The sequence below is a fragment of the Neorhizobium descurainiae genome (assembly GCF_051400715.1).
In the GTDB taxonomy this organism is placed as follows: Bacteria; Pseudomonadota; Alphaproteobacteria; order Rhizobiales; family Rhizobiaceae; genus Neorhizobium.
This window is the reverse complement of the sequence record NZ_JBLFFK010000017.1, coordinates 1-54,806: the sequence shown is the minus strand read 5'-3', so window position 1 is coordinate 54,806 and position 54,806 is coordinate 1. Positions and strand designations below refer to the sequence as shown.

The 54,806-nt window shown below is 63.5% G+C and carries 56 protein-coding genes and 2 pseudogenes (1 of these 58 running past the window's edge); 32 read left to right on the top strand and 26 right to left on the bottom strand.

Going from position 1 to position 54,806, the window contains the following annotated elements; translation table 11 throughout:
* Together ACMGE0_RS24100 and ACMGE0_RS24095 are read left to right on the top strand one after the other, a co-directional pair.
* On the top strand, positions 1 to 703 hold the 3' portion of the coding sequence (locus ACMGE0_RS24100) for a hypothetical protein (RefSeq protein WP_436818435.1). 593 nt of this gene lie to the left of the window's left edge; the window shows 703 of its 1,296 coding nt (coding positions 594-1,296); its start codon lies off the left edge, out of view; it ends in the stop codon at positions 701 to 703.
* Positions 690 to 1,472, top strand: coding sequence for a COG3904 family protein (locus ACMGE0_RS24095; RefSeq protein WP_436818434.1), 783 nt, complete (start codon positions 690 to 692; stop codon positions 1,470 to 1,472). Before ACMGE0_RS24100 ends, ACMGE0_RS24095 begins: the two co-directional genes overlap by 14 nt.
* On the opposite strand, the gene ACMGE0_RS24090 is transcribed toward ACMGE0_RS24095, so the two are convergent.
* On the bottom strand, positions 1,469 to 2,743 hold the full coding sequence (locus ACMGE0_RS24090; protein WP_436818433.1) for an MFS transporter: 1,275 nt from the start codon (positions 2,741 to 2,743) through the stop codon (positions 1,469 to 1,471). The two genes, ACMGE0_RS24095 and ACMGE0_RS24090, sit on opposite strands and share 4 nt — an antisense overlap.
* Positions 2,744 to 2,833: 90 nt before the next feature.
* Between ACMGE0_RS24090 and ACMGE0_RS24085 the strand changes: the two genes are divergently transcribed.
* Complete coding sequence (locus ACMGE0_RS24085; protein ID WP_436818432.1) at positions 2,834 to 3,706, top strand: LysR family transcriptional regulator; 873 nt, start codon at positions 2,834 to 2,836, stop codon at positions 3,704 to 3,706.
* 25 nt (positions 3,707 to 3,731) lie between these two features.
* Here ACMGE0_RS24085 and ACMGE0_RS24080 read toward each other — a convergent pair whose 3' ends face one another.
* The 3 genes from ACMGE0_RS24080 to ACMGE0_RS24070 form a co-directional block, all read right to left on the bottom strand.
* Entirely contained in the window at positions 3,732 to 4,289 is a 558-nt protein-coding gene (locus tag ACMGE0_RS24080) for a glyoxalase superfamily protein (RefSeq protein ID WP_436818431.1), read from the bottom strand.
* A gap of 212 nt (positions 4,290 to 4,501) precedes the next feature.
* Positions 4,502 to 4,756 carry a hypothetical protein gene (locus ACMGE0_RS24075; RefSeq protein ID WP_436818430.1) on the bottom strand — a complete coding sequence of 85 codons (255 nt, stop codon included), beginning with the start codon at positions 4,754 to 4,756 and terminating at the stop codon, positions 4,502 to 4,504.
* Positions 4,757 to 4,821: 65 nt separating this feature from the next.
* Positions 4,822 to 5,220 (bottom strand): hypothetical protein, encoded by a 399-nt coding sequence (locus ACMGE0_RS24070; protein ID WP_436818429.1) that lies wholly within the window; start codon positions 5,218 to 5,220, stop codon positions 4,822 to 4,824.
* Positions 5,221 to 5,352: 132 nt separating this feature from the next.
* Here ACMGE0_RS24070 and coaBC point away from each other — a divergent pair, with 132 nt between their 5' ends.
* The 3 genes from coaBC to otsA all read left to right on the top strand — a co-directional run bounded on the left by coaBC (position 5,353) and on the right by otsA (position 8,940).
* Positions 5,353 to 6,558, top strand: coding sequence for a bifunctional phosphopantothenoylcysteine decarboxylase/phosphopantothenate--cysteine ligase CoaBC (gene coaBC, locus ACMGE0_RS24065; RefSeq protein WP_436818428.1), 1,206 nt, complete (start codon positions 5,353 to 5,355; stop codon positions 6,556 to 6,558).
* Positions 6,559 to 6,734: 176 nt separating this feature from the next.
* Positions 6,735 to 7,550 carry a trehalose-phosphatase gene (gene otsB / locus ACMGE0_RS24060; RefSeq protein ID WP_436818427.1) on the top strand — a complete coding sequence of 272 codons (816 nt, stop codon included), beginning with the start codon at positions 6,735 to 6,737 and terminating at the stop codon, positions 7,548 to 7,550.
* A gap of 16 nt (positions 7,551 to 7,566) precedes the next feature.
* On the top strand, positions 7,567 to 8,940 hold the full coding sequence (gene otsA, locus ACMGE0_RS24055) for an alpha,alpha-trehalose-phosphate synthase (UDP-forming) (protein WP_436818426.1): 1,374 nt from the start codon (positions 7,567 to 7,569) through the stop codon (positions 8,938 to 8,940).
* Positions 8,941 to 9,022: 82 nt separating this feature from the next.
* On the opposite strand, the gene ACMGE0_RS24050 is transcribed toward otsA, so the two are convergent.
* Positions 9,023 to 9,730: a glutathione S-transferase family protein gene (locus ACMGE0_RS24050; RefSeq protein ID WP_436818425.1), complete on the bottom strand. Its 708-nt coding sequence runs from the start codon at positions 9,728 to 9,730 to the stop codon at positions 9,023 to 9,025.
* Between the two features lie 112 nt (positions 9,731 to 9,842).
* Between ACMGE0_RS24050 and ACMGE0_RS24045 the strand changes: the two genes are divergently transcribed.
* The gene (locus tag ACMGE0_RS24045) at positions 9,843 to 10,742 is read left to right on the top strand and encodes a LysR substrate-binding domain-containing protein (RefSeq protein ID WP_436818424.1); all 900 of its coding nucleotides are present in this window, start codon (positions 9,843 to 9,845) and stop codon (positions 10,740 to 10,742) included.
* 6 nt (positions 10,743 to 10,748) lie between these two features.
* On the opposite strand, the gene ACMGE0_RS24040 is transcribed toward ACMGE0_RS24045, so the two are convergent.
* Positions 10,749 to 11,051 carry an ArsR/SmtB family transcription factor gene (locus ACMGE0_RS24040; protein WP_436818423.1) on the bottom strand — a complete coding sequence of 101 codons (303 nt, stop codon included), beginning with the start codon at positions 11,049 to 11,051 and terminating at the stop codon, positions 10,749 to 10,751.
* Positions 11,052 to 11,103: 52 nt separating this feature from the next.
* Here ACMGE0_RS24040 and ACMGE0_RS24035 point away from each other — a divergent pair, with 52 nt between their 5' ends.
* Positions 11,104 to 12,045, top strand: coding sequence for a threonine/serine dehydratase (locus tag ACMGE0_RS24035; RefSeq protein ID WP_436818422.1), 942 nt, complete (start codon positions 11,104 to 11,106; stop codon positions 12,043 to 12,045).
* Positions 12,046 to 12,232: 187 nt separating this feature from the next.
* Here the strand turns inward: ACMGE0_RS24035 and ACMGE0_RS24030 are convergent, their stop codons facing one another.
* Entirely contained in the window at positions 12,233 to 13,816 is a 1,584-nt protein-coding gene (locus tag ACMGE0_RS24030; RefSeq protein ID WP_436818421.1) for a peptide chain release factor 3, read from the bottom strand.
* An 89-nt stretch (positions 13,817 to 13,905) separates the two neighbouring features.
* On the opposite strand from ACMGE0_RS24030, the gene dut reads away from it, so the two are divergent.
* On the top strand, positions 13,906 to 14,376 hold the full coding sequence (gene dut, locus ACMGE0_RS24025; protein ID WP_436818420.1) for a dUTP diphosphatase: 471 nt from the start codon (positions 13,906 to 13,908) through the stop codon (positions 14,374 to 14,376).
* A 42-nt stretch (positions 14,377 to 14,418) separates the two neighbouring features.
* Here dut and ACMGE0_RS24020 read toward each other — a convergent pair whose 3' ends face one another.
* Positions 14,419 to 14,937, bottom strand: coding sequence for a Dps family protein (locus ACMGE0_RS24020; RefSeq protein WP_436818419.1), 519 nt, complete (start codon positions 14,935 to 14,937; stop codon positions 14,419 to 14,421).
* Positions 14,938 to 15,164: 227 nt separating this feature from the next.
* Between ACMGE0_RS24020 and cysK the strand changes: the two genes are divergently transcribed.
* Complete coding sequence (cysK, locus tag ACMGE0_RS24015) at positions 15,165 to 16,127, top strand: cysteine synthase A (protein ID WP_436818418.1); 963 nt, start codon at positions 15,165 to 15,167, stop codon at positions 16,125 to 16,127.
* Between the two features lie 175 nt (positions 16,128 to 16,302).
* On the opposite strand, the gene ACMGE0_RS24010 is transcribed toward cysK, so the two are convergent.
* The 8 genes from ACMGE0_RS24010 to rsmI form a co-directional block, all read right to left on the bottom strand.
* The gene (locus ACMGE0_RS24010; RefSeq protein ID WP_436818417.1) at positions 16,303 to 17,838 is read right to left on the bottom strand and encodes a YifB family Mg chelatase-like AAA ATPase; all 1,536 of its coding nucleotides are present in this window, start codon (positions 17,836 to 17,838) and stop codon (positions 16,303 to 16,305) included.
* Positions 17,839 to 18,116: 278 nt separating this feature from the next.
* Positions 18,117 to 19,067 (bottom strand): glutathione synthase, encoded by a 951-nt coding sequence (gene gshB, locus ACMGE0_RS24005; protein WP_436818416.1) that lies wholly within the window; start codon positions 19,065 to 19,067, stop codon positions 18,117 to 18,119.
* A gap of 136 nt (positions 19,068 to 19,203) precedes the next feature.
* Positions 19,204 to 20,304 (bottom strand): ABC transporter ATP-binding protein, encoded by a 1,101-nt coding sequence (locus ACMGE0_RS24000; RefSeq protein ID WP_436818415.1) that lies wholly within the window; start codon positions 20,302 to 20,304, stop codon positions 19,204 to 19,206.
* Positions 20,305 to 20,306: 2 nt separating this feature from the next.
* Complete coding sequence (gene ugpE, locus ACMGE0_RS23995) at positions 20,307 to 21,155, bottom strand: sn-glycerol-3-phosphate ABC transporter permease UgpE (protein WP_436818414.1); 849 nt, start codon at positions 21,153 to 21,155, stop codon at positions 20,307 to 20,309.
* Between the two features lie 9 nt (positions 21,156 to 21,164).
* The gene (gene ugpA / locus ACMGE0_RS23990) at positions 21,165 to 22,049 is read right to left on the bottom strand and encodes a sn-glycerol-3-phosphate ABC transporter permease UgpA (RefSeq protein ID WP_436818413.1); all 885 of its coding nucleotides are present in this window, start codon (positions 22,047 to 22,049) and stop codon (positions 21,165 to 21,167) included.
* Between the two features lie 67 nt (positions 22,050 to 22,116).
* Positions 22,117 to 23,445 carry a sn-glycerol-3-phosphate ABC transporter substrate-binding protein UgpB gene (gene ugpB / locus ACMGE0_RS23985; protein WP_436818412.1) on the bottom strand — a complete coding sequence of 443 codons (1,329 nt, stop codon included), beginning with the start codon at positions 23,443 to 23,445 and terminating at the stop codon, positions 22,117 to 22,119.
* 124 nt (positions 23,446 to 23,569) lie between these two features.
* Positions 23,570 to 23,971 (bottom strand): YraN family protein, encoded by a 402-nt coding sequence (locus ACMGE0_RS23980; protein ID WP_436818411.1) that lies wholly within the window; start codon positions 23,969 to 23,971, stop codon positions 23,570 to 23,572.
* 2 nt (positions 23,972 to 23,973) lie between these two features.
* A complete protein-coding gene (gene rsmI / locus ACMGE0_RS23975) occupies positions 23,974 to 24,879 on the bottom strand; it encodes a 16S rRNA (cytidine(1402)-2'-O)-methyltransferase (protein ID WP_436818410.1) in 906 nt (301 codons plus the stop codon).
* A 272-nt stretch (positions 24,880 to 25,151) separates the two neighbouring features.
* Here rsmI and dnaN point away from each other — a divergent pair, with 272 nt between their 5' ends.
* From dnaN to pyrF, 4 genes are all read left to right on the top strand, one after another.
* Positions 25,152 to 26,270, top strand: coding sequence for a DNA polymerase III subunit beta (gene dnaN, locus ACMGE0_RS23970; RefSeq protein WP_436818409.1), 1,119 nt, complete (start codon positions 25,152 to 25,154; stop codon positions 26,268 to 26,270).
* 124 nt (positions 26,271 to 26,394) lie between these two features.
* Positions 26,395 to 26,988, top strand: coding sequence for a phospholipid N-methyltransferase PmtA (gene pmtA / locus ACMGE0_RS23965; RefSeq protein WP_436818408.1), 594 nt, complete (start codon positions 26,395 to 26,397; stop codon positions 26,986 to 26,988).
* Positions 26,989 to 26,990: 2 nt separating this feature from the next.
* A complete protein-coding gene (locus tag ACMGE0_RS23960) occupies positions 26,991 to 27,584 on the top strand; it encodes a histidine phosphatase family protein (RefSeq protein WP_436818407.1) in 594 nt (197 codons plus the stop codon).
* The gene (gene pyrF, locus ACMGE0_RS23955; RefSeq protein WP_436818406.1) at positions 27,581 to 28,273 is read left to right on the top strand and encodes an orotidine-5'-phosphate decarboxylase; all 693 of its coding nucleotides are present in this window, start codon (positions 27,581 to 27,583) and stop codon (positions 28,271 to 28,273) included. Before ACMGE0_RS23960 ends, pyrF begins: the two co-directional genes overlap by 4 nt.
* Here the strand turns inward: pyrF and ACMGE0_RS23950 are convergent.
* On the bottom strand, positions 28,270 to 29,325 hold the full coding sequence (locus ACMGE0_RS23950) for a NosD domain-containing protein (RefSeq protein ID WP_436818405.1): 1,056 nt from the start codon (positions 29,323 to 29,325) through the stop codon (positions 28,270 to 28,272). The two genes, pyrF and ACMGE0_RS23950, sit on opposite strands and share 4 nt — an antisense overlap.
* Positions 29,326 to 29,386: 61 nt before the next feature.
* Between ACMGE0_RS23950 and ACMGE0_RS23945 the strand changes: the two genes are divergently transcribed.
* Both ACMGE0_RS23945 and ACMGE0_RS23940 read left to right on the top strand, forming a co-directional pair.
* Positions 29,387 to 29,674 carry a DUF1330 domain-containing protein gene (locus ACMGE0_RS23945; RefSeq protein WP_436818404.1) on the top strand — a complete coding sequence of 96 codons (288 nt, stop codon included), beginning with the start codon at positions 29,387 to 29,389 and terminating at the stop codon, positions 29,672 to 29,674.
* A gap of 104 nt (positions 29,675 to 29,778) precedes the next feature.
* Positions 29,779 to 30,759 (top strand): complex I NDUFA9 subunit family protein, encoded by a 981-nt coding sequence (locus tag ACMGE0_RS23940; protein WP_436818403.1) that lies wholly within the window; start codon positions 29,779 to 29,781, stop codon positions 30,757 to 30,759.
* 444 nt (positions 30,760 to 31,203) lie between these two features.
* Here the strand turns inward: ACMGE0_RS23940 and ACMGE0_RS23935 are convergent, their stop codons facing one another.
* The gene (locus ACMGE0_RS23935; RefSeq protein ID WP_436818402.1) at positions 31,204 to 32,010 is read right to left on the bottom strand and encodes an undecaprenyl-diphosphate phosphatase; all 807 of its coding nucleotides are present in this window, start codon (positions 32,008 to 32,010) and stop codon (positions 31,204 to 31,206) included.
* Positions 32,011 to 32,161: 151 nt separating this feature from the next.
* On the opposite strand from ACMGE0_RS23935, the gene ACMGE0_RS23930 reads away from it, so the two are divergent.
* Genes ACMGE0_RS23930 through ACMGE0_RS23920 form a run of 3 tightly spaced genes read left to right on the top strand, consistent with a single transcriptional unit; the run spans position 32,162 to position 35,050 of the window.
* The gene (locus ACMGE0_RS23930; protein ID WP_436818401.1) at positions 32,162 to 32,854 is read left to right on the top strand and encodes a glutathione S-transferase family protein; all 693 of its coding nucleotides are present in this window, start codon (positions 32,162 to 32,164) and stop codon (positions 32,852 to 32,854) included.
* Positions 32,835 to 34,007 carry a tRNA epoxyqueuosine(34) reductase QueG gene (gene queG, locus ACMGE0_RS23925; RefSeq protein WP_436818400.1) on the top strand — a complete coding sequence of 391 codons (1,173 nt, stop codon included), beginning with the start codon at positions 32,835 to 32,837 and terminating at the stop codon, positions 34,005 to 34,007. Before ACMGE0_RS23930 ends, queG begins: the two co-directional genes overlap by 20 nt.
* Positions 34,007 to 35,050, top strand: a complete 1,044-nt coding sequence (locus ACMGE0_RS23920; protein WP_436818399.1) for an SDR family oxidoreductase — start codon at positions 34,007 to 34,009, stop codon at positions 35,048 to 35,050. The genes queG and ACMGE0_RS23920 overlap by 1 nt, the downstream gene beginning before the upstream one ends.
* A 167-nt stretch (positions 35,051 to 35,217) precedes the next feature.
* On the opposite strand, the gene ACMGE0_RS23915 is transcribed toward ACMGE0_RS23920, so the two are convergent.
* Complete coding sequence (locus ACMGE0_RS23915) at positions 35,218 to 35,556, bottom strand: hypothetical protein (RefSeq protein WP_436818521.1); 339 nt, start codon at positions 35,554 to 35,556, stop codon at positions 35,218 to 35,220.
* Here ACMGE0_RS23915 and ACMGE0_RS23910 point away from each other — a divergent pair.
* The 10 genes and pseudogenes from ACMGE0_RS23910 to ACMGE0_RS23865 all read left to right on the top strand — a co-directional run.
* The gene (locus tag ACMGE0_RS23910) at positions 35,441 to 35,842 is read left to right on the top strand and encodes a septal ring lytic transglycosylase RlpA family protein (protein ID WP_436818517.1); all 402 of its coding nucleotides are present in this window, start codon (positions 35,441 to 35,443) and stop codon (positions 35,840 to 35,842) included. The two genes, ACMGE0_RS23915 and ACMGE0_RS23910, sit on opposite strands and share 116 nt — an antisense overlap.
* A gap of 85 nt (positions 35,843 to 35,927) precedes the next feature.
* Entirely contained in the window at positions 35,928 to 37,217 is a 1,290-nt protein-coding gene (locus ACMGE0_RS23905) for an RsmB/NOP family class I SAM-dependent RNA methyltransferase (RefSeq protein WP_436818398.1), read from the top strand.
* 133 nt (positions 37,218 to 37,350) lie between these two features.
* Positions 37,351 to 38,625, top strand: coding sequence for an imelysin family protein (locus ACMGE0_RS23900; RefSeq protein ID WP_436818397.1), 1,275 nt, complete (start codon positions 37,351 to 37,353; stop codon positions 38,623 to 38,625).
* 377 nt (positions 38,626 to 39,002) lie between these two features.
* Positions 39,003 to 40,553: a di-heme oxidoreductase family protein gene (locus ACMGE0_RS23895; RefSeq protein WP_436818396.1), complete on the top strand. Its 1,551-nt coding sequence runs from the start codon at positions 39,003 to 39,005 to the stop codon at positions 40,551 to 40,553.
* Between the two features lie 12 nt (positions 40,554 to 40,565).
* A complete protein-coding gene (locus ACMGE0_RS23890) occupies positions 40,566 to 41,669 on the top strand; it encodes an imelysin family protein (protein WP_436818395.1) in 1,104 nt (367 codons plus the stop codon).
* 4 nt (positions 41,670 to 41,673) lie between these two features.
* Entirely contained in the window at positions 41,674 to 42,762 is a 1,089-nt protein-coding gene (locus tag ACMGE0_RS23885; protein ID WP_436818394.1) for a DUF1513 domain-containing protein, read from the top strand.
* Positions 42,763 to 42,842: 80 nt separating this feature from the next.
* Positions 42,843 to 43,292 (top strand): PaaI family thioesterase, encoded by a 450-nt coding sequence (locus ACMGE0_RS23880; protein ID WP_436818393.1) that lies wholly within the window; start codon positions 42,843 to 42,845, stop codon positions 43,290 to 43,292.
* A 26-nt stretch (positions 43,293 to 43,318) separates the two neighbouring features.
* Positions 43,319 to 43,954, top strand: a complete 636-nt coding sequence (locus tag ACMGE0_RS23875) for a 5'-methylthioadenosine/S-adenosylhomocysteine nucleosidase (protein WP_436818516.1) — start codon at positions 43,319 to 43,321, stop codon at positions 43,952 to 43,954.
* A gap of 40 nt (positions 43,955 to 43,994) precedes the next feature.
* A complete protein-coding gene (gene guaA / locus ACMGE0_RS23870; RefSeq protein WP_436818392.1) occupies positions 43,995 to 45,572 on the top strand; it encodes a glutamine-hydrolyzing GMP synthase in 1,578 nt (525 codons plus the stop codon).
* Between the two features lie 24 nt (positions 45,573 to 45,596).
* Positions 45,597 to 45,886 (top strand): annotated as a pseudogene (locus ACMGE0_RS23865) (tyrosine-type recombinase/integrase); the annotation flags it as partial.
* A gap of 104 nt (positions 45,887 to 45,990) precedes the next feature.
* Here ACMGE0_RS23865 and ACMGE0_RS23860 read toward each other — a convergent pair.
* Positions 45,991 to 46,377 (bottom strand): winged helix-turn-helix transcriptional regulator, encoded by a 387-nt coding sequence (locus ACMGE0_RS23860; RefSeq protein WP_436818391.1) that lies wholly within the window; start codon positions 46,375 to 46,377, stop codon positions 45,991 to 45,993.
* 126 nt (positions 46,378 to 46,503) lie between these two features.
* On the opposite strand from ACMGE0_RS23860, the gene ACMGE0_RS23855 reads away from it, so the two are divergent.
* A complete protein-coding gene (locus ACMGE0_RS23855) occupies positions 46,504 to 47,337 on the top strand; it encodes an enoyl-CoA hydratase/isomerase family protein (RefSeq protein WP_436818390.1) in 834 nt (277 codons plus the stop codon).
* A 413-nt stretch (positions 47,338 to 47,750) separates the two neighbouring features.
* Positions 47,751 to 48,710, top strand: a complete 960-nt coding sequence (locus tag ACMGE0_RS23850; protein WP_436818389.1) for a quinone oxidoreductase family protein — start codon at positions 47,751 to 47,753, stop codon at positions 48,708 to 48,710.
* Positions 48,711 to 48,799: 89 nt separating this feature from the next.
* Here ACMGE0_RS23850 and ACMGE0_RS23845 read toward each other — a convergent pair whose 3' ends face one another.
* The 4 genes from ACMGE0_RS23845 to ACMGE0_RS23830 form a co-directional block, all read right to left on the bottom strand.
* On the bottom strand, positions 48,800 to 49,024 hold the full coding sequence (locus ACMGE0_RS23845; protein WP_436818515.1) for a LysR substrate-binding domain-containing protein: 225 nt from the start codon (positions 49,022 to 49,024) through the stop codon (positions 48,800 to 48,802).
* A gap of 327 nt (positions 49,025 to 49,351) precedes the next feature.
* Positions 49,352 to 50,401 carry an aldo/keto reductase gene (locus tag ACMGE0_RS23840; protein ID WP_436818388.1) on the bottom strand — a complete coding sequence of 350 codons (1,050 nt, stop codon included), beginning with the start codon at positions 50,399 to 50,401 and terminating at the stop codon, positions 49,352 to 49,354.
* A gap of 148 nt (positions 50,402 to 50,549) precedes the next feature.
* Positions 50,550 to 51,401 carry an SDR family oxidoreductase gene (locus tag ACMGE0_RS23835; RefSeq protein ID WP_436818387.1) on the bottom strand — a complete coding sequence of 284 codons (852 nt, stop codon included), beginning with the start codon at positions 51,399 to 51,401 and terminating at the stop codon, positions 50,550 to 50,552.
* A gap of 106 nt (positions 51,402 to 51,507) precedes the next feature.
* Positions 51,508 to 52,824, bottom strand: a complete 1,317-nt coding sequence (locus ACMGE0_RS23830; protein WP_436818386.1) for an MFS transporter — start codon at positions 52,822 to 52,824, stop codon at positions 51,508 to 51,510.
* Between the two features lie 234 nt (positions 52,825 to 53,058).
* On the opposite strand from ACMGE0_RS23830, the pseudogene ACMGE0_RS23825 reads away from it, so the two are divergent.
* A pseudogene (locus ACMGE0_RS23825) lies at positions 53,059 to 53,301 on the top strand (helix-turn-helix domain-containing protein); the annotation flags it as partial.
* A 74-nt stretch (positions 53,302 to 53,375) separates the two neighbouring features.
* On the opposite strand, the gene ACMGE0_RS23820 reads toward ACMGE0_RS23825, so the two are convergent.
* Entirely contained in the window at positions 53,376 to 54,191 is an 816-nt protein-coding gene (locus ACMGE0_RS23820) for an NAD-dependent epimerase/dehydratase family protein (protein ID WP_436818385.1), read from the bottom strand.
* Positions 54,188 to 54,568, bottom strand: a complete 381-nt coding sequence (locus tag ACMGE0_RS23815; protein WP_436818384.1) for a MarR family winged helix-turn-helix transcriptional regulator — start codon at positions 54,566 to 54,568, stop codon at positions 54,188 to 54,190. Before ACMGE0_RS23815 ends, ACMGE0_RS23820 begins: the two co-directional genes overlap by 4 nt.
* Between the last annotated feature and the right edge of the window lie 238 nt (positions 54,569 to 54,806).

Here is a 54,806-nt window from a genome sequence, read left to right as displayed (position 1 = left end):
CTCGCGCGAACAGGTGGCCAATCTCTTCAACGACGGCCAGAAGCGGCTGGAGACCATGCGTACCCTGGTCTCGGCACCGGGTCAGGTGGAACCCAGAGCCGACCAGTTCTCCTCCGAAGTCGTGGCGCTGACCGGCGTCATCGCCTCGCTCGGCCAGACCTCGATCGCACCTTCGATCCGCCGCGCGGCCGACGACCTGTCGCTCGGCTTCATCGCGCCCGTGGCCGACGGAGGTGACGCGAATCTGGTCAATCGCCAGGATCAGGTCATGGAGACGGTGCGGGCCTCGGTCGCAGCGCAATCCAAGGTGCTGTCGCAGGCGGCCGACGAGATACTCGCCCGCCCCGCCGTGCCGGAGCGGCGTTTCGTGCCGCTCTCCTCCGCCGAAGCCGTGCTGCGCTACGCTTCCGACTTCATTCCCGCCTGGGCGGGCGCCATCTCGATCGACCTCCTGCCGGGCGTGATGGTCTTCATCCTCGCCGTCGTGCATGGCGCGATCCGCAAACAGGATGAGAAGCTGCCGTTTGCCGAACGGATCACCGCCGCCGAGCTTCTCCAGGCGCTGGAGGTGCAGCGCGCCGTCTCGGCCAAAGGCATCGATATCGAGGAGGCGGTCGCCGAGGCGGAGGCGCAGGAACCGAACAACATCACCAATCTCGACCTGAAATCGCGCACGAGGGACCGGTCGCATGAGGATCGATGAGCCGATCAAGGCGCTGATGCGGCTCGACGACGGCGTCCTGATGCGCGGCGCCTTCTACATATTGCTGTCGGCCGCGGCCGTGTTTCTCGTCATCGACGTGCGCGACATCACGGCCATGAACGCGGCACTTCCCGGCTATGATCCGATGCAGGAGGATCAGCCCGTGCTGCCGCCGGCATTGACGGAAGGCGTGCCCACGGCACCGCCTGTGCAGCCGGCAAGCCCGAAGGAAGTATTGCGCCAGCCGGTGAAGTTCGAGCTCGTCTCCGGCGGGGTGCTGCTGGCCGAGGGAACGATCGAGCCGGGCGCGGCCGAACGCTTCGCCAAGGAAATCGAGGCGCGCGGCGAATATGTGAAGACCGTGACGCTGAATTCGCCCGGTGGTTCCGTGGACGACGCAATCGCCATGTCGAAGCTGATCCGCGATAAGAAGCTCGACACGAAGGTGGCCTCCAAGGCGCTCTGTGCCTCTTCCTGCCCGATCATCTTTGCCGGCGGCGTCGGGCGTATGGCGGAGAAGGATGCGGTGATCGGCGTGCACCAGGTCTTCAACGGCAGCCGGGAACGGCCGACGGCGGAACAGGCGATGGCCGCAGCACAGGCGACGACCGCGCGGGTGGCGCGGCATCTCGACGAGATGGGCATCGGCGCCGGGCTGTGGATCAACGCGCTCGAAACGCCGCCGGACCGGCTCTACTACCTGACGCCGAAGGAAATGGCCGATTTCAAGCTGACGACCGAGCCGGTCGCGACGGCGAAGAAGAGCTAGCCTCGTCTCCCCGCGATCCGCCTCGACTGGAGGGCGGCGAAGAGCGAGAGGAGCAGCATGACGCCCGTGAAGGCCGCGACCGCCCACCAGCCGTCGGCGCTCCAGAAATGCCCGCCGAGCGAACCCGCCACGCTGGAGCCGAGATAATAGCCGAGCAGATAGAGCGAGGACGCGTGGCCCTTGGTGCCGCGCGCCAGCTTGCCGACCAGGGCGCTGGCGACCGAATGGGCCATGAAGAAACCCGAGGTCAGGAGCACGATGCCGAGAATGATCGCCCAGAGCGGCGCGGCGAGTGTCGTGGCAACGCCGATGATCGCGACGACGACGCCGACCGGCACAACCAGAAAATGGCCGAAGCGATCGCCCAGATGACCGGCCGCCCAGGAAGCGGCAATGCCGAAGAGATAGACCGTGAAGATCAGGCCGAGCTCGGTCTGGTTGAGACCGTAGGGCGCCGCGACCAAGCGGAAACCGGCGTAATTGTAGATGGTCACGAAGGCGCCCATCATCAGGAAACCGATGGCGAAAAGCAGTGCTAGTGCCGGATTTCCAAGATGCCCGAGCCAGGCATCGACGTGGTAGCGCATATCCGACCTGCGGGGAACGAAGTTCCGCGACGGCGGCAGGAGGATCAGGAAGCCGACTGCTGCGAGAACGCCCATGACGCCGATACCGCCGAGCGCCGGCCGCCATGAGAAATATTCGGCCAGCATGCCGGTGAAGACGCGGCCCGCCATGCCACCGAAGGCATTGCCGGCAATGTAGAGGCCCATCGAGGCACCGAGCCCTTTCGGATCGATCTCTTCCGACAGATAGGCCATGGCGACCGCCGGCACGCCGCCGAGCAGAAAACCTTCCAGCGCCCGGACGACGAGCAGCATATGCCAATCCGGCATTACCGCACAGGCAATCGTACAGAGTGAGGCGCCGAGCAGCGAGACGAACATCAGGCTGCGTCGGCCGAAACGCTCCGAAACCGGCGCGGCGCAGAAGATCGCGAAGGCCAGGAAGCCGGTGGAGAGCGAGAGCGACAGGGAGCTCGCGGCCGGGCTGACGCCGAAATCCTCCGAGAAGATCGGCATCAGCGGCTGCACGCAGTAGAGCAGCGCGAATGTCGAGAAGCCGGAGAGGAAGAAGGCCAGGCTGGCGCGGCGATAGGCCGGCGTGCCGCGCACCAGGAACCGCTTCTCCTTCTCCCCCGGCGCGGATTTGACCTGATGAAGATCGGACGGAGCAGGGATGCTTGCCTGAAGGTCGGCGGCGCGGGACATGATCGGAAAACCTTTCGTTACAAAAACAGGTAGCCAGCAGCCGTTGATTTGTCCAATATATGAAGGAGGCAATCTCGATAGGTTTTACAGATGGAGCTCCGGCATCTCCGCTATTTTCTGGCCGTTGCCGAAGAGGGCAATTTCACCCGCGCCGCGGCCAGGCTCGGAATCGGGCAGCCGCCGCTCAGCCAGCAGATCCGCGATCTCGAAACCGAGATCGGTGCCGTGCTGTTCCATCGGGTGCCGCACGGTGCCGAGCTGACGACGGCAGGGACGGCCTTCCTTGCCGAGGCGAAGGTTTCGCTGGCGGCGGCCGACAACGCCAAGCTCGCGGCGCAACGTGCGGCCCGCGGCGAGACGGGCCGGCTGGCGCTCGGCTTCACGGCTTCCGCCGCTTTCAATCCCCTCGTCACCGGCGCGATCCGCCGTTTCCGCAACCATTGGCCGGACGTGGCGCTGGCACTCAGCGAAATGAACAGCAACTGGCTGATGGAAAAGCTCGTTCGCGGGGAAATCGACGCCGCCTTCATCCGCCCCGGCCTGGAGGACCCGAAGGAGGTGCGGCTGAAACGGCTGCCCGACGAGCCGATGCTGATCGCGCTTCCCGCCCATCACCCGCTTGCCCACCAAGCGCAAGTGCCGCTTGCGGCGCTCGCCGGCGAACCCTTCATCCTCTTTCCGCGCACGGTGGGTCTCAGCCTCTACGACGATATCGTGCGCGGCTGCCGGGAAGCCGGTTTCGAGCTCACCGTGACGCAGGAAGCGCCGCAGATCCCCTCCGTCGTCAACCTCGTGGCCGCGGGCCTCGGCGTCTCCATCGTGCCTGCCTCGATCGCAAAGCTCGCGACCGAGGGCGTCGTCTACCGGCCGATCAAGGGACCGCCGCTGATCGCCCGGCTGGGGCTCGCGCTGCTGAAGGCGCAGCGCTCCCCGATCGCTCTCAACCTGATGGAGCTGGTATAGGTCCGTTTGTGGGACATGCTGCGGATCAGCTTCCTTTGATCTCCCGCTCGCAGAAGGTGATGCGGTTGCTGAAGGGGTCTATGACCGTCACTTCCAGGCCCCAATCCGCCTGTTCGAGTCCAGGCCTCATGTACCGGTAACCCTTGCCGATAAGTTCCGCATGGAACTCTCTTATTCCCTGCATCGGCACGAAGACCCTGGCACCCGGCGAAGCGTCGCCCGCGTGCTCGGAAAGGTGCATCAGCATGCCGCTGCGCGACACCTGGCAGTAGAGCGGGAAATTCTCGCCGAAACTGTGCTCCCAATCGAGCTTGAAGCCGAGGAACCCGCAATAGAATTCCATCGCCTTGTCGACGGAGAATATCCGGAAGATCGGGATCGCCGGCTGGATCGAAATCGCATCGGGCTTCCTTTGCTGCGGCTCTGCTGCATCGATCTTTGCAGCAAGAATATTCCAGTTGTCGTAACCGAACTGGGTTGCAACCAGTTCCAGCGCCTGGCTATGCGTAAGCTCAATCTTACGCTCAACGAGTGCCTCGCGCAGGCTTTTCGCCATCACTTTTGCATCGCGGAAATCGCGCATCTCATCATCCTTTCAACGGACGAACGGCAAGATCAGGGCCCGCATTGCTGATCCGTTCGTCATCATCGGCCGGATCGGCAAAGGATGAGAGGCGGTTGAGATGCGTTCACCATGGTCGAGGACCCGCGGGCGGCTGGCCGCATCCGGCCGGAACGATCGATACCATCAAAAACCGATTTCGATCAACTCGCTATTTGGAGGAGCAGCCCTGCTCAGGCCGTGTCCGGCTCCGCCGTAGCTTTTGCCGCGGATGCAGGAGGATCGGATGAAGCATGTTCCTTCCGGTCCAGGGAATGAGGCGTCAGCGCTTCCTTCACTTCTTCAAAACCGGAGCGGCCGGCCTGTTTCAATCCGGCGCCGGCCATATCCAGCGCCGCCCTGGGGTGATGACGGACGAGCACGCTGAGCGCGCGCAGCATGGCCGCGGTGCCCACGCGACCGGCCGCGGTTTTGCCGTAACGCTTCATCACCAGCCGCTCGACCGGCCGAGGCAGCCCGCTTTTCCCTCCCGGCGGGGATTTGCGCCGTTTCTCTAATGGGTCGCGGCGCTGGCGAAAGGGCGCTCGTCCTTCCCGGAACTACGGCCTTTCCTCTTCTTGGCCGTCTTTTTCACATCCTTCGGCAGCAGGGAATAAGTGGAGTCCTTCACCGACCCCATGACCGCGCTTGCTGCGCTTTCCAAGGCCTCCGTCGCGACGGAGAGTGCGTAAGCGCCCTTTCGGGCACCCTTCTTGCCGGCGTCGGCAATTTCCTCCCGGTCCCGCACGAGAACGGCAGCCGCAGCTCCCGCGCCTGCGGTGATGGCATTCGCGAGAACGTCGCGGCCGATGTCACTTCCCAGCAGCGCGCGCAGCGCCGCCGACTTGCGCACCGACTTCGGAATTTTGAACCCCGCCACCTTTTTCGGAACAGCGTTTTTCTTCTTTGCCATGTCTCGATCTCCTTCGAGAGGAAGGAACTCCGATGAAATCGCAACAGTTCCATGAGAAGGCGCAGAAGCAGCCGATTGCATGTTCCAAGGTAAAGGCTTAGCTTCCCGGCCATTCTCATCTCGGATACGGGCATGGAACTTTCGGGCAAGCGCATCCTTCTGATCATTTCCGGCGGCATCGCTGCTTACAAGAGCCTCGACCTCATCCGCCGGCTTCGCGAGCGCGGCGCTTCGGTGCGGCCGGTGATGACCGCCGCGGCGCAGGAATTCATCACGCCGCTCGCAGTCGGCGCGCTTTCCGCCAGCCATGTCTATCTCGACCTCTTTTCCCGCGAGGACGAGCAGGATGTCGGCCATATCAGGCTCGCCCGCGACACCGATCTCGTGGTGGTCGCGCCGGCGAGCGCCGACCTGATGGCGAAGATGGCGCATGGGCTTGCCGACGATCTTGCCAGCGCCGTGCTGCTTGCCACCGACCGGCCGGTCCTGACCGCACCGGCCATGAACCCGAAGATGTGGGCCGCACCGGCCACGAAACGCAATGTCGAGACCCTGAAGGGGGACGGCATAAATTTCATCGGCCCGATGGCGGGCGAGATGGCGGAAAGCAACGAGACCGGACTGGGCCGCATGGCCGAGCCGCTGGAGATCGTCGCGGCCGTCATCGAACTGCTCGACGGCGCGCCGAAGCCGCTTGCCGGCAGGACGGCGGTCGTCACGTCGGGCCCGACGCATGAGCCGATCGACCCCGTGCGCTACCTCGCCAACCGCTCCTCGGGCCGGCAGGGCCATGCCATCGCCGCCGCGCTCGCAAAGCTCGGTGCGGATGTAACGCTGGTTTCCGGGCCGGTGACGATTCCCGATCCGGCCGGCGTGAAGACCGTCCATGTGGAGCGGGCGGAGGAAATGCTGGAGGCGGTCGTCTCCCGCCTGCCCGCCGACATCGCCGTGATGGTGGCGGCCGTCGCCGACTGGCGTGTTGCGGCCTCCGCCGGGCAGAAGATCAAGAAACAGCCGGGCGAGGCGCCGCCGCCGCTACAGCTTGCCGAAAATCCGGACATCCTGAAGACCGTCGGCCACCACGAGAAGCGGCCGAAGCTGGTGGTGGGCTTTGCCGCGGAGACCCAGGATGTCGAGAAGAACGGCCGCTCGAAACTGGAGCGCAAGGGCGCCGACATGATCGTCGCCAACGATGTTTCGCCGCAGACCGGCATCATGGGCGGCACCCGCAACCGGGTGAAGATCATCAGCGCCAAGGGCGTGGACGAATGGCCCGATCTCGCCAAGGAGGAGGTGGCCGGGCGCCTCGCCGCTCTGATCGCGTCCAGGCTGGCGTAGTTCGGTGGCTGCCCGCCTAAAAAAAAGCAGGAAAATTCCTTTTACCTGTCAGAGATTTAGCGGCACACGAGCCTTGATCTTAACGACCCCCTCCCGACAGAGGACCTATCACTTTTTGCAACAGGATGTAGCTTTCCGAGGTTGCCGGGGCGGATTCATGGCCTAAATTAGGCACCATGTCGTACCAGGAACACCCAAAAGAGGACGAGCACGCTTCTGCCCGATCCGCCGAGGAAATCCTCTCCAGGCTTACGCTGCAACCCGGGCATTGGGCCCTGTTCCTCGATATCGACGGTACGCTGATCGACCTTGCCGATACGCCGGACGGTATTACGGTTCCGCCGGATCTGCCTGAAAACCTGCATCTCCTTTCCCTGAAGCTCGGCGGCGCGCTGGCGCTGGTGACCGGCCGGGCACTCGCCTATGCCGACCGGCTTTTCGCCCCTTACGAATTTCCGCTGGCCGGCCTGCACGGGTCCGAAAGGCGCAGTTCCTCCGGCGCCGTCAGCCGCATCGAGACCGGCGAGGCGTTCGAAGAACTCAAGGCCGCGCTCGCCGAGGAGGCGAGAGCGTGGCCGGGGGTCCTCATCGAGGACAAGGGCTCCGCCGTCGCGGCCCATTACCGGCAGGCGCCGGAGCAACGCAAGGCCGTCGAAGCGGCCATGCCCCGCTATCTCGACATGGCCGGGCCGGATTTCACGCTTCAGCGCGGCAAGATGGTGGCGGAAATCCGCCCCGCACGGGCAGGCAAGGGCCATGCGCTCAAGGCCTTCCTGGACGAGCCGCCGTTCAAGGGCCGAAAGCCGATCGCGATCGGCGACGACGTGACCGACGAGGCGATGTTCCGGGCGGCAAACGAGCTTGGCGGGCGTTCGATCCGCATCGCCGAAACCGAGGCCGCGACGGAAGCGAAGTTCACCCTCCCCTCCGCGCATGCCTTGCGCACCCTCATCGCGGCGCTCGCCGATACCGGCAAATCCGTTTCCGCATGAACCGAAAGGAAAGACCTTGAGCCGTCTTGTGGTCGTTTCGAACCGTGTCACCCTGCCGCAAAAGAGCGGCGATGCGCCGGCCGGCGGCCTCGCGGTCGCTCTGCAGGCGGCGCTGGAGGAGCGCGGCGGCATCTGGATGGGCTGGTCCGGCAAATCGAGCGGTGCGGGAGAGCCGGCACCTCTCAGCATGCAGAAGCACGGCAACATCACCTATGCCCTGACCGACCTCACCAAGACCGACGTGGAGGAATATTACCACGGCTTCGCCAACCGGGTTCTCTGGCCGATCTGTCACTACCGGCTGGATCTCGCCGAATACGGGCGCAAGGAGATGGCCGGCTATTTCCGCGTCAACCGTTTCTTCGCGCACCGGCTGGCGCCGCTTCTCGAAGAGGACGACGTCATCTGGGTGCACGACTACCACCTCATTCCACTTGCGGCGGAACTGCGCCAGATGGGCCTGAAGAACCGTATCGGCTTCTTCCTGCATATTCCCTGGCCCCCGGCCGACGTGCTCTTCACCATGCCCGTCCACGAGGAGATCATGCGCGGGCTCTCGCATTACGATCTCGTCGGCTTCCAGACCGACCACGACCTCGACAATTTCGGCGGCGGGCTGGTGCGCGAGGGGATCGGCGAGCGGCTCAGCGAGGGCAAGTTCACCTCCTATGGCCGGACCTTCAAGGGCGGCTTCTACTCGATCGGCATAGAGACCGCGGCTTTCGCCGAGTTCGCCCGCAAGGCCGCCAGCAATGCGATCGTGCGGAAGGCGCGCCAGAGCGTCGAAGGCCGCGACCTCATCATCGGCGTCGACCGCCTCGACTATTCCAAGGGGATCACCCAGCGCATCGATGCCTTCGAACATTTCATCAAGTCCAATCCCGGCCATCACAACCGCGTCACCTATCTGCAGATCACGCCGAAATCCCGCTCGGAAGTGCCCGAATACGAGCAGATGCAGCGCATGGTGGCCGAGCAGGCGGGCCGCGTGAACGGCGCGATCGGCACGGTGGACTGGGTGCCTATCCGCTACATCAACCGTTCGATCGGCCGGCCGGTGCTGGCGGGGCTTTACCGGCTGGCGCGGATCGGGCTGGTGACGCCGCTCCGCGACGGCATGAACCTCGTCGCCAAGGAATATGTCGCCGCGCAGGACCCGGAAAACCCCGGCGTGCTGGTGCTGTCGCGCTTCGCAGGCGCCGCCCGGGAATTGCGGGGCGCCCTGCTGGTCAACCCCTACGACATAGAAGGCACCGCCAACGCGATCGCACGCGGCATCAACATGCCGCTCGAAGAGCGCAAGGAGCGCTGGGGCCGCATGATGGAGCACCTTCTGGAACACGACGTGACCCGCTGGTGCGACGACTTCCTCAAGGACCTCACCGCGTGACCTGAAGATGCCCCGGAGCGACCGAAGCCTCCGGCGTGATGGCCGAGGCTCTTTGAAAGCCGGCGGCTATCTCCATGCCGGTTCAGGCGGCTTGACCGATCTCGCCCAGCGCCTCTTCGAGGCTCACGTGACCGAGGAACCGGCCGGTCGTCTTCGCCTCCTCCTCGTGCTCGATTGCCCAGGCGAAACGCACCGCCGGGTCCTCCTGCAGGCGCTGGTAAAGCGCGTTGAGGCCTGGGAATTTCGTGCGATCGACGACCTGATGGAAATCGTTCCAGCGGGCGATACCGGCGAAATAGGCGTCGGCAAAGCTCTTCTCGTCGCCGAGCAGCCATTGGCGGCCGCCGAGCAGCTTTTCGAGATGGGCGTGCGCCTTCTCCACCTTGGCGATGCCATAGGCCCGGAGCGCTTCCTTCGCCTGCGGCTCCAGCTCGTGTTCGACCGTATGCCAAAGCGGGCTGAAGGCGTTGAAGAAGCCGGTATTCAAAAAAGCCAGCATCTGGTTCAGCCGGTCGAACTTTTCCGACTTCGGATCGAAGCCGAAGCCCTTGTTGACCGCGCGGGCGGCGATGTGGTTGAGGATCGCCATGCTCTCGCTCATCACCCGGCCGTCCGGCAGCATCAGCGACGGCGTTTCGCCGACCGGATTGACCGGCCTATAGGCGGCGCTCGAGACCACGCCGGGCATATCGACGCGGCAGAGGCGATAGGGCGCGCCCGTCCATTCGAGCGCCACGATCGAGCCGAACGAACATCCTTCCGGCACGCCATAAAACAGGATCGGTGTCATGTCTTCACTCCTTGGGAATTGAATCTCGTGGATGCGGCCAATATGATTTCGTGGACGCTGGCGCAGTAGATGCCCATATTGCACCTCAAAGTTCACAAATCTGGAAGATGGCATGGCCGCACCACTCAACCTCAACGACCTGCATTTCTTCGTCCAGGCCGTGGAGCATGGCGGGTTTTCCGCAGCCGGGCGCCGGCTCGGAGTGCCGAAATCCACCGTCAGCAAGCGCGTGGCGGAACTGGAAGCGCGGCTCGGCGTGCGGCTCATCCAGCGCACGTCGCGCAGCTTTTCGCTTACGGAATTGGGCCGGGATTTCTTCGAGCACGCCCGAGCGTCGGTCATCGAAGCGGAAATGGCGGAGGCGATCGTGCGCACCCATCTCGGCGAACCGAGCGGCACGGTGCGGATGACGGCCGCCGTGCCCACGGCGCAATTCGTGCTTGCCGACCATCTCACCGAGCTTTCCCTCCGCTATCCGAAGCTCAGGCTCTCGCTGCATGTCAGCGACCGGTTCGTCGATCTCGTGCAGGAAGGCTTCGACATCGCGTTGCGCAGCCATCAGGCGCCCCTGCCGGATTCGACGCTTCTGCAGAAGAAACTCGCCACGCATCCCTTCTTCGTCGTCGCGTCGCCGGATTACGTTCGCACCCACGGCATGCCCCAGCGCCCGGAGGACCTCGCCCGGCACAAAGCCGTGACCGCCAATTTCCATGACGGGCCCTGGCGGCTCGTCTCTTCGGACGGGACCGTGGTGCCGGTGACGCCGGAGCCGGTGATCGCCGCCGACGAACCGATGGTGATGATGAAGGCGGTGATGGCCGGGCTGGGCCTGAGCTGCCTGCCCACCTCCGTCTGCCGCAGCGCGCTTGCCGAAGGCAGGCTCGTGCGCCTGCTGCCGAACTGGACGGCGGGCAGCATCACCACGACGATCCTGATGCCGCACCGGCGAGGACAGCTGCCGGCCGTGCGGGCGGTCGTCGATTTCCTGAGCGAGCGGCTGGGAAACCCTTGAGCCGGTTCAAAGGTTTGCGAACAGGCCCTGCTTCAGCTCGGCGATCCGCTGCTCGTTGCGGCGGTAGAAGATCCATTGCTTGATGCGCTTGGCATGAACCAATTCCTCCTGCACCAGAATGCGCATATGCTCGCTCAGCGTGGCCGGGGTGATGCTCAGCTTTTCGGCGATCAGCACGGCGCAGACGCCGTCTTCCTCCAGGTCGCCATCGACCTGCGGGCGAAAATGGTCGCGCGGCCGCTTCAGCCATTCGAGAATGGCGAGCCGCCGGTCATTGGCCAAGGCTTTCAGGATGTCCACGTCTTGCATTTCGTCATTTTGCCAAGTAACGAAGTAAAGTCAATCCCCGAAGGAGGCCGCCATGTCCGCCGATCTTGTCACGCCCGAACGCATCACTGAAACGGAAAAGCTGATCCGTCCGCATATCCGCCGCACGCCGGTCATGCGTGTCGACATGCGCGATTTCGGGGCCAAGCCGCTGCCGGTCGATCTGAAGCTCGAACTCATGCAGCATTCCGGCTCGTTCAAGGCGCGCGGCGCCTTCACGAACCTGCTCACCCGTGAGGCTCCGAAGGCCGGCGTGGTAGCGGCATCCGGCGGCAATCACGGTGCCGCGGTCGCCTATGCGGCCATGCGGCTCGGCGTGCCGGCAAAAATTTTCGTGCCGAGCGTCACCTCCTCCGCCAAGGCGGAACGCATCCGCTCCTACGGCGCGGACCTGGTGATCGGCGGCGACCGTTATGCGGATGCGCTGGCGGCCAGCGAGGCCTATGTGGCGACAAGCGGCGCGCTTGCGGTCCATGCCTATGACCAGGCGGAAACGCTCGCCGGCCAAGGCACGCTCGGCAAGGAGATCGAGGACGACCTGCCGGAGATGACGACGCTCCTGGTGGCGGTCGGCGGAGGCGGGCTGATCGGCGGCATTGCCGCCTGGTTCCGTGGCCGGGCGAAGGTGGTCGCGGTGGAATCCGACGGTGCGCCGACGCTTTACGAGGCGTTCAAGGCTGGCAGGCCGGTGGATGCCCCGGCGGGCGGCATCGCGGCGGATTCGCTCGCCCCCAAGCAGGTCGGCCAGCTGATGTTCCCGCTGGCGCAGAAATATGTCGAGCCGCCAGTGCTGGTGACGGACGAGGAAATCCTCGCCGCCCAAAAGGCGCTCTGGGCCGGCGCGCGCATCGTCGCCGAACCCGGCGGCGCCGCGGCCTTCGCAGCGCTTCTTTCCGGCAAATACGTGCCCGGTCCTGACGAGCGCGTCTGCGTCCTCGTCTGCGGCGCCAACACAACGGCAGTCAAGTTCGATTGAAGGTGGCGGAAAGAACCCCTCCCAAACCCTCCCCACAAGGGGGAGGGCTTAATGCGCTGAGCTCGCTGGTGAAATTCAATTCAGGTTTTAGCAAGTCTTGACCACACGAGAGGTCGCGGAGAGTGCCTCCTGTTAAGCCCTCCCCCTTGTGGGGAGGGTTTGGGAGGGGACTTAAGTGATCGGGACGCTAAGCCGCCTTGGCGACGTGATATTCCTTGATCGCGACCATCTTGATCGACGGATAGCGCTCGGCCTCGTAGCGCAGAGAAAACGCATCCTGGGCCAGGAAGACCGGATCGCCGTCGAGGTCGCGGGCGATATCGCCGCGCTTCACCGTCAGGAATTTATCCAGATCGGCCGGATTGTCCGACGAGATCCAGCGGCAGACGGAGAAGCGCGACATTTCGAAGGAGACCGGCAGCGTATATTCCGCCGAAAGCCGTTCCTTCAGCACGTCGAGCTGCAGGGCGCCGACGACGCCGACGATGGCGGGCGAGCCGTCCTCCGGCGAGAAGAGCTGCACGACGCCCTCTTCGGCCATCTGCTGCAGGGCTTCCTTCAGCTTCTTCGCCTTCATGGCATCCTCCAGCCGCACGCGGCGGAGGATTTCCGGCGAGAAGTTCGGCACGCCCTGGAAGACCAGCGGCTCGCCTTCGGTCAGCGTGTCGCCGATACGCAGCGTGCCGTGGTTCGGGATGCCGACCACGTCGCCGGCATAGGCCGTGTCCGCCAACTGGCGCTGCGAGGCGAAGAAGAATTGCGGCGCGGTCAGACCGAGCTGCTTGCCGGTGCGCGACAGGCGCGCCTTCATGCCCCGCTCCAACTTGCCGGAGCAGATGCGGGCAAAGGCGATGCGGTCGCGATGGTTCGGGTCCATGTTCGCCTGGATCTTGAAGACGAAAGCCGTCATCCGGTCCTCGTCCGCATGCACCTTGCGGATGTCCGCCACCTGGTCGCGCGGGGGCGGAGCGAATTCGCCGAGCGCATCGATCAGGTCTCGGACGCCGAAATTCCTGAGCGCCGAGCCGAAGAAGACCGGCGTCAGATGGCCTTCGAGGAAGGCCTGGCGATCGAAAGGCTTGCACGCCTCGATCGCAAGCTCGGTCTCCTCGACGAAGGTAGCCCGCTCGTTCTCCGGCAGGCGGTCGGCGACGGATTGCGGGCCGTTGACCGGCGTGACGTTCACCTCCGTATCCGACCCGCGCACAGTGTTGTCCGCCAGGTGATAGGAGCCGCAGAAGGTTTTCGAGCGGCCGATCGGCCAGGTGACCGGCGCGCAGTCGAGCGCGAGCTTCTCCTCGACCTCATCCAGGATCTCGAAGGGATCGCGGCTTTCGCGGTCCATCTTGTTGACGAAGGTGATGATCGGAATGTCGCGCATGCGGCAGACTTCGAACAGTTTCAGCGTACGCGGCTCGATGCCCTTGGCGGCATCGATGACCATGACCGCCGCATCCACCGCCGTCAGCGTGCGATAGGTGTCGTCGGCGAAATCCTCGTGGCCGGGCGTATCGAGAATGTTGAAGACGTTGCCGTCATATTCGAAGGTCATGACCGAGGTGACGACCGAGATGCCGCGCTCGCGCTCGATCTTCATCCAGTCGGAGCGCGTCTGGATGCGATCCTTCTTGGCCTTGACCTCGCCGGCGAGCTGGATCGCGCCGCCGAACAGCAGCAGTTTTTCGGTGAGCGTCGTCTTGCCTGCGTCCGGATGGGCAATGATCGCGAATGTGCGACGGCGGGCGACCGCCTCGGCAATGGTTTCGGGCATATCGTAAATCCTGTGAATTGCCGGCTATCTAGCGATTAAAGACCCGCTTTGCAATTGACCTGCCGGCGGCAAGCACAAAGTAATGGCTCATGAACATCCATAGCCCCTCCTCGCCGAAGCTTTCCCTCGTCCGCCTGCCGAATGGCGCGGGCCTCGACCTGCCGTCCTATGAAACGGCAGGCGCGGCGGGAATGGACCTTCGCGCCGCGGTGCCGGAGGATGCGCCGCTGACGATCGCTCCAGGCAGGCGCGCGCTGGTGCCGACGGGCTTCATCTTCGAGATCCCGGATGGTTTCGAGGCCCAGGTCAGACCCCGTTCAGGGCTTGCCTTCAAGCACGGCATCACCTGCCTCAACACGCCGGGCACGATCGACAGCGACTATCGCGGCGAGGTGAAGGTGCTGCTGATCAATCTCGGCGAAGAGGATTTCGCGATCACCCGCGGCATGCGGATCGCCCAGATGGTGATCGCGCCGGTGACACAGGTGCGCGTCGCCGAAATCACCGAGGCCACGGCGACCGCGCGCGGCGCCGGCGGCTTCGGTTCAACAGGCGTGTAAGACCCAAGCCTGTCCACCGGCATCGAGGCCGGCCACGATCTCTCACCTTTCGCGGCGGGTGATCTCGAACAGGAACCAGGTCCGGCGTTCGGCCTCGTCGATCCAGTTCTCGAGCAGGCTGGCGGTCGCCACATCGTTGTGCTCGTCGCAGAGATCGTGGGTTTCCCGCATCAGGGAGATGAGCTGCTTGTTGTCCTCCCGGAGCTCCGCCAGCATGTCTTCCGGCGTCACGAAATCCGCGTCGTTGTCGGGGATGCGCTGCAGCCTGGAAATATGGCCGATCGAGCGCAGGGTGGTGCCGCCGATCTTGCGGGCCCGTTCCGCCAGCTCGTCCGTCATCGCGAAGATCTGGTCGGAATGCTCGTCCAGAAGCAGGTGGTAATCGCGGAAATGCGGACCGGACATGTGCCAGTGGAAGTTCTTGGTCTTGAGGTAAAGCGAGAAGACATCGGCGAGCAGCGTCGTCAGCGCGGCTGCGATATCCTTCACCGCGTTCGTTCCGAGATCGGAAGGCGTGGCGAGCGGGGCAAGCTTGCGGTTCTTGGCAGTGCTGTCAGACATGGATCAATCCCCTTCGAGGCCGGACGCGGAGCTCACCGGGAGCCCGCGATCTCGAAACTAAACTGCCGCCGCCCGACGCTTTTTCAATGGTCGCCGGCCCATATTTCGGCAGCGATTTTCTGTCGCACCTGGGAAGAGGCAAGGCTTCCGGGCGCAAAGCCGCTGGCCTCAGGGGGCCTTTGGACCTATCTTTCGGCGTCTCGATGATTTTCCCAGGGAGAAGCCTCATGTCGAAGAAGCCGGGCCGCGGCCGGATCTATTCCTCCATCACCGAAACGATCGGCGACACTCCGATCGTGCGGCTCGACAAGCTCGCAAGAGAAAAGGGCGTCAAGGCCAATCTCCTCGCCAAGCTGGAATTCTTCAACCCGATCGCTTCCGTCAAGGACCGCATCGGCGTGGCGATGATCGAGAGCCTGGAGGCAGAGGGAAGGATCACCCCTGGCCGGACGGTGCTGATCGAGCCGACCTCCGGCAATACGGGCATCGCGCTCGCCTTCGCCGCTGCCGCGAAGGGCTACAGGCTGATCCTCACCATGCCCGAGACCATGTCGGTCGAACGCCGCAAGATGCTGGCGCTGCTCGGCGCCGAATTGGTGCTGACCGAAGGTCCCAAGGGTATGAAGGGCGCGATCGCCCGAGCCGAGGAACTCGCCGCCTCGCTGCCGGACGCGATCATTCCGCAGCAGTTCGAAAACCCGGCGAACCCGGAAATCCACCGCAAGACGACTGCCGAGGAAATCTGGAACGACACGGACGGCAAGGTCGACATCCTCGTCTCCGGCATCGGCACCGGAGGCACGATCACCGGCGCCGGCCAGGTGCTGAAGGACCGCAATCCCAATCTCAAGGTCGTTGCCGTCGAGCCGGAGGAATCGCCCGTGCTTTCCGGCGGCGAGCCCGGTCCGCACAAGATCCAGGGCATTGGCGCCGGCTTCGCGCCGAAAATCCTCGATACGCACATCTATGACGAGATCGTCACCGTCAGCGGCCCGGAAGCCATGGAGATGGCGCGTCTCGTCGCCAGGCTCGAAGGCGTGCCGGTCGGCATTTCCTCCGGTGCAGCACTCACCGCCGCAGTCGAAGTCGGCAGCCGCGAGGAAAACGCCGGCAAGAACCTGGTCGTCATCATCCCCTCCTTTGCCGAACGCTATCTTTCGACGGCGCTGTTCGAGGGGCTGGGCGGGTGAAGTGGGCGAATAGCGAATAGCGAATAGCGAATAGCGAATAGCGAATAGCGAATAGCGAATAGCGAATAGCGAATAGGATTTCCCAAGAAACAGCCATACGCAAGCGGCTGGAAATAAATTCTATTCGCTATTCGCTACTTACTATTCGCTTCTCGTACCTATTCGCTTCTCGCAATCACGCCACTGCCATGGCGAGCCGCTCGCCGGCCATGCGATAGGAGATCGCCTCGGCGAGATGGATGCGGCCGACCGTATCCTTGCCGTCCAGATCGGCGAGCGTGCGGGCCACCTTCAGAACACGGTGATAACCGCGGGCGGAGAATTTCAGCTTTTCGGCCGCATCGCGCAGCAATTGCAGGCCGCTCGGATCCGGCTCCGCGAATTTCTCGATCAGCGACGTGGAGCAACGCGCATTGGTGAGGATATCCGGAGAGCCGGCGCGCACGAAACGCTCGCGCTGCCTTTCCCGGGCCGCCGCAACCCGTCTGGCGACATCGGCACTCCTTTCCGCCGGCATGGGGCGGATGAGATCGGCCGCGGAGACGGCCGGCACGTCGATGCGGATATCGATACGGTCCATCAGCGGGCCGGAAATGCGCGCCTGATAATCGGCAGCACAGCGCGGCCCGCGAGCGCAGGAATGGCCCGGCTCGCCGGCCATGCCGCAGCGGCACGGGTTCATGGCGGCGACGAGCTGGATGTTCGCCGGGTAGGACACACGGTGATTGGCGCGCGCGATGACGCATTCGCCGGTTTCCAGCGGCTGGCGGAGCGCATCGAGCACCTGCGGCGAGAATTCCGGGAATTCGTCGAGGAAGAGCACGCCGTGATGGGCGAGCGAGGCTTCACCGGGCTTCGCCCGCATGCCGCCGCCGATGAGCGCCGCCATGGTGGCGGAATGATGCGGCGTGCGATAGGGCCGGCGGTCCGAAAGCTTGCCGCCGGAAAGCTGACCGGCGATCGAATGGATCATCGAGACTTCCAGAAGTTCGGCGGCCGACAATGGCGGCAGAATGGAAGGCAGGCGCGCCGCGAGCATGGACTTTCCGGAACCCGGAGGTCCGGCCATCAGGAGATTGTGCCCGCCGGCCGCGGCGACTTCCAGCGCGCGCTTGGCGCTTTCCTGGCCCTTGATATCGGCGAGATCCGGAAGATTGGCGGGGTTCGCGCGGATCGCCGGCTGCGGCCGGGAAATGACCTGGGTGCCGCGGAAATGATTGGCGAGCGCGATCAGGCTGCGGGGTGCCACGATATCGATCTCCGCGCCGGCCCAGGCTGCCTCCGCACCGCTATCCGCCGGGCAGATGAGGCCCTTGCCGAGCCCATTGGCGCCGATCGCCGCCGGCAGGGCGCCGGCCACGGCCGCCAACGTTCCATCGAGGTTCAGTTCGCCGATCACCACATAATCGGTCAGCGCATCGGCGGGAATGGCGCCCAGCGCCGCCATCAGCCCAAGCGCGATCGGCAGATCGAAATGCGAGCCCTCTTTCGGCAGGTCGGCGGGTGCCAGATTGACCGTCACCTTCTTGGGCGGCATGGCAAGCCCGGACGCATGCAGCGCGGCCTGAACCCGCTCCCGGCTTTCGGCCACCGCCTTGTCCGGCAGGCCGACGATATGCATGTTCATCTTGCCCGGCCCGACCATGACCTGCACGTCGACCGGAACGCCCTCTATGCCCTGGAATGCAACCGTGCTGACACGCGCGACCATATGAACCTGCCCCCAAGCCCCTTCTGGTACGTCAGCGATACACGCTTTCCGCGCCAGCGATTGCAATCTGGCATGGAATCAGGAATAAAACAAGAACATTGATCGAACAATTTCGCGCCGCCGGTGCAACCGGGTTGCATGCGGTTGCATCCGTGGAACAAAGGCGATCCGTATCCGAAACGCGGCGAAACAATTTCCCGCCAAGTCGTGGAATAGTCTTTCCTATTCTACGCAATGCGGACGGAAAACCGCTTCACACTTTGTCTGGAGCCGCTTTATCAGGCGCGCTTGGCTTCGATTGCATCCCAGAGGAGGCTTGCGACATCGGCGCCGCCGAATTTCTTTACCTCGCGGATGCCGGTGGGGGACGTGACGTTGATCTCGGTCATATAGTCGCCGATGACGTCGATGCCGACGAAGAGAAAGCCTCTTTCCCGAAGCGCAGGGCCGATGCGGCCGCAGATTTCCCTTTCGCGCGGGGTGATCTCGGTCGGCTCGGCGCGTCCGCCCACATGCATGTTGGAGCGGCTGTCGTGCTCGGCCGGCACACGGTTGATGGCTCCGACCGGCTCGCCGTCCACCAGCAGGATGCGCTTGTCGCCCTTGCGCACCGCCGGCAGGTAGGCCTGGGCGATATAGGGCTCGCCGCGATACATCTGGCCGAACATTTCGAGGAGCGACGTGAAGTTGCGGTCGTCACGGGCCGAGTGGAAGACGCCGGCGCCGCCATTGCCATAAAGGGGCTTCAGGATGATGTCGCCCATCTCTTCGCGGAAGCGGGCGATTTCCGTCGGATCGCGGGAAATCAGGGTCGCCGGCATCAGGTCGGCGAACTCGGTGACGAAGATCTTCTCCGGCGAGTTGCGCACCCAGGCCGGATCGTTCACCACCAGCGTCTTCGGGTGGATGCGCTCAAGCAGATGGGTCGAGGTGATGTAACCCATGTCGAAGGGAGGATCCTGGCGCAGATGCACGACGTCCATGGCCGACAGATCGACGCGCTCCCTTTCGCCGAGCGTGAAATGATCGCCCTTGACGTCGCGCACCTGAAGCGGCTCGACGGCGGCAAAAATCCTGCCGTCGCGCATCGTCAGCCGGTCCGGCGTATAATGGAACAGCTGGAAGCCGCGCGCCTGCGCCTCCAGCGCCATGGCGAAGGTGGAATCGCCGGCGATGTTGATGCCGGAGATGTGGTCCATCTGGAATGCGACCTTGCGGATTTTCGCCATGACTTCAGTCCCCTAGAATTGGCTCGCCTGATGTAGGATGGCGGGCCTTCAAAGGCAACCGGTCAATGCGTTTCGGCCGGCGAGGCCAACCCGATGCCTGGGCGCCGCATATCGCTCAGCCGGCAAATACCGGACTTCAGACGACCGGCTCCGCCGGCGCCAGCTTCGCTTCGGCCGGCACATGGCCGGGCAGGCGCTTGCCGGTATCGGCCGCGAAGAAGTGCAGGCGCTTCGCATCGACCGCAATGCGCATCTCGGGTGCAAGCTCCGTCTCCGGCGAAACGGCGGCCGTGACCTGCTGATCGCCGACCAGACCGTGGATCAACCGCTGGGCGCCAAGCTCCTCGGTATATTCGAGGCGGAACGGCAGAGCCTCCTCATCCGCACGGGCGACACGGAGATCCTCTGCGCGGACACCCACGGTGACCGCACCGGAGGTCGGCGCAAAGCCCTTGAGGCCGATCACCGCCGGCCCGATCGCCAGCCTGTCGCCATGCAGCTCGCCCTTGACGAGGTTCATGGCCGGCGAGCCGATGAAGCTCGCCACGAAGGTGGAAGCGGGCGCGTGATAGACTTCCAGCGGCGCGCCGATCTGCTCTATCTCTCCACCATTCAGAACGACGAGGCGATCGGCGAGCGTCATCGCCTCCAGCTGGTCGTGGGTGACGTAGATCGAGGTCGTGCCGAGACGGCGCTGCAGGCGCTTGATCTCGCCGCGCATGGAGACGCGCAGCTTGGCGTCCAGGTTCGAAAGCGGCTCGTCGAAGAGGAAGGCAGCCGGCTTGCGGACGATCGCGCGGCCCATGGCGACGCGCTGGCGCTGGCCGCCGGAAAGGGCGCGCGGCTTGCGGTCGAGATACTGGGTGATCTCCAGCATGCGGGCGGCTTCGGCGACACGGGCGTCGATCTCGGACTTCGGCGTGCCGCGGTTCTTCAGTCCGTAGGCGAGATTGTTGTAGACCGTCATATGCGGATAGAGCGCATAGTTCTGGAACACCATGGCGATATCGCGATCGGCCGGCTCGACATTGTTGACGACGCGGCTGCCGATCTTCACCTGCCCCTCCGAAATGGTCTCCAGGCCGGCGATCATCCTGAGCAGCGTGGACTTGCCGCAGCCCGAGGGGCCGACCAGCACGATGAACTCGCCATCGGCGATGTTCAGCCTGATGTCGGAGACGGCGCGCACGCCGCCGGTATAGATCTTGCCGACGTTTTCGACATCGATGGAAGCCATTGCTATTTCTCCGTTTCAGTGAGGCCGCGGATGAACAGGCGCTGCATGAAGATGATGACAAGCACAGGCGGCAGGCCCGCCAGAATGACGCCGGCCATCACGAGGTTCCACTGCGTATCGCCATCGAGCACGGAGGCGAGACGCTTGATGCCCATGACCACGGTATAATAATGAGGCTCCGTGGTGATCAGCATCGGCCAAAGATACTGATTCCAGCCGTAGATGAACATGATGATGAAAAGTGCCGCGATATTGGTGCGCGAGAGCGGCAAAAGGATATCGCGGAAGAATTTCAGCGGACTGGCGCCATCGACGCGAGCCGCTTCCATCATCTCCTCCGGCACCGTCAGGAAGAACTGACGGAACAGGAAGGTTGCCGTGGCAGACGCGATGACCGGGATCACCAGGCCGGAATAGGAGTTCAGCATGCCGAGATCGGCGACGACCTTGTAGGTCGGCAGGATGCGCACTTCCACCGGCAGCATGAGCGTCATGAAGATCAGCCAGAAGGCGAGCACACGCAGGGGAAAACGGAAATAGACGATCGCGAAGGCGGAGATGATCGAGATGGCGATCTTGCCGACCGCGATCAGGATGGCCATCAGCAAGCTGTTCGCCAGCATCAGCAGGAAGGGCGGCGCGCCGGCGGTCGATTCACCCGAACCGAGCAGATAACCGTAATTCGCGGAAAGCTGGTCACCGGGCAGGAGCGGCACGATGCCGGTCATGAAGTCCGTTGCACCGCGCGTCGAGGCGACAAAAGCGAGATAGACGGGGAACACGACCGTCAGCACACCGAGGATCAGGATCAGATGGGTCAGAAAGGTGAGAAAGGGACGATTTTCGACCATCACGGCACCTCAATACTGAACTTTGCGCTCGATCCAGCGGAACTGGACGACGGTGAGGACAACGACAATCAGCATGAGAATGACGGATTGCGCGGCCGAGGGGCCGAGGTTCAGGCCGATGAAACCGTCGGCATAGACCTTATAGACCAGAATGTTGGTGGACTGGGACGGGCCGCCCGAAGTGGTCGCATCGACGATGCCGAACGTATCGAACATCGCGTAGGTGATGTTGATCACCGCAAGGAAGAAGGTCGTCGGCGAAAGCAGCGGGAATATCACCGTCCAGAAACGCTTGAACGGACCGGCACCGTCGATGGCGGCGGCTTCGCTCAGGGACTGCGGCACGGACTGCAGGCCGGCAACGAAGAACAGGAAATTGTAGGAGATCTGCTTCCACGCGGCGGCGATGATGATCAACACCATGGCATCACCCGTGTGGAGGCGATGGTTCCATTCGTATCCGAAGAAACTCAGAAAATAGGGAATGATGCCGACGCTGGGATTGAACATGAACCACCAGAGAAGGCCGGCGGCGGCCGGTGCCACCGCATAGGGCCAGACCAGCAGCGTCGTGTAGAACCGGCCTGAGCGCAGGACCCGGTTCACGGCCACAGCAAACAGCAGGGACAGGCTCATCGACAGAACCGTGACGCCGACCGAAAAGACGAAGGTCGCCCAGAGAGCATTCAGGTAATCCGGATCATCCAGCAACCGCGTGTAATTCGCAAACCAGACGAAAGTTTCTTTCAGGCCGAAGGGATCCTGGCGAAGGAACGATTGCCAGATCGCCTGGGCAGCAGGCCATACGAAGAAGATGAGCGTGATGACAAGCTGCGGTGCCAGCAGGAAATAAGGCAGGACGCGGTTATGAAAAACGGTGCGCTTGGTTTGCATGGCGAGGGTGTGCCCAAGGAAATGCCCTCCCCGGAAATCGGGGAGGGCTTGATGGCGACAAAGACGCTCAGTTCGAGTTTGCAGCTTCGAATTCGCGCAGGATGGCGTTGCCAGCCTTGGCAGCGTCGTCGAGAGCCTGCTGGCCAGTCTTCTTGCCGGACAGAACGGTTTCGAACTGCTGGTCGACCAGGTCGCGGATCTGCGTCAAGTTACCGAAGCGGACGCCCTTGGAATTGTCGGTCGGCGTGCCGCGGGTGATCTGCTTGATGGCAATGTCCGAGCCCGGGTTCTTCTCATAGTAACCCTGCTTCTGGCCAAGCTCGTAAGCAGCATTGGTGATCGGCAGGTAACCGGTGAACTGGTGCCAATCGGCCTGGACCTCCGGCTTGGAGAGATAGGTGAAGAACTTGGCAACGCCTTTGTAGACATCGGGGTTCTTCTGGCCGTTGAGGGTCCAGAGCGTGGCGCCGCCGATGATAGAATTCTTCGGCTCCTTGGTGACGGTATCGTCATAAGGCATCGGCGCGAAGCCGACCTTGAAGTTCTTGGCGTTGTTGATGACGCCGGCGCGCGAAGCGGACGAGCCCATGTAGACGGCGCATTGCTGCGAATAGAAGCTCGGAGCGGTTTCGGCGCCGCCGCCCGGACCGCCGTACTTGAAGATCTTGGCGTCCTGCCACTTCTTCAGGTTATCCCAGAATGCGGCCTGTTCCTTGCCGTTGAACTTGAATTCGGTCTCCAAGCCGCCGAAGCCGTTCTGCAGCGTGCCGAAAGGCAGGTTCTGGATGGCCGAGTAGTTTTCGAGACCGACCCAGGTCGCAGCATAGGAGAGCGTGAAGCCACACTGAGCAGCGCCGGAATCGACGATCTTCTTGCCCATTTCGGCCAGCTCGGCCCAGGTCTTCGGGGCAACTTCCGGATCAAGGCCAGCCTTCTGGAAGACGTCCTTGTTGTAGTACATGATCGGCGTCGAGGAATTGAAGGGCATCGACAGGATGTTGCCTTCAGCATCGGAATAGTAACCGACGACCGGCGCGAGGAAGCCCTTCGGATCCCACGGCTCCTTGTTGTCAGACATCAGTTTGTAGACCGGATAAACGGCGCCCTTGGCGGCCATCATCGTGCCGGTGCCGACCTCGAAGACCTGAACGATCGCCGGCTGCTGATTGGCGCGGAAAGCCGCGATCGCAGCGGTCAGGGTTTCCGGATAGGTACCCTTGAAGACCGGAACGACCTTGTAATCGCTCTGGCTTTCGTTGAACTTCTGGGCGACTTCCTCGAGCTTCTTGCCGAGCTCGCCGCCCATGGCATGCCACCAGGTCACTTCGGTCGCAGCGAGCGACGAGCTTGCCGACAGGGCAACCGCGAACGCGGCCATCGAAAGCTTCTTGAACATGTTGACGTCCTCTCCACCTTTGTTAGGGTCGAGGATCGCAATAGGGCCCGGCTGTGACAGCCCCTTAACAGTTCCATGTCAGATTTGTTACATTGCACAGCCATGCAACAATTTCACGGAAGTATCAGAAAGCATCCGGAAAATGCCGGGGCAAACGTCCCGGAAGCACCGCGACGACGTCATAGCGCTGTGACAGTCGCGCGGCATCCTTACGTTTCGCCAGCCAGAGATCGCTCGCGGACCGGATGCGCTTCTGGGCAGTGAAACCGACCGCATCGACGGCCTCCCGCTCACCGATCCGTGCCTTGACCTCCACGAACACGACGAGGTCGCCCTTGCGGGCGATGAGATCGATCTCTCCGAGCCTGGTGCGATAGCGGATCGCCAGGATGCGATAGCCCTTGGCCATCAGATAGAATGCGGCGAAATATTCCGAGACATGGCCCCGTCTTTGGGCTCTCTGGCGCTGGGCTCTCTGGCGATCGGCCTTGCGGCGTTTCAGGTCTGCGTCGTCGTCCGTTACCACCCTCAGCCCTCGGCCTTCAGTTCCAGGAGCCGCTGGTAAAGGTCCTTGCGGGCAAGCCCTGTGAGCCTGGCCGCTTCCGCCGCCGCCTTAGCGGCCGGCATGGCGGAAGAAAGCTCGCGCAACAGCATGTCCACCTCCACCTCGCCCGGGGCCTCTTGGGCTTCCGGCGGCGCCACGATCAGGACGATCTCGCCCTTCACGCTGCGGTCGTCATTATAATAGGCGGCGAGCTCCTCCAGCGTGCCGCGGCGGAATTCCTCGAAGGTCTTCGTCAGCTCGCGGCAGACGCAGGCACGGCGGCTCTTTCCGAGAACCTCGGCGGCGGCGGCAACGGTCGCGCCGATGCGGTGCGGGGATTCGAAGAAGATCAGCGTCGCCGGCACTCTCGAAAGCTCGGCCAGGCGGTCCCTTCTCCCCTTGTCCTTCGCCGGGAGGAAGCCTGCGAAGAGAAAGGCATCGGACGGCATGCCGGAACCGACGAGCGCTGCAAGCGGCGCGGACGCGCCGGGGATCGGCACGACCTTGTGGCCTGCCTCGATCGCCATCCGGCCGAGCCGGTAACCGGGATCGGAGACGAGCGGCGTGCCGGCATCGGAAACCAGCGCTACGGATTTGCCCTCCGCCAGCGCAGCGACAAGCTTCGGCCCCGCCTCCTCGGCATTGTGCTCGTGATAGGCGAAAGGCCGGTTGACGATGCCGTAGCGGTCGAGCAGCACGCGGGTGACGCGGGTGTCCTCGCAGGCGAGCACGTCGGCGCCGGAGAGCGTTTCGAGCGCACGCAGCGTGATATCACCGAGATTGCCAATCGGGGTCGCGACCAGATAGAGCGCCGGCTCCAGCGGCCTTGCGGGCACGAATGTGTTGGCGACGCGATAGCCGCGCTGCGCGGTCTTCAGGTCATCGGTCACGGGATGTCACGCGGGATCGGATAATCATGGCTCTTTATGATGGAGCCGGCCCGCTTCGGCAAGTAAAGCCCGGGGTCGGGACAATGTCATGTTTTCTGTGTGCAAGTGCGCGCCACGATATCGAATTGAGCCGGTAACCTCTCGTTCACCTCTTGCTTTTCTCCGCCTTTGTCTGCCATTTTGCCGGTCCACATCATACAGTCGGCCTACAAACCCGACAAAAATATGGGGTCCGGCCTTGCCGGCCTCCACGGTCGAAAGCGGTAGCGTCCATGCGTATTACTCTTGAGCGGTCCAACCTCTTAAAATCGCTGAACCACGTGCATCGCGTGGTCGAGCGGCGGAACACGATTCCGATCCTTTCCAACGTGCTGATGCGCGCCTCCGGCAGCAGCCTGGATCTCAAGGCGACCGACCTCGATCTCGAAATCACCGAAGCCGTGCCGGCCATGGTCGAGACTGCCGGCGCCACGACGGTGCCCGCGCATCTGCTCTATGAAATCGTCCGCAAGCTGCCCGACGGTTCGGAAGTGCTGCTCGCCACCAACCCGGACAGCAGTTCCATGACGGTGCAGTCAGGCCGGTCGAAATTCTCGCTGCAATGCCTGCCGGAATCGGATTTCCCTGATCTGACCGCCGGCAGCTTCACGCATACCTTCAAGCTGAAGGCGGCCGATCTCAAAATGCTGATCGACCGCACGCAGTTCGCGATCTCCACCGAGGAGACCCGCTATTACCTGAACGGCATCTTCTTCCACACGATCGAAGCCGGCGGCGACCTGAAGCTGCGCGCCGTCGCGACCGACGGGCACCGCCTGGCGCGTGCCGATGTCCAGGCGCCGTCCGGCTCCGAAGGCATGCCGGGCATCATCATTCCGCGCAAGACGGTCGGCGAACTCCAGAAGCTGGTCGACGATCCGGAAGCGATCGTCACCGTCGAAGTGTCCGACGCCAAGATCCGCCTGACGATCGGCACGATCGTGATGACCTCCAAGCTGATCGACGGCACTTTCCCGGACTACCAGCGCGTCATCCCGACCGGCAACGACAAGGAGATGCGCGTCGATTGCGAGAGCTTCACCAAGGCCGTCGACCGCGTCTCGACCATCTCTTCCGAGCGCGGCCGCGCGGTGAAGCTGTCGCTGACGGACGGCCAGCTCATGCTGACGGTGAACAACCCGGATTCCGGCAGCGCCACCGAAGAAGTGGCAGTCGGCTACGACGCCGATCCGATGGAAATCGGCTTCAACGCCAAATACCTCCTCGACATCACCGCCCAGCTTTCCGGCGAGGACGCGATCTTCATGCTGGCGGATGCGGGTTCGCCGACGCTGGTGCGCGACACGGCGGGGGACGACGCGCTCTACGTCCTGATGCCGATGCGGGTCTAAGCCTTTGGGGCGGCTGGCAAAATTTTCAGCCGCCTTTTTCATGGAATTTTTCCCGCTGCGACATTTTCTCTTGCTTTTGCGGCATGCGGGGCCACATAGGGGCAGAAAGGGAGAGGACATACCCATGGAGTTGCGCCTGAAGGAGCGGCTTGGCCGCAAGTTCGACGAAGAGATCCGGTTCTTCAAAGGCTGGATGGACGGACCCAAGAGCGTCGGCGCGATCTGCCCGACCTCCTCGGTCACGGCGAAACGCATGGCAAGCGTCATCGATACGACATCCGGCCTGCCCGTGCTCGAACTCGGACCCGGCACCGGCATCATCACCAAGGCGATCCTGAAGCATGGCGTCGCGCCGGGAAATCTCGTCTCGATCGAATATTCGACGGATTTCTACCAGCATCTCGTCCGCACGTTTCCGGGCGTCAACTTCATCAACGGCGACGCCTTCGATCTCCAACGCACCCTCGGCGCCTGGAAGGACAAGACTTTCGACAGCGTCGTTTCGGCGATCCCGCTCTTGAGCTTCCCGATGGAGCGGCGCATCGCGCTGCTCGAAGACCTGCTCGACCGCATTCCCGCCGGCCGGCCGGTGATGCAGATCACCTACGGCCCCGTCTCCCCGATCATCGCCAATCCGGACCGCTACAGGATCAAGCATTACGATTTCGTGGTCCGCAACATCCCGCCGGCGCAGCTCTGGACCTATACGCGCGGCTGATCGTGACCTTCGGCCTCTACATTACCCATCCGCAGGTTCGGATCGACCCGGATATTCCGGTGCCGAAATGGGGCCTTTCCGATATCGGCCGTGCCCGCGCCGAGGCCGCAGCGAAGTCACCATGGGCCAGGCAACTCGGCCGGATCGTTTCCAGCGGCGAGATGAAGGCGATCGAAACGGCCGAAATTCTCGCCTCCGCATCCGGTCTCACGATCGAGATCGCTCACGACACCCATGAGAACGACCGTTCGGCAACCGGCTTTCTGCCGCCGCCCGCGTTCGAGGAGGCCGCGAACTGGTTCTTCGCCCACCCGACCGAAAGTTTTAGAGGTTGGGAGCGTGCGATCGATGCCCAGAGACGCATGGTTTCGGCGGTCAATCGCATCCTCGCGGATCATAGCCCGCACGTGCCGATCGCATTCGTCGGCCATGGCGGCGTCGGGACGCTTTTGAAATGCCATCTCCTCGGTGCGCCGATCGCCCGTGATCGCGACCAGCCGGGCGGCGGCGGAAATCTCTTCTGCTTTACCCTTGCGGATCGCGCCGTCTCGTGCGACTGGACCCCGATCGAAACATGGGAAGGAATCAGGGCATGAACACGCGTGACCGCCTGATCGTGGGCCTCGACATCCCGACCGTCGCGGAAGCGGAAAAGATGGTCGCCACGCTCGGCGACACGGTCTCCTTCTACAAGGTCGGCTACCAGCTTGCCTTTGCCGGCGGACTGGAATTCGCCCGCGACCTCGTCAAGGACGGCAAGCAGGTGTTCCTCGACATGAAGCTGCTCGACATCGACAACACGGTGGCGAAGGGCGTCGAGAACATCGTCAAGATGGGCGTCACGATGCTCACCCTGCATGCCTATCCGAAGGCGATGCGCGCCGCGGTCGACGCCGCAAGAGGCTCGGATCTCTGCCTGCTCGCGGTCACGGTGCTGACCTCCATGGACGAGGCCGATCTCACCGATGCCGGTTACGAATACGATCCGCACACGCTGGTGCTGCGCCGCGCCGAACAGGCGCTTGCCGCCGGCATGGGCGGCATCGTCTGCTCGGCGGAAGAATCCGCCGCCGTGCGCAGGATCGTCGGACCGAAGATGGCGGTCGTGACCCCCGGCATCCGCCCCGCAGGCTCGGATGCGGGCGACCAGAAGCGGGTGATGACGCCGGCCGACGCGCTCAGCGCCGGTTCGAGCCATCTCGTCGTCGGGCGGCCGATCGTCAAGGCGCCCGATCCGAAGGCGGCGGCGCAAGCCATCCTCGCCGAGATGGCATCTGTCCTCTAACGATTGTCCGAAACCGTGTTGTGCTCGTCATGGTCGACGATCAGGCTCGGCCTCCCACCGGGCAGGCGGTTGCCGGTGACGGTATTGTATTGCGCATAATCGTAGGGGCTGAGGCTGCTGCCGAACGGCCGGTCCGGCCGCGAGAAGCAGTAGGAACTCGCTGCCTGCCGGCTGCCGAGCCAGACCGCCGGCCGCGCCGCCCAGAAATTCGCATAGCGGAACGTGTTGCCGGTGATGACGTTGTGCTCCGGCTTCTGGTGACGGATCGTGCCGCCCTCGCCGCAATTGCGGTAGACAAAAATGCCGCCCTTGATCGGGTTCTCGAACAGGTTGCCTTCGATGCGGTTGTCCGCCGAACCGTCGATCGCGATCATCTCGCGCCGGGCGGTGCGGATGTCGAACATGTTGCCGATGATCCGGTTTCGAGCGGATTCCGCATCCAGATAGATCGCCGTACCGTTCGTGCTGCCGGTAAAGCGGGAGTTCCCGACGGTCATTTCCGTCACGCCCGGCGCGGCATAAAGCGGAATGCCGCCATCCGCCACGAAGGTGATGTTCTGAAGCGTGATGCCGCTTGGCGCCGCAGCCTGGGCCCGCCCGGTATGCCCGGCTTCGAGGGAAGACAGCCGCACTCCTTCCGCCTGGCCGTTGCTGCCGAGGCCCTCGATGCGGACATCGCCCCTGATCGTGCAGTTGCGTATCCGGATGCCGCGAGGCGCATCCCAGCTTCCGTCCGCCCGGCGGAGCGAGCGGATCAAAATCGTCCGGCCCTTGGCCACCGTCCCGTCCAGCGTGCCGCCATTGCAATCGAGCGTCACGCCGGAAGCGGCGCTGCCTGAAAAGGCTATGGGCCGGGTGACGGCATCCGTCTTCGCGAGAGACAGGTCGCAGGCGATCTCCACCGGTTTTGTCTTTTCCGGGGCGGGTTTGCGGAGAGCGGAGTAGATATCGGCGGAACAGGCTCTCGCTTCGGCGCGCACCGGATGCGATACGGCGATTGCCGCGGCGGCCGAAAGACCTGCGACCAGGGCACCGGCTACGATACGCATCATATTGACTTGCCCCATGATTTGACCGAAGTCAGCTTATCCGAACACGCCCTGGAGGAACATCATGGCAAAGGGATACTGGATCGCCCGCATCGATATCCGCGACCCCGAACGCTACAAGGACTATGTCGCAGCCACGAAGGTGCCCTTTGAGAAATACGGCGCCAAATTTCTCGCCCGCGGCGGCGAGATCACCGAGCTGGAAGGCAAGGCGCGCGCCCGCAACGTGGTGATCGAATTCCCCTCCAGGCAGGCGGCCGTCGACTGTTACCACTCGCCCGAATACCAGATCGCCGCAAAAATACGCCAGGAAGCGGCCGATGGCGAACTGGTCGTCGTGGACGGCGTCTAAACTCCCGAAAACCGCATGTGCTGCGGCACCGGAGACACTTCCACCCGTGCCGCAATTCGGTTAAACAGGCGCCAATCCTTCCCTTGCAGCTCCCGGAGCAGATCATGACCGTCAGCAACCTTCCGCCACTCGTCACCGTTTTCGGAGGATCGGGGTTCGTCGGGCGGCATGTGGTGCGGGCGCTCGCCAGGCGCGGTTATCGCGTCCGCGTCGCGGTGCGCCGTCCCGATCTCGCGGGCTTCCTGCTGCCGGCGGGCTATGTCGGGCAGATTTCGCTGGTTCAGGCGAACCTCCGCTACCGCCAGTCGATCTTCCGTGCCGTCGAAGGCTCTTCCCATCTGGTGAACTGCGTCGGCATCATGTTCGAGAGCGGCCGCAACACGTTCGATGCCGTGCAGGAGTTCGGCGTCCGTTCGATCGCGGAAGCGGCCAGCGCCGCCGGCGCCAGGCTGACCCACATCTCGGCGATCGGCGCCGATCCGAATTCGGAATCCTCCTATGCCCGCACCAAGGGCCGCGCGGAAGCGGCGATCTTCTCCTTGCTGCCGGACGCCGTGATCCTGCGGCCGTCGATCATGTTCGGCCCGGAGGACAGCTTCTTCAACAAGTTCGCTGCTATGGCGCGCATCTTCCCGGCCCTGCCGCTCGTCGGCGGCGGCAAAACGAAGTTTCAGCCGGTCTATGTCGAGGACGTTGCGGAAGCCGTCGCCCGTTCCGTCGACGGAACGATCACTTCGGGCAGGATCTACGAGCTCGGCGGCCCTGAGGTCATGACCTTCCGCCAATGTCTCGAGACCATGCAGCGCATCACCAACCGCGAGCGCTCGCTCATCTCGCTGCCCTTCGGCATCGCGTCGCTGATCGGCAGCCTCGCCTCGCTCATCCCCTTCGTGCAGCCGCCGATCACCCCCGATCAGGTGAAGCTGCTGAAGGTCGACAATATCGTTTCCGACGCTGCCGCGAAGGAAGGCCGCACGCTTGAAGGAATGGGCATCCGCCCGACGCTGGCCGCCTCGATCCTGCCCTCCTATCTGGTACAGTACAGGCCCCACGGCCAGTATACGGGATCAGGCCGGGCTGCCTGATCCTTTATTTAGGGAAGACTTATATCATCATTAAACCAGTGCGTTAGCCGCTCAAAAAGCGGGCATCGGTATTTTCGCGCCCATTTTCCGGGCAACGTCTGTGGCACAAAGGCCGCAGTTTCAAATCGTCGGGCGTTAACGGCGGATTCAGTAAAATCTTATATTGAAATCTTTCGGTTCCACCCATACACCCTCCTTCGCGGAACAGACGCAACCGTGACGATCAAATCATCCTTCGAAAGGCATTCCTCCATGGGCAGGCCCATCGCGCTCTTTTTTGCGTGCGCAGCATTGATCATTCTCGCGGGTTCCTTCATGGCTCCGAGAACGGGGGCGGTCGGCAAGAGCGAATGCGCACCCGCCTATGGCGTGGATCCCTGCAGCACGGCTGCTATCCTTCACTAATTCCGGGAGGACAGGCGGCCATGCAAGCCGCCTTTTCCTTCATGCGCCCAGGAGAAGGGCGATCAATCCAATGGCGCCGACCGCGATCCGCCAATAGGCGAAGGGCGCGTAGCCGCGGCTTGAGACGAAATCGAGCAGCGAGCGCACCACGACGATCGCTGTGACGAACGCCGCGACGAAGCCGACGGCGATTACGGCGCCGTCCGAGAAGCTCAGCGCATCGCGATTCTTATAGAGATCGAGCACGAACGCGCCGAGCATGGTCGGCATGGCGAGGAAGAAGGAGAATTCCGCCGCCGAGCGCTTGTCCGCGCCCATGAGCAGCGCGCCGACGATGGTGGCGCCCGAGCGCGACGTGCCGGGGATCATGGCCACACACTGGCAGAGGCCGATCTTGAAGGCGAGCGACAGCGGATAGTCCATCACGTCGTGATATTTCGGCTGAAACTTCATCTTGTCGACGGCAAGCAGCACGAAACCGCCCAGGATCAGCACCACGCAGATCAGCATCGGCGTCTCGAAGAGCACGGTCTTGATGAAATCGTGGGCGAGCGCACCGATCACCGCCGCAGGCAGGAAGGCGATCAGCACCGTCAGCACGAAACGCCTTGCCTTCGGGCTGGTCGGCAGGTCCATCGCGATCTGCAGCAGCTTTTGGGCATAAACGAGCAGAATCGCCAGGATCGCTCCGAGCTGGATCAGGACCGCGAAGGTGTTGCCGGGAGATTGGAAGCCGAGAAAATGGCCGGCGAGCAGGACGTGAGCAGTTGAGGAAACGGGAAGAAATTCCGTAAGCCCCTCGATCAAGCCAAGAACGAGGGCGCTGATGATGGACTGATCCGCCATTCTTAATCCTTTATTGAGCAGATAAGGGCAGTTTGAGGTACTCTATGAGCCGTTGCTTGTGTTGGCCCTACCAAATCCATATAGCTGGCATATGTCAGGCGGGCGCGCGAAGCGACCACATCCTCCCTATACACCATTCGTGAAGTTATCCATGCCTACCCTCTATCATCATCCCATGTCTTCGGCCTCGCGGTTCGTCCGGCTGATCCTCGCAGAATACGGCTTTCAGTCGGAACTGGTCGAAGAGCAGCCCTGGGAAAAGCGGAGGGAGTTCCTGACGCTCAACCCGGCGGGCACGCTTCCCGTCTACGTGGACGACAGCATGAGAGTGCTTTGTGGCCCTTCCGTGCTCCTGGAATTTCTGGACGAGACGCACGGCGTGCTGAAGCGCGACCGCCGGCTGCTCGCCGAAGATCCCTGGCAGCGGGCCGAAATCCGCCGCCTCACCGAATGGTTCCTGCAGAAAATGGAGCAGGACGTCACCCGGCCGCTCACCCGCGAGCGCATCTACAAGCTGCAGATGAGCGCGGCGCATGGCGGCGGCGCGCCCGATTCGAAAGTGCTGCGCACGTCGCGCGCCAATATCCGCCAGCACATGAAGTATCTTTCCTGGCTCGCCGGCTCGCGGCCCTGGCTTGCGGGCGACCGGCTGAGCTACGCAGACCTTGCCGCCGCCGCCTCGATTTCGGTGCTCGACTATCTCGGCGAAATCGACTGGGCCGAAACGCCCGTCGCCAAGGACTGGTACCAGCGGCTGAAATCCCGCCCCTCCTTCCGGCCGTTGCTTGCCGAACGCATCCGCGGCGTGACCCCGGTATCCCACTATGCGGACCTTGATTTCTGACCAGAGACGAGAGGACGAAAAGGCGTTCCGCCGGGGGGAGAAGCTGACCGCCTTCATTCGCGAGGAAGCGGGAGCCCAAGGCTTCGACCTCTGTCGGATCACCGGGCCGGACAGCATTCCGCGCGCGCCGGAACGGCTTCAGACCTTCCTCGACGAAGGCCATCACGGCACGATGGCGTGGATGGCCGAGACGCGGGAGCGCCGCGCCGATCCGAAGGCGCTCTGGTCCGAGGTCAAATCCATCGTCCTGTTCGGTCTGAACTACGGTCCGGACGAAGACCCGCGCGGCATTCTCGACAAGCCGGACAAGGCGGCGATCTCGGTCTATGCCCGCAACCGCGACTATCACGACGTCGTCAAGGGCCGGCTGAAGGAAATCGCCACGCGGTTTGCCGCTCGCGCCGGCGAGGACGTCAAGGTCTTCGTCGATACGGCGCCCGTCATGGAAAAGCCGCTTGCCGAGGCGGCCGGCCTCGGCTGGCAGGGCAAGCACACCAATCTCGTCAGCCGCACGCACGGCTCCTGGCTCTTCCTCGGCAGCCTGTTCACCACGGCCGACCTTATTCAGGATGTGCCGGAGGCCGACCATTGCGGTTCCTGCCGCGCCTGCCTCGACGCCTGCCCGACGGCCGCCTTTCCCGCACCTTACAGGCTCGATGCGCGGCGCTGCATCTCCTATCTGACGATCGAGCACAAAGGGCCGATCGATCCGGAATTCCGGCCGCTGATCGGCAACCGTATCTATGGCTGCGACGACTGTCTCGCCGCCTGTCCGTGGAACAAGTTCGCGGCAAGCGCCTCCGAAATGAAGCTCCGCGCGCGGGAGGATCTCAAGGAACCGCCGATCGCCTTCCTGCTGACGCTCGACGACGCCGCTTTCCGCGCCTTCTTCAGCGGCTCCCCGGTGAAGCGCATCGGCCGGGACCGCTTCGTCCGCAACGTGCTGATCGCGGCCGGCAATTCCGGCGATCCGGGTCTGATCGGGCAATGCCTCGAACTCGCGCGCGACCCCTCGCCTGTCGTGCGCGGCATGGCTATATGGGCCTTGAAACGCCTCATGCGGCAGGAGGACTTCGCCCGGTTTGCGCAAACGCGCGAGGTGGAGGATGATCCGGACGTGCAGGAAGAATGGCGACTGGCGGGAGCGGGTTGATGCGGGTGATGATCTTCGGATGCGGCTATTCGGGCCAGGCGATCGCGGAAGCGTTCAAGGCGGAAGGCGCCCGGGTTTCCGGCACGACGCGGACGCCGGCAAAAGCGCTTGAACTGGCAGACAGGGACATCAAGGCCTTCGTCTTCGACGGCAGCCCGTTCAGCGCGGAATTGCTGGCGGAGTTGAAGGAGGCGACTCACCTTGTCCAGTCGATTCCTCCAACAAAGGTCAAGAGCGAGCCGCCCCCTCACCCGGCCTCAGCTCCGCTCGGCCACCCTCTCCCCGAGGGGAGAGGAGAAACGGCGGCGGCGCAGCCTCTCCCCTTCTCCCCAGCGGGGAGAAGGTGGCCCGAAGGGTCGGATGAGGGGGGCGACCCTCAAGGCCCGATCCCGCCTACCGAAGGCGGTCCTCTGCTGAAGCTGGTGCGGGGCAGACTGCGGGACCTCTGCCCCAAGCTCGAATGGATCGGCTATCTCTCGACCGTCGGCGTCTACGGCGATCACGGCGGCGGCTGGGTGACGGAAGAGACACCCGGCAGCCCCGTCCAGGGCCGTTCCATCGAAAGGGTGGACACCGAGGAAGCCTGGGCGACGGAGGGCGAGGCCGCCGGCGCGCCGCTCGCAAGGCTGCGCCTTTCAGGCATCTACGGCCCCGGGCGCAACGCCTTCGTCAATCTCGCCCGCGGCACGGCACGGCGCATCATAAAGCAAGGCCAGGTCTTCAACCGCATCCGCGTCGAGGACATTGCGGGTGCCACCGTCTTCCTCGCGAAGGGGAAGATGGGCGGCATATATAATGTCACCGACGACGAGCCCGGTCCGCCGCAGGACGTCATCGTCGAGGCTGCCCGCCTGATGGGCGTCGAGCCGCCGCCGGAACAGGATTTCGAGACCGCCGAGATGACCCCGATGGCACGCTCCTTCTACGGCGCCAACAAGCGCGTTTCGAACGCCAAGATCCGCGCCGCGGGCTTTCAATTCCGCTTCCCGAATTATCGCATGTCGCTCGCTGAAATGTGGTCCACGGACCTCTGGAGAGGTTGAGTTTTCCCGTTTTGAAACGGATGAAATTTCCATCCACTTCTTCCGCCGGATCATTATTTCTTAATATTTGGGGCAACGCATCACAAAATTTGCGCGAATGAGGCAGAGAATCCTGCGTTGCAACAAATTTTTTTCTGCAATTTTTGTGATCGCGGCGCTACGCAGAGTCACGCTGGAATTCCATTCCGCTTTCCTGCTGTTTTTAAATGTTTTCTTCTGTCACAATTTAGCTGGCTTCTTAAAAAGATTGCGAGCAATTTAATCACGAATGTTACAGCCTGTAATGTTCCGTGATCGAAAACCCCACTTTTTCGCCATTTTTCGCCCTGCTTAGCCGTTTTTGCACGCAACGTGCAGGGACAAACGACGGGGACGACGACTTTGAAAAAAATTCGACGCTCGATTTGCGCCGCGGCGGCCGCTGCAAGTTTTGCACTTCTCGGCTCCGCGCAGGCCAATGCTGCGCCCGGATGCGGCCACGCATCCTGGTATGCTCTGACTTCCAAGACGGCATCCGGCGAACGGATGAATCCTTCCAAACTGACCGCGGCGCATCGCTCGCTGCCCTTCGGCACCAAGGTCAAGGTCACCAACAAGCGAAACGGCAAAAGCGTCATCGTGCGCATCAACGACCGTGGGCCCTTCATCCGCGGGCGGGTGATCGACGTGTCGAAGGCCGCGGCGCAGAACATCGGCATGGTCAGCGCCGGCACGGCGCAGGTCTGCTATCAGATCGTTGCCGCCGAGAACCAGAAGGTCGCCGGCAAGGGCCTGAAGGACGTCGACGGCTGAGACCGCAAGGTCCCGCCCCTTGCCCTTCCGCCCGATCGCGGTTAGGAACCCAAGTCATACGGGTGCAACCGAAACGGAGAGCGACATGCGACTGGGCGGGCGATTGGCCGGAGCCATCGAGGTGCTGGCCGACATCGAGACGCGCAAGCGTCCTGTCGCCGACGCCCTCAAGGACTGGGGCCTGGCGCATCGTTTCGCCGGTTCCGGCGACCGGGCCGCGATCGGCAACATCGTCTACGACGCGTTGCGCATGCGGCTCTCGCACGCTTGGCTCATGGACGACGAAAGCCCCACCGCCCTAGCCCATGCGGTCCTCATCCGGCAATGGGGCCTCACCCCTGAAGCTCTCCAGGCCGAGTTCGCCGATGACCGCTTCGCGCCGCCGGCGCTTACCGAGGCGAACGTCTCGGCGCTGGCCTCCCGCAATCTCGAAGACGCATCCCCGCACGTACAGGGCGACATCCCGGACTGGATCCAGCCGTCCTTCGAAGCCAATTTCGGCGAGGACTGGCTTGTCGAGGCCAAGGCGCTGGCCGGCCGGCCGACCCTCGATCTGCGCGCCAATACGCTGAAGGCAAGCCGGGAGAAAGTCGTCAGGGCTCTGGAACGCTCCGGTGCGAAACCTTCGCGCATCGCCAGAAACGGCATCCGGATTGCCGCCGGCGAGGGAGCGTCCCGGCTGCCGAACGTCACAGCCGAACTTTCATTCCAGAAGGGCTGGTTCGAGGTTCAGGACGAAGGCTCGCAGATCGTCGCCGATCTCGTGCAGCCCGGCGAACACGACCAGGTGCTCGACTATTGCGCCGGCGGCGGCGGCAAGACGCTCGCCATGGCGGCCGCCATGCACAACAAAGGGCAGATCCATGCCTATGACGCCGACCGCAAGCGGCTGGCGCCGATCATCGAACGGCTGCGCCGCGCCGGCACCCGCAACGTTCAGGTCCATGACGACGCCCGGCAGCTCGACGCGCTGAAAGGCAAGCTCGATGCCGTGCTGGTCGATGCCCCCTGCACCGGCACCGGCACCTGGCGCCGGCGGCCGGACACCAAGTGGCGCCTGACGCCGAAAAACCTCGACGAACGCATCGCCCAGCAGCAGGAGGCGCTTGCCGAAGCGGCCGCCTTCGTGAGGCCGGGCGGCGCGCTTCTCTACGTCACCTGCTCCATCCTGCCGGAGGAAAACGACGCGCAGGTTTCGCGCTTCTGCGCCGACAATCCCGAATTTTCGATCGCTCCGGCCGCGGCACATTGGCACGATATCTTCGGGAAGGGCGCTCCGCGGCCGCGATCACAGGATGCATCGACCGTTACTCTCACGCCCGCAAGTACCGATACGGACGGATTCTTTTTCTGCCGCATGCAACGCAAGGTTTGAACAAGACCAAATGCGGCCAGGGCATGCCTTCTTCTTTCAAAGTATTCTAAACTAGATCGTTTGACACCAGTTTCCATTTGCGCGAAGAACGCGTCTTGGGCGGTAGGAAGCCTGGCCGCCGAAGGAGAGGGACATGATCCGCAAGACCGTTTTCGGCGCCACGTTGGCGCTTCTCGCCGCCTCCGCGGCGTTCACCGTCACGCCGGCCGAGGCCGCCGACTCCGCATCCGTGGTAAAGCATTACGCCGAGTTGGCGGAAGCCAAGTATCAGGACTCGCTCACCACCGCCAAGGCGCTGGACGCGGCGATCGACGCGCTGATCGCCACGCCGAGCGAGGCGACCCTCGAGGCCGCCAAGGATGCCTGGATCAAGGCGCGCGTTCCCTATCAGCAGACGGAAGTCTATCGCTTCGGCAATCCGATCGTCGACGATTGGGAAGGCAAGGTAAACGCCTGGCCGCTCGATGAGGGCCTGATCGACTATGTCGACGGCTCCTATGGCACGGAGAGCGATTCCAACCCGCTCTACGTCGCGAACGTGATCGCCAATCCGAAGATCAAGATCAACGGCGAGGATTTCGACGCGACCGATATCACGCCCGAGACGATCCGGGGCCTGAACGAAGCCGGCGAGATCGAGGCGAATGTCGCGACCGGCTATCACGCCATCGAATTCCTGCTCTGGGGCCAGGATCTGCACGGCACCGGCCCGGGTGCGGGCGAACGGCCCTATACCGACTACGACAAGGCCAATTGCACCGGCGGCAATTGCGACCGCCGCGCGGCCTATCTCAAGGCCGCCTCGACGCTGCTCGTCTCCGATCTCGAGGACATGGTGAAGGCCTGGGCGCCGGACGGCGAGGCCTCCAAGCATGTCGAGGCCGATCCGAAGGCCGGCTTGACTGCGATCCTGACCGGCATGGGCTCGCTCTCCTACGGCGAGCTTGCCGGCGAGCGCATGAAGCTCGGCCTGCTGCTGCACGATCCGGAAGAAGAGCACGATTGCTTCTCCGACAATACCTATGCCTCGCATCTCAACGACGCGATCGGCATCAAGTCGGCCTATACCGGCGAATACGTCCGCGCCGACGGCACCAAGATGACCGGTCCGTCGCTTTCGGAACTGGTCGCCGCCAAGGACAAGGCGCTCGACACGGAAGTCAAAGGCAAGCTCGACGCGACGCTCGCGGCGATGAACGCCATGGCCGACCGCGCCCAGAAGGTCGAGGCCTACGACCAGATGATCGGCGAGGGCAACACCCAGGGCAATGCGGTCGTGCAGAAGGCGATCGACGGCCTTGTCGATCAGACCAAAAGCATCGAGCGCGTCATTGCGTCGCTCGATCTCGGCACGGTCGAGCTTGAAGGTTCCGACAGCCTCGACAACCCCGACGCCGTCTTCAAATGATGAACTGAAAAGGCGGGCCGCGGCGAAGAGTTTGCGGCCCGAACATCGATGAACGTGCGAAAAGTAAGCCGCCATACCGTCTGGCCTTCCGGCTACCTTCCTGACGAGGGCGAGCCGTTGACCTATGGCGGAAAACAGCGCGGCATACCGATCTCCCCCCTTGAGGGGGAGATGCCCGGCAGGGCAGAGGGGGGTATTTCCCCGCCACACTCATCGATCGACTTCGATACGACGTTGTCATCCCCCTCTGTCACTCTCGTGACATCTCCCCCTCAAGGGGGGAGATCAGAGGGAGCTTGCCGCCCTCCTCGTCGCTCACATGCAATGGTTTCCCCTCGGAGTGGACAGGCTGGGGAGGGGCATCGTCCCGGCAATCCATGACCCCTGCAATACGTCGCAAATCCATCCCGATTTTCCTCCTGCCGATTCTTTCGGGCGTCCTTCTTCTGACCCCGCTGATCGCGGCCGGCGGCGATCCGATCTTCCCCACGACCCGTTCGGACCTCAATCCGAAGGATCAAAAGCGCGTCGAGGCCGTGACGCGCCCGGCGACGGATTTCTCCAAGCCCGAGCAGTTCGAACTGATGGAAGGCGGGGCGGCGACCAGCCGCGCCATCGTCAACGGCGACGCCTTCTCGCATTCTTCCGCCAACCTCACCTTCGAGGAGGAGCAGACCTTCAAGCTCGGCAATGCGCTCTTCACCAAGCTCTGGGTTTCGGCACCTTCCTCGACGCAGGCCTCCGACGGGCTCGGGCCACTCTTCAACGCGCGCGCCTGCCAGAGCTGTCACCTGAAAGACGGCCGCGGCCATCCGCCGGAAGGTTCCGCCGATGCGACGTCGATGTTTCTCCGGCTCGCCCGCCCTGCCCGCACCGACGACGAGCGCGAGGCGGTCGCCGACCACCGGAAGCTCAATTTCCCGGACGCGACCTATGGCGAGCAGCTACAGGATCTCGCCGTACCTGGCCTGAAATCCGAGGGACGGATGCAGGTTTCCTACGAGGAAACTCCCGTGACGCTTGCCGGCGGCGAGGTGGTGCATCTGCGCAAGCCGACCTATTCCGTCGCTGGCCTTAGTCACGGCCCTCTGGAAAGCGACGTGACTGTTTCGCCGCGCATCGCACCGCCGATGATCGGCATGGGGCTCATCCAGGCGATCCACGAAAGCGACATTCTCGCCAAGGCCGATCCCGACGACAGGGACGGCGACGGCGTTTCCGGCAAGCCGGCGCTGGTGCGCGACCACCGGAGCGGAGAACTGAAACTCGGACGGTTCGGCTACAAGGCGCAGAACGCGACGATCCGCGACCAGAGCGCATCCGCATTCGCCGGCGACATGGGCATCTCCACCCCGGACAATCCTTCAAGCTATGGCGACTGCACCGAGGCGGAAGCCGAATGCCTCGCCATGCCGACCGGCGTGCAGCAAAGGCTCGGCCCGGTCGAGGCGCCCGATCCGGTCATGGAGCTCGTGACGTTCTATTCGGAAAACCTCGCGGTCCCCGCCCGGCGCAACCTTGCCGATCCGACGGTGCTGAAGGGCAAGCAGCTCTTCCACCAGTCCGGCTGCATCGCCTGCCACACGCCGAAATTCGTGACGAGCCGGGATGCCGGCAACAAGGCGCATGCCTTCCAGCTCATCTGGCCCTATTCGGATTTCCTGCTGCACGACATGGGCGAAGGCCTCGCCGACGGGCAGCAGGTCGGCGTCGCGGCCGGCCGCGAATGGCGCACGCAGCCGCTCTGGGGCATCGGCCTGACGGAGACCGTCAACGCCCATACCTTCTTCCTGCACGACGGGCGGGCGCGCAACCTCACCGAAGCCATCCTCTGGCATGGCGGGGAAGCGCAACAGGCACGCGACGCCTTCGCCGCGCTTTCGAAGGACGACCGTGCTGCCCTCGTCAAATTCCTTGAGTCTCTTTAAGGGGTCACTCTGATGCGCACAATTCTTGCCGCGGGACTCATTTCGCTCCTGCCCGCCGTGACATTCGCTCAGGAGGCCGACACCGCGCCTGCCGTGACGCTTCCCGAGGCGGAGGTGACGAAAGTGATGACGGCAGCGGTCGACGGCTTCATCCGGCCCGGCTACGACGCCTTCCAGCAGTCGGCCGAGACAATGACCGCCGCCATGAAGACGCTCTGCGAGGCGCCCTCCCCGGCTCATCACGATGCCGCCAAGGCCGCCTTTCGCGATACGGCGGTGAGCTGGGCGCATATCGAAGTGGTGCGCGTCGGCCCGGTGATCGAGCAGAACCGTTTCGAGCGCATCCTCTTCTATCCCGACCGCAAGAGCACCGGGTTGAAGCAGGTGCAGGCCGTGCTTTCCAAATCGGATGAAACGGCGGCCGACCCCGCGACGCTCGCCACCAAGAGCGTCGCCACGCAAGGTTTCGGGGCACTGGAATATCTGCTCTTCGGCACCGGTTCCGAGACGCTTTCGAGCGAAAAGAACGGTTTCCGCTGCCGCTACGGCGCGGCAGTCGCCGGCAATATCGCCAATGTCGCCAGGGAGCTTTCCGGCATCTGGGACGCGCCGGACGGCATCCAGAAGGCGTGGGAACAGCCGGGGCCGGACAATCCGGCCTTCCGCACCGGCGGCGAGGCGGTGACCGCGCTGCTCGGCATTCTCGTGCATGGCGCCGAAACCGTGCGCGACCAGCGTATCGAGACCTTCTACAAGGGCGCGGACAAGGCGAAATTTCCAAGACAGGCGCTGTTCTGGCGTTCGGAAAGCACCTGGCCGAGCGTGAAGGGCAATCTCGAAGGCCTTTCGGCGCTGCTGGAAAAATCCGGCATGGTGGAGCTGCTGCAGGAAAAGGACCGGCCGGTCGTCGCCGAAATACAGTCCACGCTGAAATCGATGATCGAGCTATCCGGCACCATCACGCCCGACCTCGAAAAGGCCGTGTCCGACGAAGCCGAACGAAGGAAGCTCGATACGCTGCTGGCGGACGGCAGGAATGTCATCGCCAGGCTGAACGACGGCTATGGCGGCGCGATCGGCCTCAGCTCCGGCTTCTCCTTCGCGGACGGGGACTGATTTCATGACCTGGCGCGGCGAGGCCATCGACCGGCGCGGTTTTCTGAAGGCAGCGGGGATCGCCTTCACCGCCGCACTTTCGCCGCGCGCGCTGATGGCGCTCGAACGGACCGATGCGGTCTATGCCTCGGGGTTTCGCGCGCCGGACGGCTCGTTCGGCATCGCCACCGTCTCGGAACGCGGCGAGATCATCGATCGCGTGGCGCTGCCCGCCCGCGCCCACGGCATGGCCTACAGCGCCGCGACCGGCCGCGCCGTCGCCTTCGCCCGCCGTCCCGGCACCTTCGCCATGGTCTTCGATCCGTCTCGACAGGCCAAGCCCGTGATGCTCACTTCCCCGGAAGGCCGGCATTTCTACGGCCACGGGCATTTCTCGCCGGACGGCACCCTGCTCTATGCCAGCGAGAACGATTTCGACGGCAATCGCGGCATGATCGGCATCTACGACGCGCGCGACGAATTCCGCCGCATCGGCGAGTTCGACGCCCATGGCATCGGCACGCATGACATGACCGTTTCCGACGACGGCCGCTTCCTCGTCATCGCCAATGGCGGCATCGAGACTCATCCGGATTTCGGCCGTACCAAGCTCAATCTCGACCGTATGGACCCGTCGCTGGTGCTGCTCGACGCGAAGACCGGCGCGCTCATCCAGCGGCACGGCCTGCCCGCCGCACTCCGCCAGCTTTCGACCCGACATCTGGATATCGGCGAGGATGGCCGGATGTGGTTCGCCTGCCAGTGGGAAGGGCCGCGCAACGTCCTGCCGCCGCTTGCCGGCTGGTTCGGGCATGGCGAGGACCTTTCCTTCGTCTCGCTGCCGGAGGAGACAACGATCCGGCTCGGCAACTATGTGGGCGCTATCGCCGTCAACCGCCGCGAAGGGCTCGTTGGCCTCACCTCCCCCATCGGCGGCGCGGCCGTGATCCTCGATGCGAAGACCGGCGCGGTGCTCAAGGAAGAAAAAGTCCGCGATGCCGCCGGGGTCGCGCCCGCGGCGCACGGCATCGCAGTCTCCTCCTACGACGGGGAGTTCAACGACACCCATAGCCAAGTGGCGTGGGACCAGCATATCGTCCGCATAGATTCTTAGCTCTCTCCCAAAACCCGCCGCGGCGGCTTGCCGAACACATTTCCCCATGCCAATTTCGCATCTGCGAAAGGAATGGGAAAATGAACGGGAGAGACACAGGCGATTTCCGCGAGCGGGTGCGCCGGAGCTTTGACAAGCAGGGCGCGATGGCGATGCTCGGCGCAGAGCTGACGCGCGTCGAACCGGCCTTGGTGGAGATCGAGCTGCCCTTCGATCAGAAACTCACCCAGCAGCACGGTTTTCTGCACGCCGGCGTCATCTCCGCCGCGCTCGATTCCGCCTGCGGCTATGCCGCCTATACGGTCATCGATCCGGAAGCCTCGATCCTCACCATCGAATTCAAGGTGAACCTGATGTCGCCCGGCCGCGGCGAACGCTTCCTCTTCCGCGGCGAGATCACCAAGCCGGGCTCCACCATCATCGTCGCAGACGGCCGCGCCTATGCGATCGGCGACGGCCCCGCCAAGCTCATCGCCTCCATGACCGGCACGATGATGGTGATCCGCGGCAGACAGGACGTGACCGGATGACCGTTTCGCTCCCCCGAGGGTTGCCGATGGGCGAGCCGACCCATGCCGGCGGCAAATCCGTTCTCTTCGTCATGGCGGTGGACGCAGAATACGGTCCGGCACTCAAATCCCGCATCAAGCCGCTGATGACCGGCGTCGGTCCGGTCGAGGCCGCCGTGGTGCTCTCCCATGCGCTGACGAAGCTGGAGGCGGCCGGGGAACTGCCCGACCTCGTCGTCTCGCTCGGGTCGGCCGGTTCCCGCAGTCTCGAACAGACGGAAATCTACCAGGTCTCCTCCGTCGCCTATCGCGACATGGACGCCTCACCGCTCGGGTTCGAAAAAGGCCGGACGCCCTTTCTCGACCATCCGGCAATCATGCCGCTTGCGCTTCGCATTCCCGGCATTCCGGCAGCCTCGCTCTCCACCGGCGGCAATATCGTCTCCGGCGCGGCCTACGATCTCGTCGAAGCCGACATGGTCGACATGGAGACCTTCGCGGTCATGCGCTGCTGCCAGCTTTTCGATATTCCGCTCGTCGGCCTGCGCGGCATTTCCGACGGCAAGGAGGAGCTGAAGCATGTCAACGACTGGACCGAATACCTGCATGTGATCGACGAAAAACTGGCGGGAGCGGTCGACAGCCTCACGAAGGCCCTGAAAAGCGGCGAATTGGCGCTCTGACGCAGTTGCACAAAATGCAACTTTTCTTTAAAGGCTCGCCATGACCCAGATAGCTCATCCCGACAGCATCCTCATCATCGATTTCGGCAGCCAGGTGACGCAGCTCATTGCGCGTCGCATCCGCGAATCCGGCGTCTACTGCGAAATCCACCCGTTCCAGAACGCCGCCGCCGCGTTCGAGAAACTCCAGCCGAAGGGCGTGATCTTCTCCGGCGGTCCGGCCTCGGTCACCGACGCAGGCAGCCCCCGCGCGCCGCAGGTCGTGTTCGAGCACGGTGTGCCGATCCTCGGCATCTGCTACGGCCAGCAGACGATGGCGACGCAACTCGGCGGCGTGGTCGAGGGAGGCCATGCAGCAGAATTCGGCCGTGCCGACGTGGAGATCAAGAAGCCGAGCCCGCTGTTCGACGGTTTCTGGGACGTGGGAGGGCGCTACCCCGTGTGGATGAGCCACGGCGACCGCGTCACGCAGCTTCCCGACGGTTTCGAGGTCATCGCAACATCGGAAAACGCGCCCTTCGCGATCGCTGCCGACGAGAGCCGACACTACTATTCCACGATGTTCCACCCGGAAGTGGTGCACACGCCGGATGGGGCCAAGCTGCTCTCCAACTTCGTGCACAAAATCGTCGGGCTGAAATCCGACTGGACCATGTCCGCCTACCGCGCCGAGATGATCCGCAAGATCCGCGAACAGGTGGGTGACGGCCGGGTGCTCTGCGCGCTTTCCGGCGGCGTCGATTCGTCCGTCGCGGCTGTCCTCATCCATGAGGCGATCGGCGACCAGCTCACCTGCGTTTTCGTGGATCATGGCCTGATGCGCCTCAACGAGGCCGAGGAAGTGGTCAAGATGTTCCGCGACCACTACAACCTGCCGCTGGTCCATGTGGATGCCTCCGACCTGTTCCTCACCGAGCTCGCCGGCGTTTCCGATCCGGAAGTGAAGCGCAAGACGATCGGCCGCCTGTTCATCGAGGTCTTCGAGGCGGAGGCCAAGAAGATCGCCGAGGACGGCAAGGGGGCACCCGCCTTCCTCGCCCAGGGCACGCTCTATCCGGACGTCATCGAAAGCGTCTCCTTCTCCGGCGGACCTTCGGTGACCATCAAGAGCCACCACAATGTCGGCGGCCTGCCCGAGCGGATGAACATGAAGCTCGTCGAACCGCTGCGCGAGCTCTTCAAGGACGAGGTGCGCGCGCTCGGCCGGGAGCTCGGCCTGCCCGAGCAGTTCATCGGACGCCACCCCTTCCCGGGTCCGGGCCTTGCCATCCGCTGCCCCGGCGGCGTGACGCGCGAAAAGCTCGACATCCTGCGCAAGGCGGATGCGATCTATCTCGAAGAAATCCGCAAGGCCGGCCTCTACGACACGATCTGGCAGGCATTCGCCGTGCTGCTGCCGGTGCAGACGGTCGGCGTCATGGGTGACTACCGCACCTACGACTTCGTCTGCGCGCTGCGCGCCGTGACCTCAGTGGATGGCATGACGGCGGATTTTTATCCCTACGACATGAACTTCCTCGGCCGCACGGCGACCCGCATCATCAACGAGGTGCGCGGCATCAACCGCGTCGTCTACGACGTGACCAGCAAGCCGCCGGGCACGATCGAGTGGGAATGATTTTGGCCCATCCGGGCGTATCCGCGTCGCGAGACCGTCTACCTCGGGAAGTATGGACGCGATGGCATCTCGCTGGCGCGCTCGCGAACTCTGCATCGACGCAAGAAGGGCCGTCAGCGAAAGACGCTTACCCGCGATCGAGAAGCAGCGTGAGAAGCGGCGGTTGAAGGAAGCGAAGAGCTTCGGGGAATTCGGAGAGAAGTGGCTCGTCAATGCGCCGATGGCTGACAGCACACGCGCGATGAGATGCTCGATCTTTGAGCGAGAGCTTATGCCGGTTTTGACGGAACAGATTGCTGACTGAGATCACCCCGATGATCTGCGGGATCACCGACCCTAGCTTGCCTACTCTGGTCAGCAAGACGTCCGACGGGGATTTGCCGCTGACTGGGTTTGACGTGACGTTCAACACCACCGTTCAGGCTGCGGCCCCGCCTTCGCGCGCGTCATAACTGCGCTGGCAGTGCTGAATCACATCGATGTTCTCGACCGTCCAATCGAACAGGATCGAGAAGGGTCCTTGTAACGACTGGCCAAGTGGCGTCAGCGCATATTCGACGCCGAGCACGCGTCCATCCAGAACCCTGCGCGTCACCATGCCGTTGCGCTCCAGCTTGCGCAGCGTCTGGGTCAGCACGCGTTGGGTGACGCCACCGAGGCGACGCTTGATGGCGTTGAAGCGGCGGGGCTCGCTGAGCACCGCCAGCACCATCATCGACCACTTGTCCGCGATCTGATCGAGGATCACGCGGCTCGGGCAATCGGCACGGTAGACCGGATCATTTTCACTTATCGGCTCATCCATCGGTATCCTCCGGCATCCCTGGGATGCTTCAGGTGCATAATTGACGCTAGGTATCTGATGAATACTTTTAAGATCAATGGCGCGAAACACCAGTGCCAGAGTTTCCCGAAGAGCAGAGATTTACATATGACAGAGACAGATTTCGGAAGGCTTCGGATCTCCAAAACCGATGGGGTTGCGACGATCACCATCGACAATCCGCCGGTAAACGTCCTCGATGTAGGCCTGATGAGCGAGATCCGCCGCTTTCTCCTTTCCGTTCGCGATGACCCGGACACGCGCGTCCTCGTTTTCCAGAGCGCGGACCCGGAGTTCTTCATAGCCCATGTCGACATGACATTGATCGACGAACCGCATGCCTTCGACGATTTTGTTCGCGAGGCTCCGGCAGGCCTCAATCCGTTCCAGGCGTTCGGCGAACTTCTGCGCGAACAGCCGCAGGTGACGATCGTCAAGCTCGCCGGGCTGGCGCGCGGCGGCGGTGCAGAGTTCGTCGCCGCGGCTGACATGGCGTTCGCCGCCGAAGGACGGGCGGGGCTTGCCCAATGCGAGGCGCTGATGGGCATCACGCCCGGAGGCGGTGCCACCCAGTATCTGTCCAGCCGGATGACGCGCGGACGCGCGCTTGAATTGATCCTTGGCGCCGATCTCGTCGATGCGACGACAGCGGAACGCTATGGTTGGATCAACCGGGCGCTGCCGGCCTCCGAGCTTGATGGCTTCGTTGACCGGCTGGCGCGCAACATCGCCGCCTTGCCCGAAGGCGTCATCGCCGCTGCCAAGAAGGCTGTGCCGCCAACTGATCTTCGGGATGGATTTCGCCGTGAGCACGACGCCTGGGCGGGTCTTTTCGAACGCCCGGTTGCCGAAAAGCTTATCCGAGGCGGGCTCAGGGCCGGCGCGCAGACCAGGGACGGTGAGCGAAACCTGGAAGGCCTGCTCCGGGCATTGGAAGCGTGAGTTCGCGACTGAAGCAAGACGACGAAGGCGCTGTGCGGCATATATCGCTTCGGCGGTCGTCGATGAGCCCGGTGCACAGATGATGATCAAGCGGTCGCCGGGTCTTCAGTGTTTCCGCCTCGCAAGACAGTCGGACGGGATGGACCGGCACAAGGTCATGGCGACCCTACATCTAGAATCCGCGTTCCGGCTCTTGGCTGCGGGTCTGCTGGCAGAACAACGCTGAGTATGGCCACTTCGCGCTTAGCAGCCGAGGATCCTATCGGCCGCGTTCCTCATTCTGCGACATAGATGAGCACGTCTCCGCACTATCGTATCATGATATGCGGTGGCACCTGTACCAGCATGGCGCTTCATGGCCCATCGTTTCGACAAAACTCCCGCGATCTCCTTCGCGCACGAAAGGAATAGCGATGAAAGCAGCTGTATACGACCACAACGGGCCACCAGAAGTATTTCGCTATACCGACGTGCATGATCCGAAGATCAGTTCTGGAGACGTCCTGATCCGCGTGGAGGCCATTTCCATTGAGGGCGGCGACGTGATCAACCGTCGCAGTTCGCTACCAGAACATCCCGCATATGTTGTCGGCTATGCCGCAACGGGCACCGTGGTGGCGATCGGCGACGACGTCCCGGATCGCCAGATCGGCGATAGGGTTACATCTTGGGGGCTTAGCGGATCCCACGCGCAATTCCGTGCGGTACCGACGTATCAGACCTGGTTGCTACCCTCAGGCGTGGACGCTGCCCAGGCCGCCACTATCCCGATTGGCTTCGGAACGGCACATCATTGCCTCTTTGCACGCGGTCGGCTGTCAAGTGGAAGTACCGTCTTGATTCAAGGTGCTGCAGGGGGTGTTGGGATCGCGGCGGTGCAGCTTGCGCGCCAGGCCGGCGCGACTGTGATTGCCGTCGCAAGCGGCGGGGATCGTGCGAAGAGACTCACCAATCTCGGCGCATCGAGCGTCATCGATCATAACACCGATGCCGTCGTGGATGCGGTCCGTGACCTCACCGACGGTCGGGGCGTCGATCTCGTCATCGATCCGGTGGGCTCCACCTTGGGGACCTCTCTCGCGGCGCTCTGCGATGAAGGAACCCTGGTGTCAGTGGGCAACGCTGGCGGCGTGCCGTTGACCATGGATCTCTGGCAGGCGGTACAGCGCAATCAGTCGATCCTCGGGGTGTTCATGGGAACCGTGCTGTCACGGCCGGCGGTGCGCCAAACGATCGACGCCATGCTAGCCGATCTCTCGCAAGGGAGGCTCACCGTGCCGATCGACCGCCAGTTCCCCCTTGCTCAGGCCGCAGCTGCTCATCGTTATGTCGAGGACAACAAGATACTCGGCCGGGTACTTCTAATCCCCTGACCGCTGCGAACCCGACCGAAGATGCATCGATCTTCGAACGCGTACCGTGGATCACAAACGACTCGCTGCGACGCGGCGGCGCGTTAGAGTCAGGACCCATTGATGCGAGGGGCGCGATCTGATTCAGGCTCTACGAGGAGACTGGGGTTGGCGAACAACTTGAAGTCGCCTTGCTGGGCCCGAACCGCCGCCAGATGCTCGCGCCGACCGCCATCACGAAGATCGATGCTGACCTGCGGGTGCCGCTCCGCATAGGCTTGAACGAGTTGGCGCAGGAACCCGCCCGCCAGCGACGTGAGAATGCCGATGCGCACCAAACCGGATTCCACCCGCCGCGCTGCATGAGCAGAGCGCCTGGCCGCTTCGAGCTGTTCGAGCGCGGCGAGGCCTCGGTCAGGAAGCGTCGCCCCGCCGGTGTCAGCCGCACACTGTGGCGCGTCCGCTCGAATAGCGACACGCCGAGATGATCCTCGAGCTGCTTGAGGGCCTATAAGCAGGTCCTTTCGGGGTAGTCGGTGGGGCCACCGAAGGCGCTTGTTTGTCAGGGCTGCCTTCGGTGGCCCTGGAGATCGCAGCGGATGGGGGTGTCCGGCGACCTCCTTCGGATCTTCGGGAACGGGCGGCGCTTCCCTGATCCGATCTCAGGTCGTGGCGGCCGGAGGAGCAAGCAGCGGCGGCTTTGGCGGCGCTTCGCGGACGCGTTGCATCCAGGCCGGATATTCCGGTGCGATCCCGCTGACGGCGTTCAGTCTGGCAAGATCATCGGTAGTGAGCACGACATCTGCTGCACCCGCGCTGTCGTCGAACTGCTCGATGCGTTTCGCACCAATGATCACACTCGTGACGTGGGGCTGGTGCAGCAGCCAGGCGAGCGCGATCCGCGCGGCGCTGACGCCTTTGTCAGATGCGATAGCCTCCATGGCGTCGATCACCTGATGGGCGCGGTCCATGGCGACAGGCGGGAAGTCGAAGGTCGTGCGCCGGCTACCTTCCTCGGCTTGCTTGTCGCGGCCGAACTTGCCGCTGAGCAGTCCGCCGGCCAGCGGGCTCCACACCAGCAGGCCGAGCTTCTCAGCCTTGATGAGCGGCACGATTTCGCGTTCGAGGTCCCGGCCGGCGAGCGTGTAGTAGTTCTGCGTCGTGGCGATCTTGGCGAGGTTCAGGCGTTCGCTGTGGCCGAGCGCGCGAGCCATCTGCCAGGCCGACCAGTTCGAGACGCCGACATAGCGGACGAGGCCCTGCCGTACGAGCGTATCAAGCGCGGCGAGGCTCTCCTCGATCGGCGTCACGGTGTCGATGTTGTGGAGCTGGTAGAGATCGATATGGTCGACCTGGAGGCGCTTGAGGCTCGCCTTGACGCCGTCGAGAATGTGGCCTCGCGAATTGCCGTGGTCGTTTGGGCCCGGGCCGACGGGGCCGCACACCTTCGTGGCGATCACCACGTCCTCGCGCCGGACGCCGAGGTTTTTCAACGAGTGGCCGACCATCTCCTCCGACACGCCCTCCGAGTAGATATCGGCGGTATCGATGAAGTTGATGCCGTGCTCGAGGGCGCGGGCAATGAGCGCCTGCGCGTCCTCCTGCTGAACATTGCCCATATTCGCCCAGATGCCCTTGCCGCCGAACGTCATGGTTCCAAGGCAAAGCTCGGAGACGAAGAGACCGGTATTACCGAGTGGCTTGTATTTCATGAAACTTTCCTTTCTAGGGATCTCGGAGTGATCGAGATGCTCCTCCTCCCGCTGGGTGTGGCCCTCGCCTCGGGGCCGTGGTCGTCGACGGTGATGCTGGCGGGTCGCTCCGGCGTCTTGGCGGCGTCGGCAAGCCGGCTGTCCTCCATCAGCCGAGACCGCCGTTCGCGAATACATTCTGACCGTCGATCCAGGCGCCCTCCTGCGAGCAGAGAAGAGCGATGACGCCGGCGATGTCTTCCGGCAGGCCCAGGCGGCCGAGCGGCGTCTGCTCGGGAATTCCCCGAAGCGCTGCTTCTCCGTGTTGACGCAGGAGCTGCGTGTCGACGGCGCCGGGCGCTATGGAATTGACGGAGATGTTCCGGCCAGCCAATTCCTTGGCGAGGACGCTGGAAAAGAGCACCTGAGCGCTTTTCGTGGCTGCATATGCGCCCGTCGCCGGCGGCGGCGTCTTGATGATACTCGAAGCCAGGCTGATGATCCGGCCGCCGTCACGCGTACGCTGCGCCGCTTCGCGCAGCACGTTGAAGCTGCCCTTCACATTGGTGGCCATCATTCGATCGAACGCGGCGTCGGTCATTTGGGCGAAGGGGCCAACATTCATGATCCCCGCGTTGTTCACCACCACATCGACCCCGCCGAAGGCCTCTTCATTGGCGTCGAAGAGCGCCTTGACCGCTGCGGGATCAGCGACGTCCCCTTGGCGAACGATGGCGCGACCACCAGCCGCCTCGATGTCGGCCACGACCCGGGCGGCAAGATCGCGGTTGGTGAGGTAGTTCACCGTCACGGCATAGCCGTCGCGCGCCAGACGCTTGACGGTGGCGGCGCCGATGCCCCGCGACGAGCCGGTGACGACGGCGGCCCGGCCGGCACCCGGCAGAGCACCGGAGCCGCCCGTGGACGTTTGGGCCGAAGCCGCGCCTCCCAGGGCGAGAGCCGCGGGGGCGGCGGCAGCGAGGGTCATGAAGGTGCGGCGGGAGCTATCAGTATCGGACATTTCGATGGTCTCCTTTCTTGAGACTGGTCAATTGCTTGGGTAGGCGTGGCGGTGCCCGCCGGGCGGTGCGCCACGACCTGGTAGGCGGATCGGCGCGGAGACAGCGTCAGCGGCCGCGAAGCAGGATGGCGATGCGCCGGTTTGCGATCAGCATCGCGATGCCGGTGAGGACGCTCGCCACCGGGACGATCAGCAGCCCCAACCCAAGCCCATTGGGCACTTGCGCAGCCGTTGCCGCGTCGCTGACCATACCGACGATGAGAGGCCCGAGTGCCGGCCCAAGAAGACCGGAGCCGATCATCACGAGGCTGGACGCCTGTGCCTGCTTGCCCTCGCCGGCGACGAGATGCGCTGCGCCGAAGGCCCATGGCATCATGAACGAGAAGGACAGCATCCCTGGTACGAGGAGGGCTATGGACATCCAGCCCGCGGGCGCGAACAAGGCCGCGCTCGTGGTCGCACTGGCGATCAGGAAGAGAATGGCTGGCGGTCCGAGCACGCTTCCGGTGCCTGAGCTCACCGAGCGGTCGAACCAGCGCCCGCCAAGCAGCGCGCCGATGATGCCCATCAGGCCCTGCAAGAGACCAAAGGCCAGTCCGACCTCGCTCGCGCTATAGCCGTGCGTGCGGATGAGGAACGGCGCGGAGAAGGCGTAGAAGGGCGATGCGGCGAAGCCGACGAAGATCGCACCGATGAACAGCCAGCGGAACGCCGGGCTCGCCAGCAACCGCCGGCTGGATTCCACGAAAGGTTCGCTGTTGGCGGCCGAACGTTCGAGCGTTGGGGTCGGACCCGGGACAATGAACGCCAACAGGGCGATCAGGCCGCCGATGGCTCCGGCGCCAATCATCGCGGTGCGCCATCCCAGCGTGTCGCCGATTGCGCCGCCGGCGGCGAAGCCGACCATGGTGCCGAGCGGGATTCCCATGGCGAAGAGGCCGATGGCCAGGCCGCGGCGCTCCGGCCGGATCTTGCGAGCGATCAGCGCGTGGCCGGCAGGCACCGCGCCAGCCTCTCCGAACGCGACGCCGAACCGCGTGAAAGCCAGCAGCAGAAAGCTTGCTGCGAAGCCGCCGAACGTCGTCATGACGCTCCAGAGCAGAATGCACGAAACCAGGACCAGGCGAGGCGATCCGCGATCGGACGCACGGGCGAGCGGCAGCGACAGCAGCGAATAGCAGACCGCGAAGGCGAGCCCCGTCAGCAGGCCCATCTGGGTATCGCTGAGCCCAAGGTCGGCTTTAATCGTCTCGGCGAGAATGAACGGAAGTATTCTATCGATCTGGGAAAACGCATTGATCAGAATAAGCGTGACAAAGATCGCCGCAACGCGCCAACCACGTACATATTCATTTCCGGTATCTTCGGTGAGGAGCGGTGGGGCTCTTTGTATATTTATTGACTGCGCGGCAGTTTCTGTCATATGTGGCACACTCCTCGCTTGGGTCGCGCCTTCAAGCTAGATAGAGTGTCCAATGATCAGAATGCCCGAAGCCTCAAAAAACTTGCCCAATCCTGCAAACGACGATATCGTGCCGGTTGAGGTCCACGTGTGGCGTTGGCCCCGTAACCCACCGGAGGTCCGCGTGCCGTCGTCGCTATTCGGGGCGATCACCGCCTATGTCGACGCCCAGGGCGGTGGCCAGGGCCTGTTTCCAAGGCAATGACCTCGATGACGCCGCTGCAGTTCCAAAAGCAGTTGCGCCTTCTCGAGGCACGACGCCTCATGGTGACAGAGGATGCAAACGTCACCGAGGCCGCCTATCAGGTCGGCTATGAAAGCGCGTCGCAGTTCAGCCGCGAGTATTCCCGGATGTTTGGCGCTGCTCCGAAGCGGGACGTCATGAACCAGCAGCGCCTGTACAGCGAATATGTCAGCCGCAGGGTGCAAAGCGCGTAGCAGCTTCATCGTGTGATGAGAGGGCCGCGCTTGGCGGTTCTGCCCGGAGCGGCTCTCTCGGTGTGCAACGCGTATCACATCAGCTTTTCCTGCACGGCCTGATAGACGGTCCGCACTACGGGCTGGAAGCCAAGACTGCGGGCAAGTGAGACATCCATGTGCAGGCGCCAGGGATTGTCGAGGGGCGCAGAGGACGGTTCCATCGTGCCCCCAACCAGTCCGACAAGCTCGTAGATCGAAGTCGGGGCCTCATCGGCGATGTTGACGATGCGCCCATCCATCGCGCCGGTCAGGGCCAAGCTCATGGCGGTGGCAATGTCGCGATGATGAACCAAGCTCATCCGCTGGGCGGGATGCATTTTGAAGTTGGCGACCAGTCGGGGCAACTCTTCCAGATGCCCGTCCTTGTCGCCATAGACGAAGCCGAACCGCTGGATCGACCAGTTCAGCCCGCATTCGCGCAGCGCCTTCTCTGCGGCGAGCTTGCTGGCCGGATAGGCCTGTTGAGGATCGGCGGCATCGTCCTCGCGGCCTGGGTGCGGGCTGTCAGCGTTATAGACATTGGACGTGCTTGCCAGGATGAAACGCGCCTCGGGCGCACGCGCCTTCGCCGCGGCGATGAGGTTGCGCGTGCCTTCGAGGTTGCTTCTCCAGATCAGGACGGTGTCGGGCGTTCGAAAAACCGCGGCGAGATGGATAATCGCTGATACGCCCTCCACCGCTCGCATGAGAGAAGCAGGATCGAGAAGGTCCGCCTCCACCGCGCTCACGCCGGCGGGCGCTTCTTTCCCGCCACGCATGAGAGCGCGGCAATGCACCCCCGCCTCGACAAGGCGGGGGAGAAGGCGGGCTCCGACGAGCCCGGTTGCACCGGTCACCAAGACTGTCATGGATATGTTCCTTTTTCGAGAAGGTGTTCGAGCCGCTCTGTCGCGGTCTGGAGAACCTTGACCGTGGCCGCGATTTCGGCGGCGTCGATGCCGTCGAACGCGACTGAGCGAATGAAGCTGAGATCGGGCAACTCGCCCCACAGCTTCGCGCCAGCCGCCGTCATGCGGAGAAGCTTCTGCCGCTGGTCAACCCGGTCGGGTTCTTGCTCCACGAGACCCTTGCGCACGAGGGTTGCGACAATCCCGGTCATTGTCGCTCGCTCGATTTCGAGCAAGCGCGCAAGATCGCGCTGCATGGTCGGCCCGGCAGTCGCGAGCTGGTAGAGCACGTACCACTGCACGGAGCCGAGATCGTAAGGGCGCAGCACAGAATCCATGACCGCCCGACCGGCGAAGTAGCACCGCTTCGCCCAGGCTCCCACCAGATCACGGCCCGACCTTTCCCGTTCATCGTTCAACGAAGCACACCCTTAGATTCGCTAGTTACCTAGCAAATATGTAAGGTGCCAAACAAATGTCAAGAGACGTGCCTGGCCCTCGCTCGAAGCTGGAGGATTGGGCAAGTTTTTTGAGGCTTCCGGCATGGAATATTTGCGCGCTGTAAGCATGTTGGAA

Bases quoted from the DNA above. Each gene is read 5' to 3' on its own strand.
- ACMGE0_RS24095 (WP_436818434.1), top strand. From the start codon at position 690: ATGAGGATCGATGAGCCGATCAAGGCGCTGATGCGGCTCGACGACGGC.
- ACMGE0_RS24090 (WP_436818433.1), bottom strand. From the start codon at position 2,743: ATGTCCCGCGCCGCCGACCTTCAGGCAAGCATCCCTGCTCCGTCCGAT.
- ACMGE0_RS24085 (WP_436818432.1), top strand. From the start codon at position 2,834: ATGGAGCTCCGGCATCTCCGCTATTTTCTGGCCGTTGCCGAAGAGGGC.
- ACMGE0_RS24080 (WP_436818431.1), bottom strand. From the start codon at position 4,289: ATGCGCGATTTCCGCGATGCAAAAGTGATGGCGAAAAGCCTGCGCGAG.
- ACMGE0_RS24075 (WP_436818430.1), bottom strand. From the start codon at position 4,756: ATGAAGCGTTACGGCAAAACCGCGGCCGGTCGCGTGGGCACCGCGGCC.
- ACMGE0_RS24070 (WP_436818429.1), bottom strand. From the start codon at position 5,220: ATGGCAAAGAAGAAAAACGCTGTTCCGAAAAAGGTGGCGGGGTTCAAA.
- coaBC (WP_436818428.1), top strand. From the start codon at position 5,353: ATGGAACTTTCGGGCAAGCGCATCCTTCTGATCATTTCCGGCGGCATC.
- otsB (WP_436818427.1), top strand. From the start codon at position 6,735: ATGTCGTACCAGGAACACCCAAAAGAGGACGAGCACGCTTCTGCCCGA.
- ACMGE0_RS24050 (WP_436818425.1), bottom strand. From the start codon at position 9,730: ATGACACCGATCCTGTTTTATGGCGTGCCGGAAGGATGTTCGTTCGGC.
- ACMGE0_RS24045 (WP_436818424.1), top strand. From the start codon at position 9,843: ATGGCCGCACCACTCAACCTCAACGACCTGCATTTCTTCGTCCAGGCC.
- ACMGE0_RS24040 (WP_436818423.1), bottom strand. From the start codon at position 11,051: ATGCAAGACGTGGACATCCTGAAAGCCTTGGCCAATGACCGGCGGCTC.
- ACMGE0_RS24035 (WP_436818422.1), top strand. From the start codon at position 11,104: ATGTCCGCCGATCTTGTCACGCCCGAACGCATCACTGAAACGGAAAAG.
- ACMGE0_RS24030 (WP_436818421.1), bottom strand. From the start codon at position 13,816: ATGCCCGAAACCATTGCCGAGGCGGTCGCCCGCCGTCGCACATTCGCG.
- dut (WP_436818420.1), top strand. From the start codon at position 13,906: ATGAACATCCATAGCCCCTCCTCGCCGAAGCTTTCCCTCGTCCGCCTG.
- ACMGE0_RS24020 (WP_436818419.1), bottom strand. From the start codon at position 14,937: ATGTCTGACAGCACTGCCAAGAACCGCAAGCTTGCCCCGCTCGCCACG.
- cysK (WP_436818418.1), top strand. From the start codon at position 15,165: ATGTCGAAGAAGCCGGGCCGCGGCCGGATCTATTCCTCCATCACCGAA.
- ACMGE0_RS24010 (WP_436818417.1), bottom strand. From the start codon at position 17,838: ATGGTCGCGCGTGTCAGCACGGTTGCATTCCAGGGCATAGAGGGCGTT.
- gshB (WP_436818416.1), bottom strand. From the start codon at position 19,067: ATGGCGAAAATCCGCAAGGTCGCATTCCAGATGGACCACATCTCCGGC.
- ACMGE0_RS24000 (WP_436818415.1), bottom strand. From the start codon at position 20,304: ATGGCTTCCATCGATGTCGAAAACGTCGGCAAGATCTATACCGGCGGC.
- ugpE (WP_436818414.1), bottom strand. From the start codon at position 21,155: ATGGTCGAAAATCGTCCCTTTCTCACCTTTCTGACCCATCTGATCCTG.
- ugpA (WP_436818413.1), bottom strand. From the start codon at position 22,049: ATGCAAACCAAGCGCACCGTTTTTCATAACCGCGTCCTGCCTTATTTC.
- ugpB (WP_436818412.1), bottom strand. From the start codon at position 23,445: ATGTTCAAGAAGCTTTCGATGGCCGCGTTCGCGGTTGCCCTGTCGGCA.
- dnaN (WP_436818409.1), top strand. From the start codon at position 25,152: ATGCGTATTACTCTTGAGCGGTCCAACCTCTTAAAATCGCTGAACCAC.
- pmtA (WP_436818408.1), top strand. From the start codon at position 26,395: ATGGAGTTGCGCCTGAAGGAGCGGCTTGGCCGCAAGTTCGACGAAGAG.
- pyrF (WP_436818406.1), top strand. From the start codon at position 27,581: ATGAACACGCGTGACCGCCTGATCGTGGGCCTCGACATCCCGACCGTC.
- ACMGE0_RS23950 (WP_436818405.1), bottom strand. From the start codon at position 29,325: ATGATGCGTATCGTAGCCGGTGCCCTGGTCGCAGGTCTTTCGGCCGCC.
- ACMGE0_RS23945 (WP_436818404.1), top strand. From the start codon at position 29,387: ATGGCAAAGGGATACTGGATCGCCCGCATCGATATCCGCGACCCCGAA.
- ACMGE0_RS23940 (WP_436818403.1), top strand. From the start codon at position 29,779: ATGACCGTCAGCAACCTTCCGCCACTCGTCACCGTTTTCGGAGGATCG.
- ACMGE0_RS23935 (WP_436818402.1), bottom strand. From the start codon at position 32,010: ATGGCGGATCAGTCCATCATCAGCGCCCTCGTTCTTGGCTTGATCGAG.
- ACMGE0_RS23930 (WP_436818401.1), top strand. From the start codon at position 32,162: ATGCCTACCCTCTATCATCATCCCATGTCTTCGGCCTCGCGGTTCGTC.
- queG (WP_436818400.1), top strand. From the start codon at position 32,835: ATGCGGACCTTGATTTCTGACCAGAGACGAGAGGACGAAAAGGCGTTC.
- ACMGE0_RS23920 (WP_436818399.1), top strand. From the start codon at position 34,007: ATGCGGGTGATGATCTTCGGATGCGGCTATTCGGGCCAGGCGATCGCG.
- ACMGE0_RS23905 (WP_436818398.1), top strand. From the start codon at position 35,928: ATGCGACTGGGCGGGCGATTGGCCGGAGCCATCGAGGTGCTGGCCGAC.
- ACMGE0_RS23900 (WP_436818397.1), top strand. From the start codon at position 37,351: ATGATCCGCAAGACCGTTTTCGGCGCCACGTTGGCGCTTCTCGCCGCC.
- ACMGE0_RS23895 (WP_436818396.1), top strand. From the start codon at position 39,003: ATGACCCCTGCAATACGTCGCAAATCCATCCCGATTTTCCTCCTGCCG.
- ACMGE0_RS23890 (WP_436818395.1), top strand. From the start codon at position 40,566: ATGCGCACAATTCTTGCCGCGGGACTCATTTCGCTCCTGCCCGCCGTG.
- ACMGE0_RS23885 (WP_436818394.1), top strand. From the start codon at position 41,674: ATGACCTGGCGCGGCGAGGCCATCGACCGGCGCGGTTTTCTGAAGGCA.
- ACMGE0_RS23880 (WP_436818393.1), top strand. From the start codon at position 42,843: ATGAACGGGAGAGACACAGGCGATTTCCGCGAGCGGGTGCGCCGGAGC.
- ACMGE0_RS23875 (WP_436818516.1), top strand. From the start codon at position 43,319: ATGGGCGAGCCGACCCATGCCGGCGGCAAATCCGTTCTCTTCGTCATG.
- guaA (WP_436818392.1), top strand. From the start codon at position 43,995: ATGACCCAGATAGCTCATCCCGACAGCATCCTCATCATCGATTTCGGC.
- ACMGE0_RS23860 (WP_436818391.1), bottom strand. From the start codon at position 46,377: ATGGATGAGCCGATAAGTGAAAATGATCCGGTCTACCGTGCCGATTGC.
- ACMGE0_RS23855 (WP_436818390.1), top strand. From the start codon at position 46,504: ATGACAGAGACAGATTTCGGAAGGCTTCGGATCTCCAAAACCGATGGG.
- ACMGE0_RS23850 (WP_436818389.1), top strand. From the start codon at position 47,751: ATGAAAGCAGCTGTATACGACCACAACGGGCCACCAGAAGTATTTCGC.
- ACMGE0_RS23840 (WP_436818388.1), bottom strand. From the start codon at position 50,401: ATGAAATACAAGCCACTCGGTAATACCGGTCTCTTCGTCTCCGAGCTT.
- ACMGE0_RS23835 (WP_436818387.1), bottom strand. From the start codon at position 51,401: ATGTCCGATACTGATAGCTCCCGCCGCACCTTCATGACCCTCGCTGCC.
- ACMGE0_RS23830 (WP_436818386.1), bottom strand. From the start codon at position 52,824: ATGACAGAAACTGCCGCGCAGTCAATAAATATACAAAGAGCCCCACCG.
- ACMGE0_RS23820 (WP_436818385.1), bottom strand. From the start codon at position 54,191: ATGACAGTCTTGGTGACCGGTGCAACCGGGCTCGTCGGAGCCCGCCTT.
- ACMGE0_RS23815 (WP_436818384.1), bottom strand. From the start codon at position 54,568: ATGGATTCTGTGCTGCGCCCTTACGATCTCGGCTCCGTGCAGTGGTAC.